At 48.5% G+C, this 57,671-nt stretch carries 47 protein-coding genes, 1 tRNA gene and 13 pseudogenes (1 of these 61 running past the window's edge); 26 read left to right on the top strand and 35 right to left on the bottom strand.

All coding sequences use genetic code 11. The features are described from left to right. Positions 1-202: 202 nt before the first annotated feature. A complete protein-coding gene (locus tag PAT9B_RS25540; protein WP_013512173.1) occupies positions 203-694 on the top strand; it encodes a hypothetical protein in 492 nt (163 codons plus the stop codon). Positions 695-2,467: 1,773 nt separating this feature from the next. On the opposite strand, the gene PAT9B_RS25525 is transcribed toward PAT9B_RS25540, so the two are convergent. Then, a complete protein-coding gene (locus PAT9B_RS25525; protein WP_223300510.1) occupies positions 2,468-2,893 on the bottom strand; it encodes an ATP-binding cassette domain-containing protein in 426 nt (141 codons plus the stop codon). 187 nt (positions 2,894-3,080) lie between these two features. Here PAT9B_RS25525 and PAT9B_RS25520 point away from each other — a divergent pair, with 187 nt between their 5' ends. Continuing rightward, positions 3,081-4,049: an IS110 family transposase gene (locus PAT9B_RS25520; RefSeq protein ID WP_013512170.1), complete on the top strand. Its 969-nt coding sequence runs from the start codon at positions 3,081-3,083 to the stop codon at positions 4,047-4,049. Between the two features lie 7 nt (positions 4,050-4,056). Here the strand turns inward: PAT9B_RS25520 and PAT9B_RS30440 are convergent. The 4 genes and pseudogenes from PAT9B_RS30440 to PAT9B_RS25505 form a co-directional block, all read right to left on the bottom strand. Beyond that, positions 4,057-4,506: pseudogene (locus PAT9B_RS30440) on the bottom strand (iron chelate uptake ABC transporter family permease subunit); the annotation flags it as partial. 1 nt (position 4,507) lies between these two features. Next, complete coding sequence (locus PAT9B_RS30760) at positions 4,508-4,669, bottom strand: hypothetical protein (RefSeq protein WP_369700792.1); 162 nt, start codon at positions 4,667-4,669, stop codon at positions 4,508-4,510. Next, positions 4,666-5,695, bottom strand: a pseudogene (locus PAT9B_RS25510) (hemin-degrading factor). Before PAT9B_RS25510 ends, PAT9B_RS30760 begins: the two are co-directional and overlap by 4 nt. A gap of 55 nt (positions 5,696-5,750) precedes the next feature. Then, positions 5,751-5,942: pseudogene (locus PAT9B_RS25505) on the bottom strand (hypothetical protein); the annotation flags it as partial. Positions 5,943-6,011: 69 nt separating this feature from the next. Between PAT9B_RS25505 and PAT9B_RS25500 the strand changes: the two are divergent. Beyond that, positions 6,012-6,671: a DUF1345 domain-containing protein gene (locus PAT9B_RS25500; RefSeq protein WP_013512169.1), complete on the top strand. Its 660-nt coding sequence runs from the start codon at positions 6,012-6,014 to the stop codon at positions 6,669-6,671. Here the strand turns inward: PAT9B_RS25500 and PAT9B_RS25495 are convergent. Both PAT9B_RS25495 and PAT9B_RS25490 read right to left on the bottom strand, forming a co-directional pair. Next, positions 6,668-6,976: a hypothetical protein gene (locus PAT9B_RS25495; RefSeq protein WP_013512168.1), complete on the bottom strand. Its 309-nt coding sequence runs from the start codon at positions 6,974-6,976 to the stop codon at positions 6,668-6,670. The genes PAT9B_RS25500 and PAT9B_RS25495 overlap by 4 nt on opposite strands. Positions 6,977-6,990: 14 nt before the next feature. Further along, complete coding sequence (locus PAT9B_RS25490) at positions 6,991-7,794, bottom strand: arylamine N-acetyltransferase (RefSeq protein WP_013512167.1); 804 nt, start codon at positions 7,792-7,794, stop codon at positions 6,991-6,993. Between the two features lie 210 nt (positions 7,795-8,004). On the opposite strand from PAT9B_RS25490, the gene PAT9B_RS25485 reads away from it, so the two are divergent. From PAT9B_RS25485 to PAT9B_RS30105, 3 genes are all read left to right on the top strand, one after another. Next, positions 8,005-9,303, top strand: coding sequence for a glycoside hydrolase family 10 protein (locus PAT9B_RS25485; protein ID WP_013512166.1), 1,299 nt, complete (start codon positions 8,005-8,007; stop codon positions 9,301-9,303). Positions 9,304-9,375: 72 nt separating this feature from the next. Next, positions 9,376-9,621 carry a type II toxin-antitoxin system Phd/YefM family antitoxin gene (locus tag PAT9B_RS25480; RefSeq protein WP_013512165.1) on the top strand — a complete coding sequence of 82 codons (246 nt, stop codon included), beginning with the start codon at positions 9,376-9,378 and terminating at the stop codon, positions 9,619-9,621. Further along, on the top strand, positions 9,618-9,881 hold the full coding sequence (locus PAT9B_RS30105) for a Txe/YoeB family addiction module toxin (protein ID WP_013512164.1): 264 nt from the start codon (positions 9,618-9,620) through the stop codon (positions 9,879-9,881). Before PAT9B_RS25480 ends, PAT9B_RS30105 begins: the two co-directional genes overlap by 4 nt. Before the next feature lie 73 nt (positions 9,882-9,954). On the opposite strand, the gene PAT9B_RS25475 is transcribed toward PAT9B_RS30105, so the two are convergent. Beyond that, positions 9,955-10,611: a GntR family transcriptional regulator gene (locus PAT9B_RS25475; RefSeq protein ID WP_013512163.1), complete on the bottom strand. Its 657-nt coding sequence runs from the start codon at positions 10,609-10,611 to the stop codon at positions 9,955-9,957. Positions 10,612-10,777: 166 nt separating this feature from the next. Between PAT9B_RS25475 and PAT9B_RS25470 the strand changes: the two genes are divergently transcribed. The 7 genes from PAT9B_RS25470 to PAT9B_RS25440 are packed head-to-tail and all read left to right on the top strand — an operon-like array spanning position 10,778 to position 18,209. Then, positions 10,778-12,271: an ABC transporter substrate-binding protein gene (locus PAT9B_RS25470; RefSeq protein ID WP_013512162.1), complete on the top strand. Its 1,494-nt coding sequence runs from the start codon at positions 10,778-10,780 to the stop codon at positions 12,269-12,271. Then, positions 12,268-13,116 (top strand): ABC transporter permease, encoded by an 849-nt coding sequence (locus tag PAT9B_RS25465; protein WP_013512161.1) that lies wholly within the window; start codon positions 12,268-12,270, stop codon positions 13,114-13,116. Before PAT9B_RS25470 ends, PAT9B_RS25465 begins: the two co-directional genes overlap by 4 nt. Before the next feature lies 1 nt (position 13,117). Continuing rightward, positions 13,118-14,032, top strand: coding sequence for an ABC transporter permease (locus PAT9B_RS25460; protein WP_013512160.1), 915 nt, complete (start codon positions 13,118-13,120; stop codon positions 14,030-14,032). Further along, entirely contained in the window at positions 14,029-15,456 is a 1,428-nt protein-coding gene (locus PAT9B_RS25455; RefSeq protein ID WP_013512159.1) for a M20 family metallopeptidase, read from the top strand. Before PAT9B_RS25460 ends, PAT9B_RS25455 begins: the two co-directional genes overlap by 4 nt. Beyond that, the gene (locus tag PAT9B_RS25450) at positions 15,440-16,438 is read left to right on the top strand and encodes a 1-aminocyclopropane-1-carboxylate deaminase/D-cysteine desulfhydrase (protein ID WP_013512158.1); all 999 of its coding nucleotides are present in this window, start codon (positions 15,440-15,442) and stop codon (positions 16,436-16,438) included. The genes PAT9B_RS25455 and PAT9B_RS25450 overlap by 17 nt, the downstream gene beginning before the upstream one ends. Then, entirely contained in the window at positions 16,439-17,410 is a 972-nt protein-coding gene (locus PAT9B_RS25445; protein ID WP_013512157.1) for an ornithine cyclodeaminase, read from the top strand. After that, positions 17,400-18,209 carry a sulfurtransferase gene (locus PAT9B_RS25440; protein WP_013512156.1) on the top strand — a complete coding sequence of 270 codons (810 nt, stop codon included), beginning with the start codon at positions 17,400-17,402 and terminating at the stop codon, positions 18,207-18,209. The genes PAT9B_RS25445 and PAT9B_RS25440 overlap by 11 nt, the downstream gene beginning before the upstream one ends. An 18-nt stretch (positions 18,210-18,227) precedes the next feature. Here PAT9B_RS25440 and PAT9B_RS25435 read toward each other — a convergent pair whose 3' ends face one another. The 7 genes and pseudogenes from PAT9B_RS25435 to PAT9B_RS30100 form a co-directional block, all read right to left on the bottom strand. Further along, the gene (locus tag PAT9B_RS25435; protein WP_013512155.1) at positions 18,228-19,835 is read right to left on the bottom strand and encodes an ABC transporter ATP-binding protein; all 1,608 of its coding nucleotides are present in this window, start codon (positions 19,833-19,835) and stop codon (positions 18,228-18,230) included. A gap of 65 nt (positions 19,836-19,900) precedes the next feature. Next, positions 19,901-20,164: a JAB domain-containing protein gene (locus PAT9B_RS31285; protein WP_223300525.1), complete on the bottom strand. Its 264-nt coding sequence runs from the start codon at positions 20,162-20,164 to the stop codon at positions 19,901-19,903. A gap of 12 nt (positions 20,165-20,176) precedes the next feature. Further along, positions 20,177-20,329: a JAB domain-containing protein gene (locus tag PAT9B_RS31280; RefSeq protein WP_223300509.1), complete on the bottom strand. Its 153-nt coding sequence runs from the start codon at positions 20,327-20,329 to the stop codon at positions 20,177-20,179. A 32-nt stretch (positions 20,330-20,361) separates the two neighbouring features. Continuing rightward, the gene (locus PAT9B_RS31425; protein WP_013512154.1) at positions 20,362-20,484 is read right to left on the bottom strand and encodes a hypothetical protein; all 123 of its coding nucleotides are present in this window, start codon (positions 20,482-20,484) and stop codon (positions 20,362-20,364) included. 1,651 nt (positions 20,485-22,135) lie between these two features. Continuing rightward, the gene (locus PAT9B_RS25420) at positions 22,136-22,333 is read right to left on the bottom strand and encodes a hypothetical protein (protein ID WP_013512153.1); all 198 of its coding nucleotides are present in this window, start codon (positions 22,331-22,333) and stop codon (positions 22,136-22,138) included. An 84-nt stretch (positions 22,334-22,417) separates the two neighbouring features. Further along, the gene (locus tag PAT9B_RS25415) at positions 22,418-22,618 is read right to left on the bottom strand and encodes a hypothetical protein (protein WP_150105870.1); all 201 of its coding nucleotides are present in this window, start codon (positions 22,616-22,618) and stop codon (positions 22,418-22,420) included. A gap of 193 nt (positions 22,619-22,811) precedes the next feature. Next, positions 22,812-24,004: pseudogene (locus tag PAT9B_RS30100) on the bottom strand (IS4 family transposase). A gap of 354 nt (positions 24,005-24,358) precedes the next feature. On the opposite strand from PAT9B_RS30100, the gene PAT9B_RS30755 reads away from it, so the two are divergent. Beyond that, positions 24,359-24,457, top strand: a complete 99-nt coding sequence (locus PAT9B_RS30755) for a YoaK family small membrane protein (RefSeq protein ID WP_013512152.1) — start codon at positions 24,359-24,361, stop codon at positions 24,455-24,457. Between the two features lie 1,653 nt (positions 24,458-26,110). After that, positions 26,111-26,759: pseudogene (locus tag PAT9B_RS30095) on the top strand (IS6 family transposase). Positions 26,760-27,162: 403 nt separating this feature from the next. Here PAT9B_RS30095 and PAT9B_RS25390 read toward each other — a convergent pair. After that, positions 27,163-28,320: a glycosyltransferase gene (locus tag PAT9B_RS25390; protein WP_013512151.1), complete on the bottom strand. Its 1,158-nt coding sequence runs from the start codon at positions 28,318-28,320 to the stop codon at positions 27,163-27,165. A gap of 448 nt (positions 28,321-28,768) precedes the next feature. Continuing rightward, positions 28,769-29,170 (bottom strand): RidA family protein, encoded by a 402-nt coding sequence (locus tag PAT9B_RS25385; protein WP_013512150.1) that lies wholly within the window; start codon positions 29,168-29,170, stop codon positions 28,769-28,771. Positions 29,171-29,315: 145 nt separating this feature from the next. Here PAT9B_RS25385 and PAT9B_RS25380 point away from each other — a divergent pair, with 145 nt between their 5' ends. From PAT9B_RS25380 to iraP, 3 genes are all read left to right on the top strand, one after another. Continuing rightward, positions 29,316-29,906: a TetR/AcrR family transcriptional regulator gene (locus PAT9B_RS25380; RefSeq protein WP_013512149.1), complete on the top strand. Its 591-nt coding sequence runs from the start codon at positions 29,316-29,318 to the stop codon at positions 29,904-29,906. Between the two features lie 480 nt (positions 29,907-30,386). After that, positions 30,387-30,623 (top strand): hypothetical protein, encoded by a 237-nt coding sequence (locus PAT9B_RS25375; protein ID WP_150105869.1) that lies wholly within the window; start codon positions 30,387-30,389, stop codon positions 30,621-30,623. A gap of 297 nt (positions 30,624-30,920) precedes the next feature. Further along, entirely contained in the window at positions 30,921-31,262 is a 342-nt protein-coding gene (iraP, locus tag PAT9B_RS25370; protein ID WP_013512147.1) for an anti-adapter protein IraP, read from the top strand. A gap of 33 nt (positions 31,263-31,295) precedes the next feature. On the opposite strand, the pseudogene PAT9B_RS31275 reads toward iraP, so the two are convergent. Next, positions 31,296-31,397: pseudogene (locus PAT9B_RS31275) on the bottom strand (phage holin, lambda family); the annotation flags it as partial. A 1,679-nt stretch (positions 31,398-33,076) separates the two neighbouring features. Here PAT9B_RS31275 and PAT9B_RS31270 point away from each other — a divergent pair. Beyond that, a pseudogene (locus PAT9B_RS31270) lies at positions 33,077-33,851 on the top strand (phosphoketolase); the annotation flags it as partial. Here PAT9B_RS31270 and katE read toward each other — a convergent pair. The 5 genes from katE to PAT9B_RS25345 all read right to left on the bottom strand — a co-directional run bounded on the left by katE (position 33,803) and on the right by PAT9B_RS25345 (position 39,786). Continuing rightward, on the bottom strand, positions 33,803-36,067 hold the full coding sequence (gene katE, locus PAT9B_RS25365; RefSeq protein WP_013512146.1) for a catalase HPII: 2,265 nt from the start codon (positions 36,065-36,067) through the stop codon (positions 33,803-33,805). The pseudogene PAT9B_RS31270 and the gene katE overlap by 49 nt on opposite strands. A gap of 599 nt (positions 36,068-36,666) precedes the next feature. Continuing rightward, a complete protein-coding gene (locus PAT9B_RS31545; protein WP_369700791.1) occupies positions 36,667-36,906 on the bottom strand; it encodes a hypothetical protein in 240 nt (79 codons plus the stop codon). 650 nt (positions 36,907-37,556) lie between these two features. Continuing rightward, positions 37,557-37,856, bottom strand: coding sequence for a cytochrome d ubiquinol oxidase subunit II (locus PAT9B_RS31540; RefSeq protein ID WP_223300524.1), 300 nt, complete (start codon positions 37,854-37,856; stop codon positions 37,557-37,559). Between the two features lie 465 nt (positions 37,857-38,321). Beyond that, positions 38,322-38,555 (bottom strand): hypothetical protein, encoded by a 234-nt coding sequence (locus tag PAT9B_RS25350; RefSeq protein ID WP_223300508.1) that lies wholly within the window; start codon positions 38,553-38,555, stop codon positions 38,322-38,324. A 1,024-nt stretch (positions 38,556-39,579) separates the two neighbouring features. Next, positions 39,580-39,786 (bottom strand): hypothetical protein, encoded by a 207-nt coding sequence (locus PAT9B_RS25345; RefSeq protein ID WP_041526168.1) that lies wholly within the window; start codon positions 39,784-39,786, stop codon positions 39,580-39,582. A gap of 383 nt (positions 39,787-40,169) precedes the next feature. Between PAT9B_RS25345 and PAT9B_RS30740 the strand changes: the two are divergent. The 4 genes and pseudogenes from PAT9B_RS30740 to PAT9B_RS25330 form a co-directional block, all read left to right on the top strand. Then, positions 40,170-40,259 (top strand): annotated as a pseudogene (locus PAT9B_RS30740) (cruciferin); the annotation flags it as partial. Between the two features lie 109 nt (positions 40,260-40,368). Then, a pseudogene (locus PAT9B_RS25340) lies at positions 40,369-40,722 on the top strand (hypothetical protein). 462 nt (positions 40,723-41,184) lie between these two features. Continuing rightward, on the top strand, positions 41,185-41,784 hold the full coding sequence (locus tag PAT9B_RS25335; RefSeq protein WP_013512143.1) for a hypothetical protein: 600 nt from the start codon (positions 41,185-41,187) through the stop codon (positions 41,782-41,784). Further along, a complete protein-coding gene (locus PAT9B_RS25330; protein ID WP_013512142.1) occupies positions 41,784-42,059 on the top strand; it encodes a hypothetical protein in 276 nt (91 codons plus the stop codon). The genes PAT9B_RS25335 and PAT9B_RS25330 overlap by 1 nt, the downstream gene beginning before the upstream one ends. 123 nt (positions 42,060-42,182) lie before the next feature. Here PAT9B_RS25330 and PAT9B_RS30060 read toward each other — a convergent pair. From PAT9B_RS30060 to PAT9B_RS31020, 6 genes and pseudogenes are all read right to left on the bottom strand, one after another. Beyond that, positions 42,183-43,372 (bottom strand): annotated as a pseudogene (locus PAT9B_RS30060) (IS3 family transposase). A gap of 1,529 nt (positions 43,373-44,901) precedes the next feature. Further along, positions 44,902-45,129 carry a YgdI/YgdR family lipoprotein gene (locus PAT9B_RS25310; RefSeq protein WP_013512139.1) on the bottom strand — a complete coding sequence of 76 codons (228 nt, stop codon included), beginning with the start codon at positions 45,127-45,129 and terminating at the stop codon, positions 44,902-44,904. A gap of 13 nt (positions 45,130-45,142) precedes the next feature. Then, positions 45,143-45,376 carry a YgdI/YgdR family lipoprotein gene (locus tag PAT9B_RS25305; protein ID WP_013512138.1) on the bottom strand — a complete coding sequence of 78 codons (234 nt, stop codon included), beginning with the start codon at positions 45,374-45,376 and terminating at the stop codon, positions 45,143-45,145. 354 nt (positions 45,377-45,730) lie between these two features. Then, on the bottom strand, positions 45,731-46,270 hold the full coding sequence (locus tag PAT9B_RS25300; RefSeq protein WP_013512137.1) for a VOC family protein: 540 nt from the start codon (positions 46,268-46,270) through the stop codon (positions 45,731-45,733). A gap of 330 nt (positions 46,271-46,600) precedes the next feature. Next, the gene (locus PAT9B_RS25295) at positions 46,601-48,259 is read right to left on the bottom strand and encodes a methyl-accepting chemotaxis protein (protein ID WP_013512136.1); all 1,659 of its coding nucleotides are present in this window, start codon (positions 48,257-48,259) and stop codon (positions 46,601-46,603) included. Positions 48,260-49,014: 755 nt separating this feature from the next. Next, on the bottom strand, positions 49,015-49,164 hold the full coding sequence (locus PAT9B_RS31020) for a hypothetical protein (protein ID WP_190274692.1): 150 nt from the start codon (positions 49,162-49,164) through the stop codon (positions 49,015-49,017). Between the two features lie 496 nt (positions 49,165-49,660). On the opposite strand from PAT9B_RS31020, the gene PAT9B_RS25285 reads away from it, so the two are divergent. Further along, entirely contained in the window at positions 49,661-50,566 is a 906-nt protein-coding gene (locus tag PAT9B_RS25285; protein ID WP_013512135.1) for a formate/nitrite transporter family protein, read from the top strand. A 2,707-nt stretch (positions 50,567-53,273) separates the two neighbouring features. On the opposite strand, the pseudogene PAT9B_RS31535 reads toward PAT9B_RS25285, so the two are convergent. From PAT9B_RS31535 to PAT9B_RS31265, 3 genes and pseudogenes are all read right to left on the bottom strand, one after another. After that, positions 53,274-53,525 (bottom strand): annotated as a pseudogene (locus PAT9B_RS31535) (recombinase family protein). 228 nt (positions 53,526-53,753) lie between these two features. After that, complete coding sequence (locus PAT9B_RS30050) at positions 53,754-53,912, bottom strand: YqaE/Pmp3 family membrane protein (RefSeq protein WP_013512134.1); 159 nt, start codon at positions 53,910-53,912, stop codon at positions 53,754-53,756. Positions 53,913-54,303: 391 nt separating this feature from the next. Continuing rightward, positions 54,304-54,537: pseudogene (locus PAT9B_RS31265) on the bottom strand (DNA polymerase V). 197 nt (positions 54,538-54,734) lie between these two features. Here PAT9B_RS31265 and PAT9B_RS31530 point away from each other — a divergent pair. After that, complete coding sequence (locus PAT9B_RS31530) at positions 54,735-54,947, top strand: DinI-like family protein (RefSeq protein ID WP_071883944.1); 213 nt, start codon at positions 54,735-54,737, stop codon at positions 54,945-54,947. A 92-nt stretch (positions 54,948-55,039) separates the two neighbouring features. Here the strand turns inward: PAT9B_RS31530 and PAT9B_RS31260 are convergent, their stop codons facing one another. The 3 genes from PAT9B_RS31260 to PAT9B_RS25255 all read right to left on the bottom strand — a co-directional run bounded on the left by PAT9B_RS31260 (position 55,040) and on the right by PAT9B_RS25255 (position 56,232). Then, positions 55,040-55,093 carry a DUF1493 family protein gene (locus tag PAT9B_RS31260; RefSeq protein WP_255360081.1) on the bottom strand — a complete coding sequence of 18 codons (54 nt, stop codon included), beginning with the start codon at positions 55,091-55,093 and terminating at the stop codon, positions 55,040-55,042. Positions 55,094-55,191: 98 nt separating this feature from the next. Next, positions 55,192-55,389: a hypothetical protein gene (locus tag PAT9B_RS31255; RefSeq protein WP_223300507.1), complete on the bottom strand. Its 198-nt coding sequence runs from the start codon at positions 55,387-55,389 to the stop codon at positions 55,192-55,194. A gap of 768 nt (positions 55,390-56,157) precedes the next feature. Further along, positions 56,158-56,232 (bottom strand) — tRNA-Ile (locus PAT9B_RS25255). Between the two features lie 837 nt (positions 56,233-57,069). Here PAT9B_RS25255 and PAT9B_RS30420 point away from each other — a divergent pair. Then, a pseudogene (locus tag PAT9B_RS30420) lies at positions 57,070-57,671 on the top strand (transposase) (it continues 479 nt past the right edge of the window).

The following is a 57,671-nucleotide window of genomic DNA, read 5'->3' as shown; positions in this document are numbered from 1 at the left end:
GGCTTATCAGCAAAAAAACAAATGCGGATATACAATCCCCACGCAGTAGAGAAATATATTTCAACATGGAATAATTATTTCATCCAGTGCACTTCCGGTCATTTAATTAACAAAAAACCCATTCATAAATCCCGCTAAAACATATCGTTAAAGAATAACTGAGAACTTCCGATAATAATAAATATAACAGCGGAGGAAGAGCATGAATTCATTTCACGAACTGAATATGATGACGTCCCGTGGAGATATCAAAGGTGCACTCTCATTAATTCGGGACTGGCCGGAACATATCGCGCGTAAAATCATGAAAAAGGCCGGTTATATCGTGCCTTCATATACAAAACGTGCATTTTGGATGTGGGTACAGGATACTCTGACAGAGTCCGCTCGGCTGCGGCGCAGCGGATGGCAGGTACGGGAAGAAAGTGCCACTACACCCCGCACATATCGGCAGCAGGCCGCTGAGGATTATAACGCTTACGCGAATATGATGGCCCAACTTCAGGGTGAAACTGACATCACAACAGCAAAAGACATAACTGTCGGCCCGCAGACAGTAATCGGGACAGTGAACATGCAAGAATATAATTTACACGGAGAGGATGACAGGGGGGTAGGAGATAACTCATACACTCCTAAAAGCCCTGTGCTTCCAGAACGCATCAGCAGAATGAAAACAAAAAAAATAAAATAAGCAAGAAGATTTCAGGACGAAATATACTTATCATGTGGCTAACGCATCTAGTTAACAGACTGCTCCACTCCCCCCCCCCCGAAATCATAACTGCTCGGCCAACCATTTTTTCCTGTCCTGTTTTATACATTAATATCTTTCCATGTTGGAACAAACTACTCAACGGAACGCAGAGAGGTATGACTTATAAAGCTAATCAATCGGAAAGCTGTAGCGGAATGTTAAATTTTATCACCTGAATATAAATATTATTCTTTCCTTTGCATATAACAGGTGACTTCATAACGAATCGTACCTTCTACTCCAAATTAAAGCTGGAATGTGCTCAGCTGATTGCTGATAACAGATGATCCTACCGACAGGCCAGTGAGGTGATGGATGTTGGCTCTTCTTTTCTTGAATTCTGGGGTTCGCCAGCTCAGAAAGGTGCATCAGGGCGTTATCCTATCAACCTCGCCAATAATACTTGAACAGCTGAGAATTCTCGAACTGGAAAAACAGGGTTTCCGTCTTGAGGAGCATAATACGATATTTAAAAAGGCTGTAGCTCTCTTGATGCCAGACTCACTGCACAGTTCGAAATAGTGGCCTGGCTTAGCAACTGCCACACTGTCGTAAGCCTGTGTAATGTCTTTTGCGTCCAGCGAAGCAACTATCGTTACTGGTAAAAGGACGTAATGCGATTAACCCTGAACAGGTAAATTTTTCAGCATTGTGCAAAGCTGGTTGTTGTGGATTTCCCAGCCACTCGTGGGTTCGTACAAGTCCGGTAACGATAAGAGATAGCTCAGGAACAATGTTTAATGTCAGTCAGAATAATTTGGTTAAACCATATCATAATTTATCATCACATGTCTCCAGAGCCAAATAAAACGCCAGCGAATTATACAGATACGGAATAACGAGGCGCACATTCCGTGAAAAACTTATTAGATAAAATCTCATCTCTTTGAAGTACACATTAGAATTTTTACCACCCCCCTTATTCAAGAGAGGGGTACTGTATGCGATATAATAAGAAAGACGCGGTAAAAAGAGTTAGCATCTCCTTTAGTAATTATCATATAGAATTCGAAGAACCCGATTCCAGTACTATAAGAATTCGCGTGCCTCATGATTCTCTTAGCATTATTTTTGTCAGGCTGCCGGCCATAAGTTACTTTGAGTGGAGGCCCATTTTCTTCTCGCTACAGCAATTTGAGAAGCAGGGGCTACTTGAAAAGGGAATTGGCAAATATTGGTATTCTCATCTGCGCAGACTTTCGGGGGCATAACGGGAATGAAGAGTAGAGATGCGATTTGTGTTGTGCTGTTGGCTTGATCCGTGTGTGGTTTTGGAAGATACCAAAAATGCATAAATCATGTACTGCCGTGACCTTCAGGCTATGGTCCATTCCATATTTGATGAATACTCAAACATCGATCCAAAAACCTCGCAGCCGAACCTGCAATGAATTTTACGAGACTTTTAAATACCCAGAACTTTCATCCGTTTAAAAAAGCAAGTATCTGGTTAATGCACATCATAAATGGACCTTTTAGTCGATGTCAGCCTAGGTAATGAAATCAGCGTGTTGCCAGTCATCAGCCAGTATCCAGCAATAGCCTCTTCCCTGACAGGGATACATGAGGTGCCCCGTCGATATTTCCGTTAAAAGTTGCTCCAACCGCGATCCGTGGCAGCGCGATGATCGCACAATGTATTCATGCCCGCAGTTGAATCTGCGGCCTGCCCTGCTCCGCCTGCCGCACCACATCCAATTCCGCCTGATACTAACGCGGGCCATCCTCATGCCACAGCTGTGCCAGCACACGCGCCAGTTCTAGGCTACCGGTGATATGCATCACTTCCTCAATCACCGCTTTTGAGCCCGCAGCCAGCCAGGGCGCACGCCCCATCGCCACCACATCTTCAGCTCGCATCGGGAAGGTCATGCTGTTTTGCTGACGCATCACCGCACGGCGCTGGGCCAGTGGTTCACACGGCCAATCTGCCAGTGGCCTATCGCCCAGCCAGCAGTCACCAGCTTCCGGGGTGAGAAAACCGGTCAGCAGGCGCAGTAATGTAGATTTGCCGGCACCGTTCGGGCCGATCAACGCGACCATTTCGCCTGGCTCCTGCATCACCGAAACATTATCAATCAACGCCCGTGCTCCATGGCTAAAGCACAGACCGCGCGCCTGCATCCGATCACTCATTTATCCTCCTTGTATCTCAAAAGTGGATTACTATGAACTGGCTTAGATTTGGCAAAGCTTGTGTAGTCCGATTCCTCCCGGGGTTATTCAAGCCCGCAGCATAGGGACTGACGCACAAGCTGAGCCGTTCATCTGAAGCCCGAACAGTTGTCCGAACTTCAAATCGTATTTGCAAGGAGGGGTATAGATGAGCGGGTTAAATCCACATTGCGCAGGCATTGATGTTTCGAAAGGAACCCTGGATATTGCAATTAGCGGTACTGCCAGCCAATTTGCTGTTCCAAATGATATCGACAGTTTTAATCAGATACTCAAAGAGCTAAAGCGAAATGGCACACGATTGATTCTGATGGAGGCAACAGGAGGTCTCGAGTCAGGAGTTGCGTGCTATCTTCAGTCAGAAGGCTTTGATGTGGTCGTCATTAACCCCCGACAGGCGAGAGATTTTGCCCGTGCAATGGGTTATCTGGCTAAGACCGACCGAATTGATGCCAGAGTTCTGCTTCAGATGGCGGAAGTTATTAACCTGCACCCGGAGCGGGAAAAATATATTCGTCCCATGCCTGATACTCACAGGCAATTGCTGGCAGCGATGGTGGTCAGACGCAGACAATTAACGATCATGCTGACCGCTGAACGGAACCGGTTGCATCCGTCTAATCCCCTTAGTCATAGGAGCATCAGATCCATTATTAAGGCGTTGAAAGATGAAATAGCCCGCATCGAAGGTGAAATGGCAAACCATATCGCGAAGAATTTCAGTGATATATCAGCACTGCTGAGCGCTGTTAAAGGTGTTGGTGCGGCAACTGTCGCCGTGCTACTGGCAGAAGTTCCAGAACTTGGTTCTCTGTCACGTCGTGAAATCAGCGCGCTAATTGGTGTGGCGCCGGTAAACAGAGACTCCGGAACAATGCGTGGTCGACGAACGATCTTTGGAGGCCGAGCTTCAGTCCGCACAGCTCTTTACATGTCAGCTCTGGTAGGAACAAGACACAATCCTGTAATCAAAGAGTTTTACGAACGTCTGGTTGCTGCCGGAAAGCCTAAAAAGGTCGCATTAACCGCCTGCATCAGAAAACTACTGACCATTCTGAATGCAATGCTGAAAAAGAATGAAGCATGGGACTCTTCGTTTCATCGCCATGCTTCGTAATGAGTGACTAAAGACAGTTGCTATGCTGAAGCAGGATCAGCCAGAGAAACCACGGACCACCAATCAGGCTGGTTAACAGACCCACCGGCATTTCTGCCGGGATCACCAGGGTGCACGCCAGCGTATCCGCCAACAACAACAACAGGATCCCCCCTGCCAGCGCCGATCCCGGTAACATCCAGCGATGATCGCTGCCAAGACAGAAGCGCATCACGTGTGGCCCCCCACCCAGCCCGACAAAACCAATAATTCCGCTTACCGACACCGCCGTGCCGACCAGTAACTGACACTGGGCGAGGATCGGCGGCAACACCACCGGCACGATAATCGCCAGCGCCACGGTCAGACCGGTACCACCGCAGATACCAAGCAAACCGGGATCGGTCAGGGGGTTACGGAACAGCCCCTGCATCACCACACCAGACACTGCCAACGCCATGCCAAGCAGCACTGCAACGCTAGTCATGTTTTTCCACTTCTGCTGCGTGACGCAGTTTGACGATGGTGTCCGGCGTGTCGAGACCAAAACTTAGCAGCGCCTTCTCATCCACCACCAACAGCGCGTGATGCTGCTTGGCTGGGGTCAGCGCGGTCAGCAACAACAGGGTCAGACGTTTCACGCGGCCGCTCCTGGGGTAGTGAGCAACGCCAGCTGTTCACGCCAGAGCGCCTGTTCCGGCGTACCTTCACTGCGCTGGACGTACAGTTGCGCGATTTGCGTGCCGTCAGCGGCGAACAGCTCAAGGCTGGTGACGAAGGCCATCGTCGCTCTGCCTACGCGTCACCCAACTTTCGCTGATGTGAGCCGCCATCAGATGCAGCGTGAATGCAGGGTTGAAGATGTTGACCCAGTTGTCCATCGGCATCAGTTTTTCTATCGCAACGGTAAAGATCTGGGTGCAGCCACGCTTGCCAACAAAAATCATGATTTCGTTGCCCTCCTGCTGTGCCTGATTGAGCAGCTGTGCCAGCGCGTCATTGCTCACTGCCAGGCCAAATCGTCGGCTACCGCGCGGAATGCTTGCTGGCGCGAAATGTTATGACGCTTCAGCAAACCGAAGAATTGGTGCACATCGGTGATGGCACGCCATTCGGCCTCGATGGTGCTGGCATCAACGGTCGTGTTGTACTGCGGGCTGCTGGTCGTTGTGAGTTCCAGTGCGACGTGGTCAGCGGTAGTGAACTGGGCAATCAACGCATCCCAGGCGGCGATGTCCGTGTTGTCGGTGGTGTAGATTTTCAGCACCGCGTCACCATGCCTGTCAAAAATCTGGATGCTTTGACGTTCACCACGCGCTGTCATTTCTTGCAGGAAAAAGGCGCTATGCCACTGCTGGGGAAACAGACGTTGATCCAGCGCCCGGGTTGAGGATCAATCCGGCATGTTCGCCGAGGTGCAGGTTTTCATATTTTCCTACCTGCTCATGCACCGCGTATTCGTTACGGGTGATGCTTTTGGTTTCGCCTACCGTTTCAAGGGCGGCAAGCAGCGCCGGGAAATCGGTTTTCAGGGCTTTTGCATCCTGACCGACGCGCGCTTCGCACAACTGCGCTTCGCCAATGCCCATAAGTGCCGCCAGAACGCGCGCGTATTTTTTCGAATGTTCGCCTTTAAGGGCCAGATAGTGTTCGTAACGTTCGTTCATTGCGCATGCTCCGCCGTAAGAATGCACTGCCATACAGCAAGGAGAAGTATTGCCATCAGAAATCGACGTTCAGTCCCAACTGGAAAGTTCGACCAGACATAACGGACAGTTGCGAGTCATAATACGCCGGATTCGTTTTACTGGTGGTGGCTTCCAGATCGCGGCTGCTGAGGTAGTCCCAGTATTTGCGGTCCGTCAGGTTGTAGACTCCGCCACTGATCTTGACGTTCTTGGTGATGCGGTAGTGATAGGGCATTCAATGGCCCCCCTCACGTCTATAGTTAAGCTATGCATTAACTACTAAGCCACGTTAACCATGCCTTTTTCGCTTCGTACTCACCTTTATGCGAGGTTGCGTTTAATAATCTCGATTGCGGCCGGATCGTTCTGCTTTCTTCTGCTGCCTGCACAACTGGGGTATTTGCAACGGCTGTTGATAAGCTGGAACGTTTTGGCCTGGCTCTACCTTATGCTGGTGTGGTTACGCATGCTACGCACCAAGGTTAAAGATATTCCCCATATCGCCAAAATGCAGGATGAAAGCGCGACGCTGGTACTGGGCCTGGTGACGTCAGGCTGCCTGGTCAGTCTTATGGCTATCCTGATTGAACTGCCCTCGCTTAAACACCTTACTGACACGCCACGCGTGCTGCATCTACTGCTGACGGGCAGTACCCTCGTCGTGTCATGGGCGTTGTTACCCACCTCCTTCGCCCTGCATTACGCCCATCATCATTACCTGCATCGTAGTGAGGAAGTCACACCGATGATATTCCCGGAAAAACCAGAGGATCCCAGCTACTGGGATTTTCTCTACTTCTCCTTCACAATCGCAGTGGCTGCTCAGACCGCTGACGTTGCTACCGGAACAACCGATATCAGGCAAATCGTGCTGCTTCAGTCGGTGATTTCCTTTGTTTTCAATCTGGCCATCCTTGGGTTGTCGGTAAACGTCGGCGCGGGTTTACTAAGTTAACGACGCCCTTTGGTTATCGAAGCTGACCAACTGAAATCGCTGACTTCGCTGGCCGCCAGCGACTCGGGTTTCTTTTTCTTCAAGGGCTTCTTTTTCGCTTTTTCCGCCAACGCTTTTTCTTTAGCCTGTTTCAACGCCATAATTTGCTGTCGGGCCTCCGCTGTAAATTCCTTCTCTTTCTTTGCATCCGGTTCTTTACCGCTACGCTGGCGGAACTTCTGAACCAAGCCTCTGAACACCTCATCAACTGCCTGGCGCTCGTCAGGATTGAACTGATCTATAGAAATCATTTTTTTGTCGCTCATCGCTTTCCATCCACTTAACGATTATTAATTTTGTCGAATATAGCCTGCATATCCTCACAACTTAGTACCCCTAGGCGACTGTAGAACGCGCTGACCATATGAAAGAACGCATCATAGGTCTCGGCCTGTTGTTCCGTTTTCATACCCGTGTGGATCGTCAGATGCTTATTAAACAGATTGTACTGTTCACCATTACATAGCGTTGTCATCATCAGGTTATGACGAAACAAAGAACTTTCATAGGCAGCAACGAAATGGCTGGCGACCAAAACGTCGGCCGGTTCGCATGGACGCTTTTCAAACAGATACATCAGCCGTTTGCCGTCCTGCCCATTCAGGGAGAGAAGCCATTGAACGTTATCGATGCGCTCCAGCACAAATCCCTTTTGCTCGCTCTCTTCCAGCCTCAGAGGCGTAGTCAGGCTGACACCACCTAACCCAACATCCACGAGGTATTTACTGCCCTCCAGGGTAACTATCAGCAGCATATGTGTCTGAGACGCGGAAGTGAGTTCGTCCTGCCCCCAGACTACCCTGGCGAGGTGGTGCGACACGGCAAAGCCCACCTCTTCCAGAATCTGTTTGAGCAATAAATTGTGCTCGAAGCAATAGCCCCCACGTCTTTTGTGCAGCAATTTATCGGTAATGTCTTCAAGCTCAATACTGAGTTGTCGGTTAAGAAGTACATCAACATTTTCAAATGGAATGGTACGAGGCCAGCCGTCGTGGAAAGTGTTTAGCGTTTCCAGACCTGCCGGAAACGGCCCGCTAATACCAGCGATTGTGGAAAATAATGGCAGATTACGGGTCTGATCCATGTTGATATATCCCTGTGAAATAATTTGTTATTTTAGAGCCAAGTTCTGGACTGACTTTCTCGCCGGTGCGCAATCCTGATGAGTGAACTTGCCAGTGAGGCCGACATTCAGCAAGGCCTGCAGTGGCTTGTCGCCTTGACATTTCTCCGGATAATCAGAAAGTATTCATGTGCACGCTCTTAAGCTAAACAGGAGTTTATTATCGCCATCTTGCTCAAAAGGACTGGCCTGCTGGTTGCCATTGCCCTGTTACTCTCTAACTGCTCATCAGAACCACCGAAATCACTGGTCACTCCGCTCGCTCCCATTGCGAAAACGCCGGTGCTGACCAAACCGGTCACCCACCAGGAACCGATGCGTGGCGTCTGGCTGGCGACCGTATCGCGACTCGACTGGCCGCCGGTCGCATCAGTAAGTGCCAGCAGTGCCACCAGCCGCATCAACCAGCAGCAAAAAGCGCTCATCGACAAACTGGATAAGCTGAAGAACCTGGGTATCAACACCGTGTTCTTCCAGGTAAAACCGGATAGCACCGCGCTGTGGGCTTCTAAAATTCTACCCTGGTCCGATATGCTGACAGGCAAGATCGGTGCTGATCCCGGCTATGACCCTCTGCAATTTATGCTGGATGAAGCGCATAAACGCGGCATGAAGGTGCACGCCTGGTTTAACCCTTATCGCGTATCGGTAAACACCAAACCGTCCACCGTGGCGGAACTGAACGCCACCCTGTCACTGCATCCTGCCAGCGTGTTTGTTCTGCATCGTGACTGGATCCGCACCGCAGGCGAACGCTTTGTGTTGGATCCCGGCATCCCGGCCGTGCGCGACTGGATCACCAGCATTGTGGCGGAAGTTGTGGCCCATTATCCGGTCGACGGTGTCCAGTTTGATGATTATTTCTATGCGGAATCGCCGGGTTCTGCGCTGAATGATAACCAGATGTTCAGAGAATATGGTGCGAGATTTGCGTCCAAAGCCGACTGGCGACGTCATAACACTCAGTTGCTGATTGAGCAGGTGTCGCGCACCATCAAACAGCTGAAACCCGATGTCGAGTTCGGCGTCAGTCCGGCGGGCGTGTGGCGTAATCTGTCACATGATCCCTCCGGGTCAGATACCCGTGGTGCAGCTACCTACGATGAGGCTTTTGCCGACACCCGCCAGTGGGTACAGATGGGGTTGCTGGATTATATTGCACCACAAATATACTGGCCTTTCTCACGCCAGGCTGCGCGTTATGACGTGCTGGCCAACTGGTGGGCAAATGTGGTGAAACCCACCCATACCCGTCTCTACATTGGCGTCGCATTGTATAAAGTGGGTGAACCGTCAAAGAATGAGCCAGACTGGACAATAAATGGCGGGGTACCGGAGCTGAAAAAACAGCTGGATTTGAATGAATCATTGCCGCAAATCAGTGGCACGATCCTGTTCAGAGAGAACTACCTTAACCAGCCACAAACGCAGCAGGCCGTCAATTATCTGCGCAGTCGTTGGGGGAGTTGAGAGTGTTGTACTTAAATACGTACATGTTTATAATCAGACTGCGCCATCTCGATTAAGGAGTAACCATCCATCATGCATACACTAACATTTACCGATGCCCGTAAACATTTCGCAGACACCATGCAGCGCGTGTCTGACAATGCCGAACCTGTACGCATTTTACGCCGTGACGCGCCGGACGTGGTCATGATTGATGCAGCGGAATATGACGCAATGATAGAAACGTTGTATCTGTTCAGCAATCCGGCCAATGCGGCGTATTTGAACGCCTCGCTAAATGAGTTGGACAACGGCGACGTGGTTGAAATCGACGTTTGAAAACGTTATTTACCAAACGTGGTGCCAAAGATTACAACTACTGGAAAGAGAATGATCCAAAGCTGTTTGAACGTCTCAGGGAGCTGATTAAAGCTACTCATGAGAATCCGTTGCAAGGTATTGGCAAACCTGAACAGTTAAGGCATTACAAGAATCCCGCCCTTTATTCACGGCGTATAAGCCGGGAGCATCGACTTGTTTACAGCGTAAATAATGGTGAAATCACGATAGTGGCTTGTCGATTCTATTATGAACTTTAAGCACACTAGGTCACGCCGCAACGCCAAAGGTTAGTTTCTGTAGCGGCGCTCTTTACTGCGTCCCAGAAAGCCATCAAACAAAATACGTCCGCATCAAAATCGCCGCTCCGTCGTCGATCGCCTTCATCACCACCCGCTCCGCCGCAGCAACATCCTTTGTCTTCAACGCGTCAAGCAGGTGATCATAATTATGCCCTCTGGTCATTTCCATTGGTTGCGGATAGAGATAATTCAGGCAGGGCCCAATCTGCACCCAAAGCTGTTCTATCAACATGACCAGCGTGGGCATTTGCGCATTGCCGTACAGCGTGAAACGAAAAGCGCGATTGGCTTCCAAAGCGTTTTCAACATCGCCACTCAATTTGGCCTCCATAAAGGACTCGCATAGTTTTTTCAGCTCAGAAAGATGTTTCTTGTTGATATTAGGTGTCGCTATGCGTACCGCTAACCCTTCAAGTTGCTTACGTATAAGGGTGATCTCCTGATAGCGCGTCAAAGTCATTTCTGGTACCAGGAATGCCGCTGCCGGTGTGGCATTCAACGCCCCGGCGGAAACTAAACGCAACAACGCCTCACGCACCGGGGTGATGCTGGTGCCCAGCTGTGCGGCTAGATCGCGTGTTACAAGACGCGCACCGGGCTTGAGCTTGCCGACAATCAGGGCGCTGCGCAGCGTGGCTTCGACTTGGGCGGTCAGACTGAGGCGCTGGGCTTTTTCCATCTCAATCATGCGTTTTTTTCCTTTCCCGGATTAAGCAAATGGTAAGAAGTTTAAATGTTTTGTTGCCAAAACGGCTCGCTATAGGATATATCATGTATTACAAAACAAGCGAAGCACGATCAACACAGCACCACTCTTTACACTACGTTACCGAATGCATTTTGGGATGAAGTTTATGAGACTACCTGCAGTGAAGTTTGCTACCACCGCATTGCTTTTTGCCCTGTTGCCTGCCAGTTTGCAGGCGGCAGAGCTGACCATTGCCCAGCCCGCCTCAGCGACCGCTTTGGACCCTGGCTTTCTGAAAGAAGCCGCCACTCTGGTGGATAATATCTTCGATACCCTGGTACGCCGCGCAGATGACATGTCGCTGCAACCGGGGCTGGCGACCGACTGGAAAGCCATCAACGACACCACCTGGCAATTCAACCTGCGCAAAGGCGTCAGTTTCACTGATGGTGAACCGGTGAATGCCGAAGCGGTCAAATTTTCTATCGACCGTATTCTCGACCCGGCCAACCACGCGCCCACTATCTCCTACATCCGCACCATCAAATCGGTGGAAGTGGTCAATGATTATCAGCTGCTGATCCATACTAATGGTCCTGATCCGCTGCTGCCGACCCGCATGAGTCGCTATCCGACCTATATCGTCCCGCCCATCTATGTGAAAAAAGTGGGAGCCAGCGAATTCGCCCGTAAACCAATTGGTAGTGGTGCTTACAAGCTCGATACTTTTATCCCGGATGAAAAAGTAATGATGGTAGCCAATGATGCGTACTGGCGCGGCAAACCGGCGATTGAGCGCGTTACCTGGCGTCCGATCCCGGAAGCCACCGCTCGCATCACCTCGTTACTGACCGGTGAAGTTCAACTGGTGGAAAGCGTTCCTGCTGATCTCGTTCCGGCGCTGAAAAACCGCCCTGGCGTTGAGCTGGAGCAGGTGAAAGGCGGCGGACTGACCATCTACCTTGGTCTGAAAAACAGCGAAAAACCGTTGAATGATGTGCGTGTTCGTCAGGCGCTGTCGCTGGCGCTGAATCGCCAGGCCTATACTCAGCAATTACTGCACGGCTACGGTACCCCGACCGGTACGATAGCGGGCGCAAACGATTTCGGTTATCTGGCCGTGCCCGCCACGACCCAGGACGTCGCCAAAGCCAAAACTTTGTTGACACAGGCCGGTTATCCGAATGGCTTTACCCTGCGCTTCCAGGCCCCACGTCGCTATATCGCCAGCGCCGATGTCGCGCAGGCGATCGTGCAGGATCTGGCCGCGATCGGCGTCAAAGCCCAGCTGGAGGTGCCGGAATGGTCGGTTTATACCCAGCAGGTGGCAGCGCAGAAGCAGGCCCCGATGTATATGCTGGCATGGGGATCGACCCAGACACTGGACGCCGATGCCGCTCTGTTCCCGATTTTACACAGCGGCGAACCGTACTCCACGGTGAACGATCCGGAAATGGATAAGCTGCTGGATCAGAGCCGCCAGACGGTGGATGCCGCGAAACGTAAAATGCTGCTGGAGCAGATTCAGCAACGCGTAGCCGAGCAGCAACCGCTGATCCCGCTGTACCGTGAAGACACGCTGTATGCGCACAGCGACGCGCTGACCTTTAAAGGCCGTGTCGATGCCCGCATCCCGCTGTTCGATCTGAGGCTGAAATGATTAACCCGGCAGCAGCCTTACAACGTCGGCCACGCCGTATTTTTTACGGTGATGCCATCATCGGCAGTACACTGCTGTTGGTGGTGATTGTGGCGGCGTTGCTGTCTCCATGGCTGCCGTTTCCGGACCCGTTAACCAACCAGTTAAGCGAAATGTTCCTACCGCCAGGCACTGGCGGCCATTTACTCGGCACCGACCAACTGGGCCGTGACCTGCTCTCACGCATCCTCGCCGGCACGCGCTTGTCGCTACTGGTGGTTGTGCTGGCCGCCGCCATCGGCGCTGTGATCGGCGTGGCGCTGGGCATGGCGGCCGGTTATACCGGTGGCTGGGTTGATGCCTTAATTATGCGCCTTATCGATATCCAGCTGGCGGTGCCCTTTATCCTGCTGATCCTGCTGGTGATTGCCTTAATGGGTGCCTCCACCACAAACATTATCGTCATCATGGGAGTGACCAGTTGGGCGATCTATGCCCGCGTGGCGCGCGCCAAAACGTTGGAAATTCGTGAGCTGGAGTACATTCAGGCGGTGAAAGCGATGGGGTTCTCGCCATTGCGCATTTTGCTGCGCCATATTCTGCCCAATCTGCTCACCCCGTTGGTGGTGCTGTTGACGCTGGATATTCCGCGCCTGATTGTGCTGGAAGCTTCAGTGGGTTTTCTCGGTATGGGCATTCAGCCACCGACGCCGACCCTTGGCAATCTGATTGGCGAAGGTCGTTCTTATATGTTGCTGGCACAATGGCTGGTGTTGTATCCCGGCCTGGTGATCGCGGCATTGGTGATTGGTTGTAACCTGCTGGGCGATGCCCTGCTGCGCCGTACCCACGCGAGGTTCGACTAAAATGCTGAACATTTTACTCAATCGCCTCGGGCAGTCGGTACTGGTGTTGTTCGGCGTATCGCTGCTGATTTTCTTTAGCCTGCATTTGACCGGTGACCCCGTGGCGTTGATGATGCCACCCGGTTCCAGCCAACAGGAGATTGATACCTTTCGTCATAGCATGGGGTTTGACCGCCCGTTGCTATGGCAGTATGGCCACTACCTGAGTGGCGTATTGCAGGGTGATTTTGGTGAATCGTTGCGCTACAGCCAGCCGGTGCTGGCATTGATTGGCGAACGTCTGCCTGCTACTGCATTGCTGGCCGTCAGCGCGCTGGTGTGGAGTTCCCTGCTTGGTCTGCTGCTGGGTATCGTCAGCGCCCTGCGCCCACACAGCATTTGGGATATGATCTGCCGTCTGGTAGCCTTCAGCGGCCAGGCGATACCGGTGTTCTGGCTGGGGCTGCTGATGATTTTATTCTTCAGCCTGCACCTAAAGTGGTTGCCCGCCAGCGGCTACGGCAGCGTGGCCGCACTGATTATGCCCGCCTTCAGCTTGGGTGCATTTTATATGAGCGCCGTGGCACGCCTGACGCGTGCCAGCCTGCTGGAAGTGCTGCAACAGGATTATATCCGTACCGCACGCGCCAAAGGGCTGAGTCAGTGGCGTATCGTGGTACGACATGGCTTACGTAATGCGTTGATCCCGGTAGTGACAGTTCAGGGGATGTACTTCGCCTCGTTGCTCGGCGGCGCATTGGTGACGGAAATTATCTTTGCCTGGCCGGGCATAGGTCGTCTGGCAATTCAGGCGATTCAGAACCGCGACTTCCCGCTGGTACAGGCCATCGTGTTACTGGCCGCGTTAGTGTTCGTGGTGATAAATTTGCTGATCGACCTGCTGTATCTGGTGCTTAACCCGAGGATTCGCCTGTGAACCGACTCGACGCCACCCTGGAACTGCTGAATGAACTGACGCGCTGGCCAAGCGTGTCGGGTCAGCTTGACGCGCAGCACGGCCTCGCCGCCTGGCTGGAATCCTGGATGGTGACGCAGCTGAACGCACGGGTCACCTACCCCGTCGCCAGCCAGGCGGCAGACAAGCCACCGGTGGTGCACGTGCGGATTGATACCGGATCCAGCAAAACTGTGGTGCTGTACAACATGTACGACGTGATGCCCGCTGATGATGCTGGCTGGGATGTGCCGCCGTTTGTCGGGGGCGTCTGCCACTGGGATGCATTAGGGGATGTGTTTGTCGGACGCGGCGCAGAAAACAACAAAGGGCCGGTAGCCGCGATGTTGATTCTGCTGCGGGAGTTGTTGCAGAACAACCAGTTGGGGATCAACCTCGAAATTCTGCTTGAAGGCGAAGAGGAAGTAGGCAGCGGCACGCTGCGGCGCTACCTCGCGCAACAGCCTTGTCCGGTGGCCCCCGCTGAGGCGGTGCTGTTCCCATCGCTGTGTGAATATGGCGGCGGCGCACCCCGCGTCTATCTTGGCTTTACCGGGCTGGCTACCGGGCGCTTAAGTGTCACTGGCGGTGACTGGGGCGGCCCGTCCTCAGCCATTCACGCAAGTAATGCCGGATGGATAGCCAATCCCGCCTGGCGTCTGTTACAGGCACTGGACGCCATCGCCCCCGCGGCTGACAGCGGCGTGCTGGGCCACATTACACCCGATGATGAAGCAAATGCATTGCTGGCAACACTGGCGCAATCGTTCAGCATAGATGACGAACTGCGCTTCCGGCGCAGCCAGCAGTTGATGATTACAGGTGACACTGTCACCTGTTTGCAAACCTTACTCGGCAGCTCGGTACTGACGTTAGCCGAGTTGCATAGCGATCCGGTTGGCGGTCGTGGCGTGATCCCGTTCCGTGCCAGCGCCGAGTTGGCTTTCCGCATCCCGCCCGCGTTTGATCAGGATGCGATGATTGTCGCTGCGCAGCAACGTCTGGCGCAGCCGGACTTAAACGGCACCGTGCTGGAGCTGGTTGATCGCTATCCGGGCGTCCGCTTTGGTCGCCATGCCAGCGGCGTTGATGAACTGATTACCAGCTATCAAAAGCTGGGCGCTCAGCCGCAAATCTGGCCGTGGGCACCGGGTTGCGCCCCGGCTTACGCCTTCGCTGCTATTGCCCCCGCCTTTCTGATTGGCGGCCTGGGCCACGGCGGCAACGCCCACGCCGTGAACGAATTTGTCACCCTGACCGGTCTGGAACGCTTCCAGCAGTCACTGAGCCTGTGGCTCACCGCATTCAATGATTCGGCCATTGGCCGGGTCGCGCCACACCAGGGAAACACCAGAGAAGTACTAAAACATACTATTACAGGTCATTCTAATGAAGACAGTCGATGAGTTTACACGCGTGCCGTTGGGGTTCTTCCCCACGCCGCTGGAGCCGCTACCGCGGCTTGGGGAGGTATTAGGCATAAATCTTACCATCAAACGTGATGATTACAGTGGCTTCGGTGGCGGCGGCAATAAAGTCCGCAAGCTGGAGTACCTGATGGCAGAAGCCTGTGAGGCGGGCGTTAACGTTGTGATCACCACCGGAGGACATCAGTCAAACCACGCCCGCATGGTGGCAGCGGCGGCGCGTAAGTTTGGTATGCGTCCGGTGCTGGTGCTACGCGGCAACCCGCCTGCAAGCTGGCAGGGTAATCTGTTGCTCGACAAACTGTTCGGAGCCGAGGTGCAATTCCTCGACCCGGATGGTTATTTCACCCAAATTGAAGGTGCGATGCAGGCCCACGCCGATGCGGCCATCGCCCGTGGCGAGAAGCCGATGATCATCCCGCTGGGCGGTGCCACACCGCTCGGCGCGCTAGGTTATGTGCGTGCGATTGAGGAAATCAGCACGCAGCTTGCTGAACGCGCCGCCCCGGTGCCGGATTTCGTGGTGGCCCCGACCGGTTCCGGCGGTACCCTCGCGGGACTTCACGTTGGAACACGCCGTTACTGGACCGAGACAAAAGTGATCGGCATCAGCGTCAGTGCCAAAGCCGACTGGTTCCAGCCGCGCATTTCAGGCATGGCGCAGGATTGTGCCGACCTGCTGCAATGGCCACAACAGTGGCAACCTGAGGATATCTGGATTGAAGATGGCTATGTCGGTGAGGCTTACGGCATCCCGTCACCAGGCGGCATTGACGCCATTTATCGGCTGGCGCAGCAGGAAGGCGTGTTACTCGACCCGGTTTATACCGGCAAAGCGATGCACGGGCTGATGTCACTGGTTAAACAGGATCGCATTCCGCAGGGTGCTAACGTGATGTTCGTGCACTGTGGCGGTTCTCCAGCGCTCTATCCGTTTGCCGACCGGCTACTGGAGCAATAAATGCGTGTGCTGGACGAAGCCACGGTTACGCTGCTCGGTGGCGACGATCCTGCGTTAGCACTTGCTGATGTGCGTGACGTTGTCATGCTAATGCGTGCCGGTGAAACGCAGATGCCTGCCGAAAATCATATCGACCTTGTGACACCGCTCGGCAAAGCCTATGCACTTCCCGCCAGAGTTGGCGGACATTTTAACGCTGCGGGCGTCAAGTGGACTGCCCACCGCCCGGTACGACCCGATGCGCTACCCGCCGCACTGGCGGTGACATTGATCAACGATGCTGCCAGCGGTGTGCCACGCGGCCTGGTTGCCAGTGGCGCATTAACCGCCGCACGTACCGCGGCGGTCACGGCACTGGCGTTGCACTATGCCGCACCACGTCCGGTTGAGCGCGTGTTATTGCTGGGCGCAGGTTTTCATGCCAGAGCGCATCTGCGTATGTTGCTGCAATTATTTCCGGCACTGAAACAGATTGGCGTATGGAATCGCACTCCGCAGCACACCGCCGGGTTCAGCGGCATCACCCCCGAAGCCGATCTTGACGCAGCGCTGGCAAAACCCTATGACACGGTGATCACCTGCACCAGCGCGGAACAGCCTATAGTTGATGAGCACGCGATTCGCCCGGGACGCCTTATTGTCCAAGTGGGCTATCACGAAGTGAGCTTTGCTGCCATCCGCGCCACCCATCAAGTGGTGGTCGATGCATGGGGTGATTTTGCCCAACGCAGTGCCAAAAGTTTATTTCAGATGTTCCGCGCCGGTGAATTTGCCGAGAGCGATGTCGCCGCCGACCTCACAACGCTGCTGCTGGATGGCTGGCGACCTGGCGCTGACGATAGCGTCTTTTTTTCTTCTTTCGGGCTGAATGTCTTCGATATCGCCCTCGCCGCTCGGGTGTTGGCAGCGGCCGAACATCATCAGCTGGGCAGCTGGCAAACGCTGTTTAACGGAGTCGCAGATGATCATTAAAGCCAGTGCGCTGAGGCTGAGAAAGTCACGCGGCGAACATTTTTTACTAATTGACGTGCGCGACACTGCTGAATGGCAAGCCGGTAGTCTACCTGATGCACAGCACTGCAATGTGTATGATTATTTTATCGCCGACAGCTCTCCCGCAGGACTGGCGGCAATGGCGGCAGACGCAGCGGCAGCCCTGCAACCGTTGTTTGATCGCTATCCGGCAGCAATGCCGGTGTTTTTTGAGCAACAAGTAGGAATGCGATCGCCCCGTGGTGCCTGGTTTGCCTGGCTGCTGGGCAGAGACGACGCGTTAATTCTGGATGGCGGTGTTGACGCATGGCTTGAGCTGGGTGGCGAGCTGCAACCGGGTACAGGACGGAGTTACACCGTCACGCAAGAGGCAACTTCTGCCGCTGTCCCCTGGGATAGTCACTGGGTAAGCAGCCGCCAGCAGGTCATCAACGCCGATGGCAAAACAGTGGTCAATGTCGATGCGCGACGTCTGTCAGAGTTTGATGGCAGTTTCGTGCACGCATGCTGTCACCGCGCCGGGCGCATCCCCCATTCCAAGCTGCTTTTCTGGGAGGATGTGCTGGAGAATGGCCGTTTCCGCTCCGCTGCGGACATCGCACGGCGAGCGGAAGCAGCAGGTCTGCCGCGCGGAGCACAATTACAGGTCTATTGTCATCGCGGCGCACGTGCTGCCACAGTCCTGGCAGCGCTAAAACTGGCAGGCTATCCACAAGTCGCTATTTACGTAGGTTCATGGCATGAATGGGCAGATCATGATGAACTGCCCGTCGGGTGATACGATGCGTCAGCCGGGTTAATTTGTACGCCGTGCCAGAGCCTGTTGCACATTGGGTGCAGCAGCCAAAAGCTGGCGCGTGTAATCTTCCTGCGGCTGTTCAACCACCTGCGCGGTGTCACCCGATTCAACAATTCTGCCGTGATACATCACGATGACACGATCGCACAACTGCTGCACCGCGCTGAGATCGTGGCTGATAAACAGTACAGACAACTCAAGCTTGTCACGCAACGCTCTGAACAAAGCCAGAATTTGCCCACGCACAGAAAGATCCAGTGCGGCTACAGCCTCATCCGCCACCAGCAGTTTAGGTTCCATCGCCAGGGCTCTGGCAATCGCGATGCGTTGACGTTGACCACCAGAGAAGGCGCTGGGCAGACGGTTCGCATCCTCAGGTTTTAATCCTACTAGTGTTAACAATTCGTGAACACGTGCATTGATTGCCGCTCCGTGTCGCAACTGCCAGACGCGCAGCGGTTCGGCAATCTGTTCCCCCACGGCGATCTTGGGGTTCAGGCTGGCATAAGGATCCTGGAAGATGATTTGGCTGTGACGACGTAAGTTATTCAGCTGGCGACCTCTCAGCGGTTTTCCTTCAAACAAAATCTCACCGCTGTCTGCTTCAATGAGACCGATCGCCGCGCTACCGAGGGTTGTTTTACCCGAGCCGGATTCACCAATCAGTCCGACAATTTCACCGGGCTGAATATCCAGACTGGTGGGATGCAGCACAGTCAGACGCTTACCGAGCATTAACGGCAGGCACCTCGCCGTGGGGTAACTTTTGCAGATATCGCGTAGACGAAGCAATGGTGTTCCGCTTGTGTGCACCTGACGGGCAGCGGGGAGTGCAGACAACGATGCGCCAATCAACTTACGCGTATAGTCGTGGCGGGGTGCACCCAACGTATCAACGACATTCCCCTGCTCCACCAACTGCCCCTGCTGCATGACGCAGACCCGGTGCGCATAACTCGCCACGACGGAGAGATCATGGGTGATTAACAACATCCCCATCCCCATCTCCTGCTGCAACTCTTGTAATAATGATAAGATTTGCACCTGGATAGTCACATCCAACGCCGTCGTCGGTTCGTCAGCAATCAACACGTCAGGCTGTCCGCTGATGGCACTGGCTATCATTACTCGCTGACGCATTCCGCCCGAGAGCTGATGAATATACTGGCGGGCACGCTGTGCAGGATCCACAATACCAACGCGGTCGAGGAGCGCTATCGCTTCGAGCTGCGCCTGCTTCCAGCTGAACTGCCGGTGACGTACCAATACTTCTGCAATTTGCTCACCAATGCGCAGCGTTGGATTCATACTGGTCATGGGTTCCTGAAATACCGTCGCAATACGGCAACCCCGCAAAGCGGCTGTGCGCCCTGCATCCAGTTCCTCTCCGTGAAAACGAATGATGCCCGAGGTTTTCTGCACGCCTGACGGCAACAAATTCATCAATGCCAATGAGGTGAGCGTCTTTCCGGAGCCAGACTCCCCCACCAGCGCCAGAATTTCACGTTGATCGAGATGGAACGAAATATTGTCCACCAGCAGACGTTGGTCCTGAGTTTCCAGATTGAGGTGTTCAACGCAGAGCAGGCGCATGGCTGTTTTCATAAGATAATCAGTCCGAATTGCGGGAAGAGACAGGATATATCCTGAGAGAAAAGCGAACAAGAAAGTTAGGTTATGATAACTAAGTCATTAAGGTGACCCTTTTCTGCAAGAGACACCGTTTCGTTACCCGCGATGATAATGCGATCGATGCCCCTCACCGCCACCATGTCCAGCACCGTCTTTAATAGCACCGTGATGGCAATATCCGCACTTGATGGCTCTGTGGGAAATGACGGGTGATTATGACTGAGAATGACGGCAGCAGCATTCAGCTCTAGCGCCCGGCAAACAATTACACGCGGATGAATCGCAACACTCGCAAGCGAAATCTGAAAAACTTCTTAATACGCCAGCAGTTGGTGCTGGTTATTAAGAAACGCCACCGCAAACACTTCACGCTCACGTCCGACAAACTTCGCTCTAAAAAACGTCGCTGACACTGCAGAAGATGCGAAAAGCGTGCCTGTAGGCTCACGATAATCAATCGCCAGCACCGCTTCCGCCAGGATCTAATTGTCAGCCGCCATTACATAGTTACCCTGCTCATCGGGCACATGAAGGCGGCTGAAAACCGCACATTGTCATTGACGTTTTCATCTGATGATTCGATAGATTCTGAAGCGGTGCCCTTAATATGTTTTGTGCTCATGTAAAGCTCCTCTGCTGTCATTTTCGATGTTCCGGTGAGTTCGTCGCGGTTGAGGGCCGGGGATCCACGTCAGGGGAGTGGCACAAGGGCGCCCCCAACGTGCATTTCACCCTTGTGCTGGACAACTGATGTGGCTACTGAATAACCCTTCACGCTGTACTGACCGACACACGACCACGGCTTCAGAAGGACAGGAACACAGCCGCCCATAACGCGGACGACCTCAGCGGACACAGTGAGATGTGATCAGTGAGAGCGCCGGCGGTCAGCCAACTGCAGAGGTTAATATTGCCGTTGCCATCAGACGCCGTCAGGCCTGAATCGCCGAACAGGGTGTTTCGGCGGAGCTTACCGGCCTGGTGGTTAGCGCGGCCGGGCTGATGTACAGTATGCCGGGAGCAAAAGGGGCTAAAAGATCCCGATCTTTCATTTTGAATAGCGTCAGCGCGGAGCAAATGCAGAACACGCTATCCTTTATGAAGGAGGAAAAACCTAGGCAGGCAAACCCATCCAGCGGCTACAGCGCCGTGATTTTAGCTGTGCGCGAGGAGCGGAAGTAGCTAGCCGTTTTAATTACAAATGCCGCAAATGTTACTCACATTGCCGTGTATAAATAGACGAGGAACCGGTCAAACGATCAGCGTTTGTCCATGGCGTTCGTTTAGAGGAGATGAGAAAAACATCTCATCAGACTGTCTCTGCTTTTTATGTTCATCTACTGAACAAAATAATAACTCGCGTAGTGAAAAAAGCCCGCAACTGGGGGATAAATTTGTATCTCTGGCTAATATCCATATAAGTTAGTACGTTACATCATCTTGAAAGATCGTTGTTCCGGTCTATTTTTATACTAAGTCAAACTGATAACACGTTTATGTATCATGAACAAAATCAGATCGTACAGGGCGGGGATGATTGGATGCGCTATTGGAGCAGCAGTCATTGAGCTAACAGCGAGAGGGACCGAAACAAGTAAGGCCAACATTTTGTATGAACTTGAAAGAATGGCATCCTCTTCAAAGGATTTACAAGTCAAAGCTTTTGCACGAGATGCAGCAAATCTTCTCCGTAAGAAGTCCGAATAGTCTTTCTGAATCGAAGGGGAGCAGGTCAAGCTTATCCGTCACCAAAGTTCCATTTCGTTAAGACAAGCTAATATTAGCGCTCCTTTTTCTGAGGTCTATGTTCCCTTGCAATAAGTCAGACAACCTCGTGTCCGCGAAATTTTTGCTCATCTGATGTCGAGGGCTAAACTTTCTTTATGCAGCATAGCATCAACATGTTGCTCTAAAATCCGAGGTAATCTTCGCCCGCGCACTATACAATCCCGGAGCGCGGGCTTTTTTTATGGAGAAAATCTTAATTATTTAACATGTTAACTACATACATTGCCTAGTTAATGGCGGCCGAGTATAAATTTATCAGATCCAAGTATTACCTAAGTGGAGTAGTGCTTTATGACTGTATTTGCCCGGAGTTTGGTGACCCTCCTCCGGGATTTTTTTGCAGAATCTTCCGGATTTACACTAACCCGACATACCAGTTCAGGTCATCGACTAAATTTAAGAGGTAACACAGCATACGTGGTGCTACGAGAAGCTTTCATTATGGTTTTCCCCATCTTTCCCGCCCTGAGCGGAATTTTTTGGTTTCAGCCTCTCGGAAACTTCAACACATCAACCGCCAGCTCTACCGCTAAATCCGCATCTCCATCCTGATATAGTACCTTGATAGTCTCCACCAGTGCCTCTCTCGATAGCTCAGCCTCATCTACCAGCAATTGCATTAGAGCCGTACCAAGCACATGCATCACGTCAGGATGCAGATTTCCGAAAAACTCTCCATCCATCTCCACAACTCCCCTCCTGTTCATTTCTTGCGCCAAGAAGAACATGGCCGTGACTTAACGTAAGCGTTCTTTTAAGCAAAGAAGTCAACTCAATGTCGGGTCAACCCCTATTTTGACCATTCCATCTGCGTCTACAAACACATCACTTATGTCAACTCCCGTTCCCAGAATAATTTCTGCGCATAACTGCTTGATGCCCTGCTCAGTTGCATACCTTTTACCGGTAACAACCTCATCCGTAGTGATTTCGTAACGACGAAATTTATAGACTCTTACCATAGCCATACACCACCCCGATCGTTTTTTGCTCAGGATAGCTTATCACAGATGATGGCTAACGGGGTTTAGTGCCCTTTACAGCCCCATCCACCTTTCTCGCGTTGAGCTATACAACATGCAGCAGAAAGACGTGTTGCGTCCGAGCGTTTTCCATGATTCTTTACCCGCCTGTGCGCTGAGGGATCCCCATAAATCAGCGCTAATAAACCAACACCATATTTCGGTAGGTTTTGGCGAGGTGCTTAAGAATGGTGCTAAGCACCATTCGTCTTAAAATTAGCTGAGAGAGGCGCATGACATTCTCCGCTAACGTCAGGTATGAGATGACCCGCCGCGATTTAATACTGTTGGCTTGGCATCTCAGATGTAATCCTCAATTTTCAGCATGATAGCCAATAAGCCACAGCACTGTTGTGCTCAATGTTGCCAGCAGGCTCAGAACCAGTATTCTTCCTGCAGGGCGGCTGTAACTCGCCCGCAGGCCGAACCCAAAGCGCTCGCTTTTCACATCACGGAAGTTCTGTTCTATTTGCATGCGACGGCTGTACAACTTCATGATTTCACGGGCTTAAAATTATCTGTGCTGCTGAAGAACAGCCAGGGGTCTTTTGCTGAGGAACGACCATCCCGTGCCTGTGCTTCACGCTTTATCCGGCACCGGGAGCGCTTATGCTTCCGGTCTTTCGGTTCTTTTTTATGAAGATAGAAGTGACCATCACACCGGGTTTATTCGGCTTTTGCAAGGGTGCCCGGTCCCAGATATTCCGGCTTACTGCTGGCCTGTAATTCCTGACGCCTGAACCAGTATTCACCTTTACTGTTCAGCCGCATCTGGATATTGCCCCTGATTTGTCCGATAAAATCCCATCAGAGTGATTTGATATGTCGGAACCAGGCATTAAGGAAACCCGCATCAGTAACGATGATGACTCTGGCCTTCGGGTTAACCGCATCAGCAAGGGCATTAAGAAAGGCCTGCTGTATCTGAGTATTCTGCTGCTTTTCCGATGGGACTATCCAGCTCAACAGGGGGATTGAACACCCGTCGCAAAGGAGGCTGGCGCGGAGTACATGATATTCCTGTGACGGATAGCCGCTCCAGTCAACAGCAATAACACACAGAGATAACTGACTTGTCAGCAGTGAGATAATGCTTCTAAAAATCAGGGGAATATCGTTCTGAAGAGATTCATTGCCGAGCAGACGATCAACGCGTTTGATTTTATTTTTGACCTGAGCCGAACCGGGTAAGTAACGCCCGATGCTGGTCAGCGTCAGTGATGCGCCATTGTTAAGGCGAATGGTGGCATCCAACAAAGCATTTTGTCGGTATTTGTGAAATTGTGCTAACGCATCACGGAAGAAATTTTGACATACTTGGCGAGCAGGCATAGAGGTGATCTCATTGAATTGGTTGCACAATCAGTAGATCAAAAAACTCTACGCCTGTCCTTTTTCACCCGCTCATTACTGGGGATTCCTCAGCGCCTGTGCGGGCTTTTTTCATGATTAATAAACAGTATTGAGATCACGTCATCACAACCTGTACGATATAAATTCATGTTCTCGCAAGTGTAGAGAGTGCGCTCAAAACTGAAAAATCACATATTATGAGACACCTGATAATTCCGGCGTTCATAACGTTGACAGTGATAATTCTTATCTTCCTGGCTATGACGGATTACAGTCCTTTCCCTTGGTGACTATCAATCACATGGCTAAGAGTTTTTTTTGACTGGAGAAAGCATGAAAATTGGTTACCTGTTCCCGGTTGCTATCATAGTCGCTGGTATAACACTGCTGGTTTGGTTCATCGCCAGCGGAGCTTATGCACCCGGTGGTTAATGTAAAAGACATTAAAAAAGAGTGAAAGGATGATCATTCTCAAGAAGTCTTTAAAAAGGTTGGCTGTAATATCTATATTGTTAACCATCCTACTGTTTATTGCGGGATTGGGTTAGTGTGGTTGGTTATAAATGTCGTTTAATTATCACGACTTAGTCCATGTTAGACACGCGGGAAGGACTTAAATCATTATAGGAATATCCTGGCAGAACGCCGGGCTTGCCAGATAAATAAAATAACTATGCGTTATCACTCTCCTCCGGAGTAATGCTATCACCGCTCCGGGATTTTTTTTGCACTAGTAATAAGTGTTGTTAAACGCAAAGTGCGACATACATCACAGACATGCGCTGAGCTGTAGTGTCCGTACGCTGGAGAAACTACTTATCACAGCCCGCCCGCTATCGGGCTTTTTTGTCAATAGAAGAATAGATTCCTAATCGTTAGGATTGAAATCATTCCTGAGTTAAGCATGTCAAAGGTACTAGATTGTGTTCGCGATTTCAACTGGCGCAAATTTCATTAAATTTTATAATTTCCACAAAAAGCGCGGGATTTTTTATTGAAAACGTCAGGCTGATACTGTAAAAATCATTGGTCATTATAATGAAAACTATTATCCTCGCATTGCTTCCGTCCGGGTTGAACTCAAGGGCAACCCGGGCGTCTTTTATTGAGTTGCGCACCCGTCGTAAAAGCTTCCATTGATTTCCTAATAATCTGACATTTCCGCCTGGTTCTGCCAAGATTAAGCTGTGGTATGTCTTACCAGCATGCCGCATCTTCATTATCCAGGTAATATTGCCCGCGTTTACTTTATTACTTTCCCTTAACGCGGGCTTTTTTACGAACCGGCGTCTTCCCGCGATGCGATTTTGTATGACATACATCGCTTCGTTCTGGGCGCATATCAGCTGCTATTGCACCTGTACAGCCATCGTGAGTTTGGCTATCAAGACAACCTGGTCCAGAGTGTACAAATCTTCTATCCCATTGGGGTCAGCCTCAATATCATAATCATCTCGCAGGCCTTCACCTGTAACCGTCTGGCGTGAACCTCCACCAGGTCATTTCTATGAATCCAGGTTTCTCAATATCTCCGATGCCACGGGCCTTATAGCGGAAGCTAGAGACTTTCCACTTGAGGACTTCAGTAAGCATGTTACTTACTGCCGAAGACCCAGGTAAGTGGTGTCTTTTTAAGCGGCCTGTCAGCAGTTGAGGTGGTGATGATATAGCCTGTATTGGTGGTGCCGACACGCAGAGTCATTTGGGAGCCAGAACCCGGATTTACTCAACTCAGGTTATAGGTATAAGACGAGAACGCCCCCGTAGATTCAGCCTTGCAGCAATAGCCGCCGTTCTGAACCCTAAAAAGGCCACAGCACTTTAATAATGAGGCCGCGAAGTTTGCAGTTAATTTTAGCTGTCCGACGTTAATAATTCGGGCGACGTGGTATATAGGACGACTCCCATAATGGAAATCGATGTACGGAGTCGCTTGGTATAGCTCGATCACCCCGCTGGCCAGGGCAGAATAATTTTGAAAGTTGGTGTAGTCAGCTGCGTTAAGCGCAGAAATAACCCTGACGCCCTGTTGCAAAAGTTGGGATATAATAAACCTATCGTCTGCTTTTGCTGACGGAGCAGCACATAAACCCATTCAAAGGCCGGCGTTTTCAGCGTGACATCAGCCTTTTGGCGGTAGGCTGGTACTGCAAATACGGCATCAGCTACCGTGAGCTACAGGAGATGCTGCCTGAGCGAGCGGTGAGGTGAATGTCGCACACTCGACCATCTACCGCTGGGTTCAGCGTTACGCTCAAGAAATGAAAAAAGGCTGCGCTGGTACTGGCGTAACTCTTCCGATATTTGCCCGTGGCACGCTGACGAAACTTACCTGAAGGTCAATGGCCGCAGGGCTTATCTTTACCGGGCCGTCGGAAGAAGGGACCGCACTGTCGATTTTTATATCTCACCACGTCGTAACAACAAAGCCGCATATCGGTTACTGGCTAAAATCCTCAATAACGTGAAGAAGTGGCAGGTCCCGCCATTTAATAACACGGATAAAGCACCTACCTATGGTCGTGCACTCACTCTGCTCAAATGCGAAAGCAGATCTCCACTTGACGTTGAGCTCAGACAGATTAACTACCTGAATAACGTCATTGAATGCGACCATGGCAAGCTGAAAAGGATCGAGGTGATGCGTGCAATCCGTAAAGGCCAGGCTTCAACATTTTATTATATTGATTCCCTATGCGAGGTGCATCTGGTGAGCAGAATCTTTGAAATGTAGAGCCTTTCAATAACACAAATGGCCGCCTCTCCATGAACTTTGCAACAGTGCACTCTCAGATTGTCATGAACGATCAGCCTTACACCAGCTTGTCGCCTTATCGTCTTGCCCCTTCAATGAGGGAATGTTATCCGCCAGCCACAAATGATGTGACTCTCTCTTTTAGAATTATTCGTTAAAGGCGTTAAACCGCGGATTACAGTTAAGAGTCCACATAGCCCATCCCGTTATCCACATCACTGATAGGCATCCCGGTGGCATCTGTAGGCTCAACAGGATTTCATACGCAATTACTGGCCAAGAAGGGGCTTCTGCACCCGGCACTGAAATTCCGTTTATTTGCTTTCTGTCATAGGGTTTCTCACTCATCTTTCCGTTAGGAGAAACTTTTCGACATCACATCTCAGTGCTTTTCTGGTGGCATATAAATCTCATTGAGCCTGTCGCGGAAGGTTTCAGGGTCATGCTCCTCGCGTATCCTGTCAATGGCCCGCGCCGAACGGGACCGCACATCTTCGGGGTGCCGGATTATTCTGGCTACATAACTCTTAAGTTGATCAACGACTAATCTCCTCACCCTTTCTTTTGTCTCTTCTGAATCCACAGCAAGTTCATACATGTCATTAAGAGGGCACTCAATGAGCCAGCCAGCCGAAGGAGGATTGATTTCGGGAAGAGCACGGACATTGGTCGTGATCACCGGGCAGCCACACGCCTGCATTTCCAGTACTGAAAAACCGTATGTATCCTGCCAGGTGGGAAGAATACCTACATCTGTCTCTTTCAGTAAGCCGATTATTTTATCATTTGGCATTGAGGTGGAATGTGTGAAAAAGGCTTTTTCGCGGAGAAGACGTTCAATCTGGCTGTGAAAATGCGCGCTGTCCTGAAATGGCTCATGGGCAATATTATGCTTCCGTGACAAATCACCAACCATGTTCACAGACACAACCTCATTACTGATAACACCTTCTTCTTCCAGCTCCGAAAAAGCCAGTACCACCTCTGCCCCTCCTTTCCGGTAGAATTCATTACCAATAAAAGTAAAGCTGACCCTACCGCCACACGTCTCCCTTCCATCTTCGCCCAAAAGCGCCTGTGGAGGGTGTAAAATGCAGAGTTTTTTGCCAATGACTTCACTGAATGCAGGAAATGAATCAAGAAGCTTCATTTGAATATTGTACGTCGCTTCAGAAATAGCAATCAGCCGAAGGCATTCCGGTGAAGCGACCAGTCTGAGTAATTTATGCAGCTCAGGATTTTCCGTTTTTTCAATGCCATCCACCGGGAGAACTCTCGGAATCTCAGTTTCAAATGTGGACACCCACCGTGTATCGGTCTCAGCGACTTCATTAAACAGATGAATAATTCCCGTTTGTTCAGGCATGGCACCGGGAAGGGGCCTGAAGATAAACAACTTGTTCTTCCTGAGAACCTTCTGCCGTAGCACATTAACATAAGAAAATAAATTTTTTTTCTTACAGTCAATATATATATATTCAGGAAAAACAATAATATTTCTCTTTTCCGGGTAACCACTCCCGTTAATCACTATCTTCATCACTACTCCATTTTACTGAGTTCTATGATAAATGATGGTAATATTGAAACTATGACTGTACCTGTTACCTATCTGTTAACATCTCGTTCGACAGGACTGAGAAAGGTATATTTACTACAATAATTTCATATTTAACTGATGGAAATCCATACTGGAATGGTCTCTGGTACAGTATAGCCATAAAGGACCAGAAATTAAATTTCTCCATGTTTTTTCAGAAAAACCTCACATTATATCCTGTAAGAAATTTCAGTATTATCAGATGGGTGGATCACGACTGTTAGGGAAATTAAACATTTTAAGTCCCCCTCGAAAGAATTCTTCAATCGAAAAATGATAAAGACTCGTGCTTCTTGCGTCATCCTTTTATTTCATAGGTATGATATCCAGTCTCATATCTTACTCATATGCTATTCCTGAACAGACGTATCAGTCTCATGTTCCTGCATTATTTCTGATATGTAGGAATTCGGGCGATAACCTTAATTTCAAAATCGAATCCTGCAAGCCAGGTAACACCAACTGCTGTCCAGTTTGGATAAGGGGAGGCAGGAAAAATGGACTGCTTCACATGCAGAATTGTTGGAAACTGATTTTCTGGATCGGTATGAAAGGTCGTGACATCAATTAAATCGTCAAGCGTACACCCTGCCGCCGCAAGAATCGCTTCCAGGTTATCAAATGCAAGCTGTACTTGAGCGGCAAAATCCGGCTCCGGAGTACCATCTCCGCGACTTCCGACCTGGCCGGAAACAAACAGCATATCGCCAGAACGGATCGCGGCAGAATAACCGTGCTTATCATAAAGAACATGCCGGTCAGCAGGGAAAACAGGTTCGCGTTGGATCACTGGGATTCCTCTTTTTCATAAAAATGTGGAATTCGAGAAGCAAGTGACATACAAAAGATTTAACATACACTGCGTATGTATAGTAAATATCACATACATCGCGTATGTCAAGTTGGATGCGCAGTGTATGTCACAAGGAGATTATATGGCTGCTAAACGCCGCATTGAGATGATGGAAGAAAATCGCGCAAAAATGATTGCCGCAGCGCGAACAGCATTTGCCGATAAAGGATTCGCCAATACGTCAATGGATGAACTGACCGCCAGTGTTGGTCTGACTCGTGGGGCGCTATATCACAACTTTGGTGATAAAAGGGGACTTCTCGCCGCTGTTGTTGCACAGATAGACAGTGAAATGGCTCAACGCGCTAGAGCGTCCGCCGCTAATACCAGCGATGACTGGGAGAGGCTGCTGGCTGAAGGTATTGCCTATATAAATATGGCTCTGGAGCCAGAAGTTAGGCGTATTGTTCTACTTGATGGTCCGGCTTTTCTTGGCGATCCAACTCAATGGCCCAGCCAGAATAACTGCCTTGAATTCACCCAACAGACCATAACCGAAATGATGGAACGCAAGGTAGTCAAAGACATGGATGCGAAAGTTGCTGCACACCTGTTAAATAGTGCTGCGCTAAATGCTGCACTTCTGATAGCAGCCAGCGACGCCCCGCATAAGACGTTGCCACACGTTATTGAAGTGTTCGCCCTGCTTGCAAGCGGGTTACGCAATAACTAAAATCAATCGCATTAAAATTCATGCAAGATTACAACGTCTGCTTGATTCACAGTGCGTAGCGAACATTCATCCTTAGAGCAGCTGCACATCTGTCAAACAAATCCATTAATGTATAACTGCTCACCCTGCATCCGCTTACGGCACAGGCCGTTGCAGGGCCGGCCATTTTTGCCTGATATGTCAGCCTGAAGGCTTTCTGATGCCAGGGAAGCAGAAGGATGCCCCTCTCACCTCACGTCTGCCTGTTCAACGAAGGCGTGCTCTCGCTGCCTACCGATTACCGGGACCGCACCGTTAACCTATTCACATCCCTCGGGTTGCCGCCCCCCAACCTTTCGCGTGACCAGATGGAATAAAGCGAAAGCCTGTCCGGCTACATCATCCGGCAGACTTCCCTGATGGCGCAACACCTGAAGGACTGGAAAATTCTTTTGCGGGGCACCGTTCTCCAGGGCAATGATCTGGGAAGCGGTGGAAGCCATGTACCTGCGTAGCGGGCACCGGGTGTCACTGCACCAGGCGGTGTTTCCCCGGCCAGAGGGACGGATGCTGGTCTTCACGGTCAGCCTCAATAAGCCGTTGGGCTATTACCGCCTGATATTGCGGTGGCCTACCGGCTCCCAGACAAAGTCCGCGAAAATTGTCAGGAAATCGCTCAAGACATTCGGATTTCAGCAGCCGGAAGCCTTGAACAGACTGCACATCATCCTGCACTAAGACTGTGCGGGACTCCTGTTATACTGCCCACACGACCGTTCGGCGCTGACTCAAGTTGACTCCCCTACTCCCATGGTCAATGAGTATGTATGCGTTAAAGGTTTGTACTCAGTCGGACTGCCATATCGAAGCTTGAGTTGTGAGCAACCACCACGATCGATATTTTTTCTGGCATATTTAAGTCCTGTTATGTCGCATAGATACTTAACATCATTAGCATCTAAGCACTAAGCACTAAGCACTAAGCACTAAGCACTAAGCAAGCTTGACCAAAAAATTTTATTTGAGGACATTATAATGAAAAATGTCATTCTAAGCATGTTGGCCAAAATATCTTCTCTTGACGCTAATGCTAAACAACTGACTGCACAGGTTGAAGCTCAATCTTTGCTTATAAGTGCATTGATCCTTGCTATAAGCAAAGAAGGTGGCATCACAGAGATGGTAGGCAGCGTCAGTAAGGCAATAAACTCAGTGCTCGAGTCTTCTGAAGACTTATTAAAATCCGATGCAGAATTACTCTTGTCTAAGTTTCAGGAGCAACTCCAGTTGACCCGACTTATCGAAGAATTTAAAGATGAAGTAACTGATGAATCGTTAGATAACTTCACATCTTTGCCTGATAAATCAGGTGATTGAGTAAATCTCATTCATTCTCGGAACATCGGTTTCGCCACCGCCATAAGCAATGCGCAAACCTAGCATCACAAATGCCAGCAGAATAGCACCAACTGGTGTGTCTCGACGCAACCAGATCTGAAGAAGCTCGTACACATCCGGCCATAACTACATTACGGGTCATTATTCATCTTCATGGTCTCTCACCTCCGTAACACGGTTGGTGCTGTCTGTTGTCTGAGGAAATAATGCGTAAGCCCCCTTCACTGATGAGGGAGCAGGAAAAGAAGGGATAAAAGATTGCAAAAGAAAAAGGCACCGCCGTAGTGATGCCTTATAAGTAAATATATTGCTGCGGTGCCGGGTGCCTCCCGGTGAGTAAAGCCAGTCCACTTTACCCGCAATAGGCTTGCATTATCAGGAGCAGATGACTGATGCCCCTCCGCTCAGGGGGATTCACCGCCCATATAGTTTAGCATCAGGAAAAAACGTTGCTGCGGTGCCAGGTGCCAGGTGCCTCCCGGTGAGTAACGCACAGCAACTTTACCCGCTTTCGACCAAGACTATGCTTCAGTGTAAGCTCCTCCGCACAGTAGGATACCGTATTAAGCACAAATTATTAAAACCTGACAGATAATAAAACCAGGTTATATTTCGAGAAAGTTTCTTTGGATGGTGAGATCGTCGCGGCCACACCATGTAAATAACATGTTAAAAGTAACGCACAAAAACATTAGCATGGTTATTAAATTAATGCCATTATGGACATGGAATAACCCTGTGATGATTTTCGTTTCTACCCGCACATTCCCTTTGTTTAGGATGTGCGGGATCTTTTTTACCTATTTGAATTTTGTTGCGGTGCCGGGTGCCTCCCGGTGAAAAGGACGGCCACAATCCTTTTCGCTGCTTTTTTAAACCATAACCTGTGGCCATGCCCCGCCGCACAGGGGGATTCACCGCATTGTGAGCAAATTATCATAGCCTGCTTTTAAAGGATACCCTGCCACACATGAGCTTTAATTACCTGACTCGTCAGCCGCAGGAATAATTCTGTTTTGGCTAGATCCCACAACGGATTGCCGTCTGTTTCATAAATTGAAACATATGTTGTCGCTAAACGGATGGGCTGCTGAATTGTACAGAGAATGTCAAACTGCCGGCCCCTATAAGTTCCCCCTGAAAGGCTCCATGGTTGAAATGCAACGAGCGTGGCGCGTATATGATATAGGCCCGCCGAAGGCAGGCCTTCAAAGATTATTCAGCAAACCGTTCTGCTTCTTCAAATGACTCGATGTGGCTTACGCCCAGATAGAGAGCACCGATTGATCCAATTATGTAAGCGACTATCTTATTGTCAAAAAAACGATGAATGTAGCTCACTTAGATATGCTCCATTTACATAGTTTATGATGCGGCGCCGGGTGCCTCCCGATAAGCAAAGCACAGCCAGCTATACTCGCCTAGCCTATATTCTTCATGAGCTTGACTTTAGGCCTCTCCGCTTACAAGGATTCATCGCATAAAGCACAAACTATCAAATCGTGAGACTGAAGGAAACCCTGTCGAACATTGGCGTTGATTTCCTTGTTCGATAGTCACAGGGATAATGCTGTCGTGGATTCACCGTAATATGAAAGGTGTTGGGTATTTGCAGCTATCGGCATGGATTGGGATATGGACCCGAAATGACCGAGGGGTCACTACAATAGGCCCGCTCGGTTATCTGGCGGACAGTTTCTTCTTTAAACTCAGGGGTAAATCGTGGTGTGCGTATAAACTCCTTCTATGCTCAAAATATAGGGCAGATTTGTCTACGAGCGCGGGACCACTCGAAGGATCACAATGGCTTCAGTCATCAGGCCCCAGGTTCTATCGATCATGTCGCCAATAAAAAGGCCGGCATTGTGCGCATCTATCTGCCACCCGATGCCAATACCCTACTATGGGTTGGCGATCATTGCCTGAAGACCTGGGTTCACATCAACATGATTGTGCTGCGCCGCAGTGGCTCGATTGTGACAGCGCAATTGCCCACTGTGAACGGGCATGGGTGAATGGCGCTGGGCAAGCACCAGTGAGGATCCTGAAGTAGTGATGAGGTGGATTTGCGTGGCTATCTGCCATTCGTGTGGTGGACCTGATGGCACTGCAATCCTGCGCCCAGCATCCGCATGGCAAATCAGAAGAGGAATCTGATGCGCTGCTCAGAGCAGATAAACCGGTAATTTTTTCTTCACGTCTACCCCAGCCTGATCCATCGCCTGACCTGTCGACGAAACAATCACCGTAACTTCCACGTGCAGGGTTTTAATGAAGAAGGCACCACGACCACGCCATTCGATATGACGGTACTGAACGAACTGGATCGGTACCATCTGGCACAGGAAGCCATTTGCCGGGCATGCAGAGCATCATCCTGAAGTACTCAATGATCTCCAGAAACGTATCACGGAACATCTCCGCTATATCCGGGAATATGGCGAAGTAGTTCCGAAAGTACGCCACTGGCAGTGGTCCGGGAAGAACCCGCAAGGCGGACCCGAAATCCGCCTGAACGGTTATGCCGCCACTGTTGCCGCCTTCTTGCTGCGTGACCAGACACGATGAACCGCCATCGCGGCAAGAAAATCGGTCATCAGGGTACCCTCCGCTTTGCTTCCTTCTGCCAGTCCCTCCTCCGTTTCACTGTCTTTCAGGCTAAACTGCGCTTTAAAGCGGCGTGCGTCACCGCTCAGACCAATGACCTTCAGATGCTTATAGGTTTCCAGCAGGAAATAACGCGCATCCCCACTCAGCAGCAATGCATCGATATTACCGTCCGGCACCAGCACCGCATCAAACGTCAGCGACGGCAGACCATTGAACGTCGCATCGACGGGCAATACCGAGCCATCATCGGCGCGTACCTTCCCCATATGCGCCGCCAGCAGTTTGGCGTGAACACCTCTGGCTTTCAGCTCCTGAAACATCGCCAGCACATCAGCCGCTTTCACACCATCGCTGACCAACAATGCGACCTGCCGCCCCCGGATATCACCACCCGGCACAGCATAAAGACTGAGGCTGTCATCCTTCGTAAGCCCATTCACATCTTTGGCGGTGACGACTTTACGCTGTTCCTGACTGAATTCAATGCCGAGATTATCCGCCACGCCCTGCGCCAAGTCTGGATCTATATGCAACAGATGATCGACCACCCGTTCTCGGATATAGGCGCGGGCCACCTTGCTCAGCTCAAATGAAAAGGCACCGACGATATGCTGCTGCTCAACAGGTGTCTGGCTCTGCCAGAACAATTTTGGCTGGGAATAATATTCACCAAAAGAGTCGCTGCGCTCACGAACCTTCTGCCCTTCAATCCTTTCCTGATAGCTGTCGAATCCCCCCTTCTCCGCAGCCGGGGTGCTTTCCCGTGGCCAGTTATCGTTTATTGAATTAGGTTCGTAGTTGGCCGGATTGGCATCAATCTCCATACGGTGCATGCCCTGACGCTGAAAATTATGGTACGGGCAGACCGGCCGGTTGATCGGTATTTCATGAAAATTCGGCCCACCGAGGCGACTGATTTGGGTATCGGTGTAGGAAAAAAGACGCCCCTGCAACAGCGGATCGTTGGTGAAATCCAGTCCCGGCACGATATGGCCGGGGTGAAAAGCAACCTGCTCGGTTTCAGCGAAAAAGTTATCCGGATTACGGTTCAGCACCATCCGGCCCACCAACTCTACCGGCACCAGTTCTTCAGGGATCAGCTTGGTGGCATCAAGGATATCGAAATCGAAGCTGAACTCATCCTCTTCGGGGATCAGCTGAAGTCCCAGTTCATACTCAGGAAAGTCACCCGCTTCGATGGCCTCCCACAAATCGCGACGATGAAAATCCGGGTCACGACCCGTGAGTTTCTGCGCCTCATCCCACAGGAGCGAGGCCTTACCGGCCACAGGTTTCCAATGGAAACGGACAAAGGTGGCTTGACCTTCCGCGTTTATCAGACGGAAGGTGTGAATACCAAAGCCTTCCATGGTGCGGTAGCTGCGGGGGATACCACGGTCTGACATCGCCCACATCACGTTATGTAACGTTTCCGGTTGCAGCGAAACGTAATCCCAGAAGGTGTCGTGCGCGCTCTGACCTTGTGGCATTTCGTTATGCGGTTCCGGTTTCACCGCGTGCACAAAATCCGGGAATTTATGGGCGTCCTGGATGAAGAACACTGGCGTATTATTCCCCACCAGATCAAATACCCCCTCTTCCGTGTAGAATTTGGTCGCGAAGCCACGAATATCCCTTACTGTATCGGCAGAGCCTGCCCCGCCCTGCACCGTCGAGAAACGCACGAACACCGGAGTGACGGTGTCCGGATCGCTGAGGAATCCCGCCTTGGTTAACTCTTTCAACGCACGATACGGCTGAAAATAGCCGTGTGCCGCTGAACCACGGGCATGCACGATACGCTCAGGGATACGCTCATGGTCAAAATGCGTGATTTTTTCACGCATGATGAAATCTTCCAGCAGGGTCGGTCCGCGAGTACCGGCACGCAGTGAGTTCTGATCATTAGCGATACGGGTGCCCTGATTGGTGGTCAGGTCATGCTGCGTGCCATTTTTTCTAAAGGGGTCCAGCTGATTGATTTTAGGGGTTCGGGTGTCGGGTGTTTTCAGACTGCCCGGTGCCGTGGGTTCTTTACCCGGTGGCGTCGGTTTGGCTGACGGTTGATGTGAGCCATCAGCAGGAGCCAGGCTACCCAAGCCGGGCTTAACGGTTTCTGGCCCTTTATGAGGTGCCCGATGGGTGAGTTGTTTTCCTTCTGTTTCTTTTGACATTGCGAAAGTCTCCAGTGAAATATCACCTTATTAACTGTAGAGCAACCGCGTCAAAAGTAAGCACTGAAATCCTAAATAACAAGAAATAGCATGAAATTCATCTCAGCGGACTCGTTTATTCATCATTAAGAATGCACTGAATAATGATGAAATTTAGGGTTAAATCTGTCAGGTAGGATGGTAATCCTCACTTATGGATTATAGTTCAAAAAACACAACGCAGTGATAATCTGCAAGTTATATTATTTTCAGAGGTAAATATTATTTTTCGTTCACTCACTGAAAAGGAAACCCTATGAAATCATCTACTAAATAACCTGTATCGCATTGAGTATTGCCGCATTGTCAGGGTGTATGCACAGAAGTAAAACAGTTCGCGATGATGGGTGCCCTCATGCGCCGAGCGGGCAGGCCACACCTGGTGGTACTTTGGGGTCCGGTCCTGTTGGACAACCCCAGTCCTGAATAGAAATGCCCAGACAATGACCGGGCATTCTTTACCGGTGCAGCAGCGTTTCATCACGAGGCTATTAATTTTTCTTCCGCATATGTGACGGAAATATGACCATTAACTTCGAGTACGGCATATTTTATCTGGTCTATCCGCTCCATCCCCTGTGACAACCGGGTGAATCGAGAATATTCTCCTTACTTATGCCAGCCATCTTCATACGTTTTTCCTCCAGATTACCATTTTCAACCAGAATCATAGGCCAGCCCTCTGCCATGTGTTCAAGATAAGGAAATCGCGTTTTAAGTTTGCCGAGAAAAAGATTAATCGTAATGAGGGTTACAATAGTCAGCGCTGCCGCCGTCACGGAAAAATCATCACCCAGCAACGCCTACTCAGGGGATTCACTGATAATCAGTAACTGAATCAGGTCAAAGGATGTCATCTGTCAAAACGTTCGCCTGCCGCAATTTTAAATACCACATCAGGACAAGATAGATGCCAGCAGCTCGCAATACGGTTTCTATATCACTCTCCTTCAGGGGTATACCCACTGATTGAACTGGACCGGTTGTTGATTATCGGCGCTGGCACTGATTGCTACCCACCTCGGTTGCTGTGGCTGAAATCCCAGCCATACCGTATGACCCCCCTCCTGTATTACGGAATGAATATGTCAGCCGCATATCACTTCCGTCAGAAAGCTCCTGGACTGGCTGTAGCTGTAAGGTCTGTATCTGCAAGTTATTAAGTGCCCCACATCCTATCATGGCAGTAAATTTCCGCCGGGCGGCGTATCAATCCAGATACTCATCTCCATATTACTTTGTACCCGACCAAAGTGTTCATATTCTACCTTCAATTTACCATCAGGTGATTGCACCGACCCATCACTCAGAAACCCTCTGGAAAAAAGGCCACATGCCACCGGAATGACAATGAGAACTTATTCCCTGATGCGCCGAATCCAAGGCTACCTGCGTAACCAGATGATATTTTCTTTTATCGGGTAATCCCGGATGCAGAATTCATCTTTATTCATAGGGTAGAAACCTCGTGAACGTTAAAGATATCGCACTTCGGATGATGGCCTTTTATTATCCAGAACGGCCAGATATGATAAATTAACGTCAGCAGGATCATGACTGCCGTCCCGATCAGGACGACCTGCTGGGTAACACTGGAAGCGGCGCTTTGATACAAATTAACCTGACTTGGAATTATCCAGGGATACATAGCGTAGATAATACCGGTTAACGTCGAGGTAATCAGCGTAAGGATCATGATTAACAGCCAAAGAGCATTACCGCACCAGAACGTGAAGAGCTGTAAAACCAGAACAACCTCATAATAATAATGATTAATTTACCGAACGGACGCTGCCAGCACTGTCACCAAAGTGACGGGATGAGAAGCTACAAAGCGATAGATATTAGTAACGATGTAATCCACCACATCCAGGCATGTGTGCCTGCCAGAGGAAACACCGTATACCCCCGATCCGCCAGCGTATCATTTTTTTATCCGGCCCCGCACCATCAACTGCACTTGAACTGAACCAGACTTTTCCGGTGATATCTGCAAATAACACTCAGTAAGTCCACCGTAGCGTCAATGAATAACATCTCCCATTGCTTCCATGCCACAACTCTAGAAGCTAATTCCTGATTTTCTTATTCCCTGCTATATGCGTTCCTCACACCAACTGATAGAAAAGAGAAAGTGCCTTAATTTGCTAACTAATGATGAGTTAGGTTTAAAAAAGTAAATTACTTGAGAGATTCAAATTATATGCGTAGGGATTTACGCTATATTCTTTAGCAGTTTTTCCCCTTCATCTGTTAGCCTGACTCTGTAATAGCGAGTCATGTCACTTGGGTAGCGTTCAAAATCAATCAATCCTTCGCGTATTAATGGTGGCAGGCTCCGACAATTAACCACTTTACGATTATCGTACCTGGGGCCTTTTCTTATTTCAATTCCTACAGCTTTATCCCCACGCAAATTATATTCTGCACCATCTTTGATACGACGCATCGTATTATACTTTTCCTCTGACATGCCCATAGTATCGATTCACCTTGAGTTCGGCCCTAAACTGAGAACGTATAAGTACACTTCCTTGCGATGCAAATGTATCTAACTTAGTGACATTGCCAACTGGCATAGTAATTATTTCTTAAGTATAATGAACTACCATTATTGGTAGCTTGACAAACAGAGTTTTTGTGCTAATACGCCATGCGTTTATAAAAAACTCCTAGAGTACATTAACTGGCCTTAGCTCTTTACCATCTTACATATTTACCCATCTTTGGGTTGTCGCCGCTGACATGCACTACCATCTATAAGTTTCCACTCCATCACTCGGTTACGTCCTTCATCCTGATATACCTGCTCGCATCTGAGCTAGCCCATAAGGAGAATTGTAGTCAATCCCATTTTGATAGGTTAATGAACACCTCTGAAGTTTTCGCGTCTTCCCTTGACAAATTTTTATAAAAACAAGCTGTATCAATGCTTTCAGAAACAAATTAGGAATAATACTTATACTATTTTCGGATTTTTTCTCCAAGCTTAGAAGTTGTCATTCTTCGCCAGTAGGTATTTCAGCCGAAGGGAAATACAGCCTTAGCTTCATTCCGACGCCCCCATTTCAGGAGCAACCAAACGCGATAAGCGACAGTCTCCCTCCATACGCAATTCACGAATGTTGTATTCGCAATTGAGACGAATGCCATCCATCAAGATTAGCTCTTCCGCCAGTGGTAACTCTGTTTCTAACATTACTGTGGTGTAGCGCTCAATAACCTCTCTGAGATCTGAATCGCCTGCCGAATTCTCAGAAACCTAATGTGGGATTTTTTTCGAGCGGTGTGTTGGCTGATGGAACTAACTGCTATGGCAACCCTCTCTGTCGGTATAACCAGAAACTCAGGGCTATATACGTTATCAGCGGCCCATGTATACGCCTATTTTGATTCTTAATGAGAGTAAACTAGTTTCTCACCAATAAAGCCACTGCACATGCCAGAGCCGATATGCCGCTATAACTCTCAATTTATTCACTGGTAAGCGGCAGCCCGGTTTCATGGATGAAAATGTCATCAGGCGAGCCTGATAATCCGTAATGTTCTTTGGCTTCCATGATAATCTGCGTAACTTCCAGTACCTGAAGTCCGCTTTCAAAATCGAGGCTGATTTCAAATGTTCCCTCCGCCAACTGCGCATCATGGTTTTTGGCTAGCAACTCCACCAGCTTGCGCATTTGGGATTGCATTAAACTGCGGGATGGTGCCAGAACGGGGCAGTTTCTTTCTGCCGCTGACTTTCACCTTCTCAATTTGGGTTTAGGATATGTGCTCGGACAAGCACCTTATTGTCCTATGCCTTAATACTATCAGTTACCGCCCTGCATTTTGTCAGCTTGTACAGGCACCGGGAGGCACCCAGCACCACACATTCTGTCAGGTATGGAGTAGCGGCGATGAGTGTTGCAGTGCTCACCAGCCAATTTGAATGGCTCCATTTTGATCTATTGCCATCAACGGCACGGGATTCGTGCAACCCCAAAACGGTATTGAGAAATTTATGCAGTACGCACAAGACAATATCAGTTAGGCATAGTCACCCCGCCCATTTCGCGGCTGTCTCATGCCTGACGGCACTGTAATTAAAAATCCTATTAAGGTTCAGAACATTGCTGAACGTCTCGACAAAGCCAGTAAAACAATTCACTGAGGTCCACCAGGATGTGTTGTATATGGCATTCAGCAAGCTGGGTCTGGGTTATTTCAGGCTGTGTGGTTTTCCGGGTGGTTGCGGCATCTCTGATTATTTGGTGATTGAAATGAGCGAAGTTAACAAAATTACTGCTTTACCTGTGGTGCTCGATAATTGCGAATACTGGCCCCACCCTGTTAATAACCAATTCTGTGATGGTCGAGAATTTATAGCCTCTGAAGAATTCAATCTATGGCCGAAATCGCAGGGGCTGGTGTGGTCAGTTTAGTATCGTGATGAAGAAAATATTGATCCTGATGTTGATGGCTATGACATCTCAACATGGCATCCAGAAGTACCGAAAGGTGAAGGATGGTTTATTGCTTCCATCCACGATATCGAAGATGGCGCAGTTTGTATCTTGTTACGCGATGCAACTCTTACCGCTAATGGGGGTGATCTTCATTGCTGCAACTTCTGAGGTCATCCAATACCACCGGGCAAAGAAATTTTTAAGTTTCACAGATACAGTGGTCTTTGCCCAGAAGCAACACCATATAGCGATAAACAGCTATGGATGGTGAGTGACGGCTACCAAACATAAGCGGCTAAAGCATGCTAACCAACTTATAGCAGCACATGGGCGCAGATTTTTCTATAACGACAGCACATATGTCACATCAAAGCTGTTATTCGATAAACGTAGCCGCGTCTATTTTCTTGATGACTTTACGGTGCAGTGCGTCTTTACGCATAAAACTAATCAGTTAAATAAATGGCGTGTTTTTTCGCACGGTGGTACCTTGCGCGGTCTTGTTGTAATACCTCGGTATCGAAAGGTGCAATGTTTATGACGACAACATCTGGGGCTATTCAGATGAGGCAATTAAAGAGATACGTGAGCAGGCAGCATTCTTGGCGATCATTGTGGAGGTGAAAAGCCATGTGTAAGCGAGGAATGTATTTCAACGCCGACATGGTTAGGGCAGTTCTGTACGATAGCAAGACGCAGACGCGCCGGGTTGTTAATGGTGTCCCGTCTACCCACAATTTCCATGGCGGGATTTTGATTAGCACCCGTGTGAAAGATGAGGGTAAAGCATGCTGGGCTGTTGGAATCTCTCCCCTACTTACCAATCCGATTCGTGTTCGCTGTCCATTCAGTGAAGTTGGTGATCGCCTGTGGGTGCGGGAGACGTTTGCTGTTCATGGCAACAGTGATCATTATGCAATTCACTATCGAGCGAACCACACGGCGCATGTTGAACTAAAAGACATGGGCTATAGACCATCCATCCACATAACGCGCTGGGCTTCACGCATAACACTGGAGATTACCGGTGTTCGAGTGGAGCGGTCGACATCAATCAATGATGAAGATGCGGCAGCAGAGAGATATCGGGCTGAGCACTCTATTGATGGCCTGACACATGATGCCTGGCTGTGGTTCCGCAACTTATGGGATGGCATCTATTCAGATAATTCAATCAAGGCTAACCCGTGGGTGTGGATCATTGAGTTTAAGCGCGTGGAGGCTGACTGATGGAACGTTGTCCAAAATGCGGCAGATGGCGCGGTGAGCCGAAACCCGTAGCCGTTGGTGACAAAGTGGCGTTCACCTTTCAGCACACCAGTCCCAGCATCAACAAGCTGTGTGGACGCATCGGTAAACTGTTGCTCATCAAAGAAAATGGCTACAGCGTCATCTATCGCGGGAAAGTCTATCACTCTGATGAGGTTGCTCATATTGATGACCCCACACCTTTAACACTGGCTTTTAATGGTGTATGTGACTGTAATGAGGAGCTGATTAAATGACTAATAATCGCAAGCCATGCACATACGTAAATAAATACACCGGGAAAATGTTTTATCTCAACCATCCGCACAAGACAAGGGGGCATTGATCTTGACCCGCCATCTCCAGACGCCTTTTCTCTCTTACGGCTGTGATAACTTTCTGCGTATATATTCCCGCGGCAAGTGATGTCGTAGCGCGCTATGTGGGTTATGTTCGTTGTAATGACTGAACGCCACCGCCAGGTTCATCGCCGCTGCGAGGCTGTCCGGTTTTGGCATCACCGTGTGTAATCCCGCTTTATCGTTTTCACGAAGCTTTCTACTATGCCATTGTTTTCCGGGCTGCGAACTGCGGTCGTACATGGCTCAAATCCCAGCATCAGGGCGAACGCCCGCGTTTCATGCACTCTGTAGGCTGAACCGTTATCTGTCAGCCATTCCACCAGTTCTGACGGCAGATGCTGGCCGAAGCGTTTTTCTACCGGACCCAGCATGACGTCCTGCACCGTTTCTTTGTCATAGCCATCGGTTTCGCTACCCAGTCGATGATCTCCCGATCGCAGCAGTCATGTGCGAAGGTTATCCGCAGCTTTTCATCATTGTCGCAACGGAACTCGAAGCTATCACCGGTTGCTCTCAGTGACCGACACACGTCCTTTATGTGCACGCTTACGCTGAGGATCAGCAGGTGTGCGCTCCAGCAGAAGGTGATGAGTACGCATAATCCGGTACACGTGTTTTGCGTTAACAACAGGAAGCGCATCACGCTCTGACCGTCGCCGCAACAGCGCCCACACCCGGCGACAACCATATGTGGGTAGTTCGTCGACCATAGTATGTATCCGGGATAACACCGCAGTATCGTCAAAACTGGTATGCAGCCTGCGATCCTGCCACTCTGGCGAACGGTGGACCCTGAGACTCAGTTGCGCACTGGACACTCCAATACTGCGGCTGACGTCGCTTGTTCGTCGTCCTCTGGCAACAAGGGCGCATGCGCAATCCATTTTTTGTCCGGCCGAACTCCACGGCCTCTTTGAGTATTTCGGCTTTCATCGTTTTTTACCCAGAAGACGCTGAAGTACGCGAATTTGCTTATTGGCAGCCGCAAGCTCGGAAGCGGGAACGACTTCTCCGCGTGAGGTCACGGCGGCCGGTGAGCCGTCTTCATATTGCCTGCGTTGCTTGAAGATCTGATTAGCATTGATACCGTGCAGTCGCGCCACGTGAGAAATCATCATGCCCGGTTCCATAGTCTGCTGAATAATGGCAATTTTTTCCTGCGGAGTACGACGCCGACGTCGCTCCGGTCCTGGGAACACTTCAACCATCTTATTATTCTGACTGGTGTTAAACATAATTCCAAGACTACCTCTTATTTTAAGAGAGGAAAAGTGTCTGGTGATCTAAGGGGCTAATCTATTATGAACCGAACGATGACAGAACTGGATGTAAAGACGCTATTGTAAATGCCTTACCTTAATCTTACGGAAATAGCCTTTCTGATGCGAGTGACTCCACAGACTATTCGTAAATGGAATAAATCAACGGATGCACAATGCGTCCTCACAATCCAGCATTTCCTGAGCCTGCTCATCGGGGGGCTGACTCTTCGCACTTGTGACATACTGAACTATCAGGATGGAAGCACCTGCACGGCAACCTTGCCCTCAACACTAACTAACGTGTATTAGCTCAGACTTGACCTGGCATTGTCACAGCACAGAGCTTAACCTTATCTGACAGGAAAATCTGTGCCAAAAGCTAAAGTAGCACTTGAAACCTTATGTCAAATTGGTACAGGTAGCTCCATAATTTTGAGTATTGTTCCGCTCATCCATCGTCAGAGTAAAAGCATGCTTGCGGGCTCATTTTACGCATCATAAATATCTCGTACATACCGGAGACCTGTTTTAGTAAGGATATTTTGGGATGCCTGATGGTTGGGCCTTATTACCGCAGATATTTAAGCCACTTTTAACTTACTAAATCCATAGAAAACTCTGTAGCCAAGCTATTTCCCATGACTCAGTGTAGAGAAACGATAACCCAAGTGAATTATCGGCGTATCGTCATAACTGATGATACTCCCTCCAAACCGATAATCCTTTCAGGATTTTGCTTAAGTAAGATGACCCAGCTTCCGAAGCTGTAAGTTTCCCGCTGATGAGATCGTCTGCACAACGGTAATTTTCTTTCCAGGCTAAAGGGGGCAGATTCCTGATCGATTAGGCACGTGAACATAGATTATGAACATGACTTGTTGTTCAGCCCACGAAAGTAAAGATGGCGGGTTTCTTACTACCTGAAATCCAGCCAGATGGACACAATAGCTGCTCATCCGGAAAAAATTTTTAGCGTTACGAGGCCTGCCATATCTGCACCATCTGTTACCTAAAGAAATAACCAGTCCACTACTACAATCAGCCCTATTATCAGAGCTATAAAAGCAGATCCGGTTGAGAATGCGTGTTCGGTAGCCTCTTCTTCATTACGGATGTCATGGAATCTGGCTATCGCGTAATGCGCATTCGGGGCATTCAGCTCTTCGGGTTGCTTTTCATATCCCCATTCCTGTAGGCACGCTGAGCCAATTATGTCATTTCTCTCCAGTGCGTTGAGATGGCTACCCTTTTTAAAAAAACAGTACAATGGCATGGCTTCCTCCATGATCTGTGTGGTATTCAGGAATTACTTAGCTGAACCAAGTCGGTATCATACAGATAAGTCACAAATTAAAAAGTGCTGAATGAATTATACATCAGCGTATTGTATCACTGAGAGATTTGCTGATGGGATATTAGAAGTAAATGTAGCTTCTGGTTGAGACAAAAACCGCCTTAAAGGCGGTTTTTACTGATTAATGAGGAATCTCGGAGACTTCTTTGACTTCCTGCCGGTTGATCTGCTGTTTCACACCATTAGCATCAGTATAACCCAGCATTCCTGTATCAGATTCTTTCGGTTTACCATCGCTGACAATTGTACGTCCGTCATTCGTCTGAATTGCGTAGCTTGTGCGTGTGCACCCGGTCAGGGTTGAAAGTGCAATAATCCCCGCCATTGCTGAAAAAACCAGTTTTTTCATAGAACGCTCCTTATCAGTTATCCAGTTCACTCATGTTGGTAATTTTGTCGCGGTTGATCTGTTCGGTTCTGCCTGTCTGAGCGTCTTTGTAAGAAACCAGACCGGTATCACTGTCAATCTGAGGCTTTCCGTCTGTAACAATAGTGCGTCCGTCTGTAGTTTTAATGGCCTGATTTGATGAACAACCGGTAACCGAGAAAGCGAAAGCTGAAGCAATCAAGAGAAAATAAAGACCTTTCTTATGCATTTCGTATCCCTCATATTGGAGAAAAAGTGTATCTAACTTACTAAGAATAGATATCTATATGTGTTCTGCATCTGATAGATGCTAATATCCCACAAAATGCACAAATGGGAGAAAGGCCCCCGGTAATCTCCTGCACTAACTAGATTCACGGTGAGGGCCTCTGACGGATAGCCAGAGCACTCTTATGTTAAAAACTGAATGTTCGACAGTGGCAAAAAAGGTCCCTGACACAATCGCCTACGTAAGATAAAAAAATTCTGTGCCATGAAGTGGCACAGAATTCGATAAGGAAGCCTGCTCTTGGCTAATTGCTTACCTTTAGATGCTCTTGGCAGACAGTATCACCTGCCAAGCTCATGGTTCAGGTATCCATGTCTCTGCTTCGCTATCTGCAGGGTAGTAATAACCATTCGGTATTGATTGCAGCTCTATCAGGCTGCCCCAGGGAGAATAGAAGTATACGCTGGCATTATCTTCAGTGTCTTCATGACGTGAGTTTCCATGCACTTCCGAAAGAAACCTTCCTCCCGCTGCCTTGGCCCTTTCTACGGCGTAATTTATATCATCTACGTAAAGAGAAATGTGGTTCCAGCCAATATCCTGCAGGCTTACCGGCTTATCCTGTTCTTCACTTACTATCTCAAAAAGTTCCAAATTTGGACCATTACCAAGCCGTAGTAACCGTTGTTTGATAATAACTGAGCCTGAAGTTAAGCCCAGTTGTCTCTCCACATCCGCGCCTTTCCTTGGCGGATCATTGTCTGTGAGACCGTTATAAACAAATTTTGCATCCAGCGCCTTTTGCAGAAATTCAGTTGCCTGCTGCAGGTCAGGAACTGTTAATCCCACATGGTTGATGCCCCGGGTAAGGGGGCGATCCATTTTATTTTCCATACATACACTCCAGTTGAACATCTGAATGGTTTCTACATAGAGGGTAGTACCTTTTCACTTAGGAAAAGCATCAAGAGTGTATGGGATGTTAAGTTTAATGTAACGAGAACTCACAACCATGATGAGCCAAACGTTCGCTGTTCGTTCCTAGCAGCCCTTAAGACAGTATACTCTGTGCCAGAAGCGGAAGTAGTCAATATCTTCGGAGATTATTTAATGTCCCGGAATCCGGAAAAATCAGATTGATAAAAATTGATTACGATAAAACCAAGAAAGCGCTGACATATCAGCGCTTATAAAAACCCTGCTGTTAGAGGATAGCCTGTTAATTTAAAAACTTTCCCAGTTTACTTTATTCACTTCTGCAGCAATTAAATCTGGTTTTTCTTTTGGCTGTATCGGCCTGCTAAACGCCGCCTTGCCCCGTGCCTTTTCATGGACCGGAGTTTCTTCCAGGGTAAAAGTAGATACAAGTCCTGACAGTTTTTCAGCCTGTTCCTGCAGTGATTTTGATGCCGAAGAAGCCTCTTCAACCAGAGAGGCGTTCTGCTGTGTTACCTCGTCCATTTGCCCGATGGCCAGATGAACCTGCTTAATGCCTTTACTCTGTTCAGAGGTTGCGGCAGCAATTTCATTAACCAGATCGGCAACCTGCTGTATGGCACTGCTGACATTCTCTGTATTACCGCCAACATGCGTTGCCTGTTGAAGTCCTTGTTCGACCTGAGAAACGGAAAGTGAAATCAGGTCCTTTATCTCCCGCGCAGCAGTCGAAGAACGCTGGGCCAGATTACGCACTTCAGAAGCAACAACCGCAAATCCCCTTCCATGTTCACCAGCGCGCGCGGCCTCAACTGCGGCATTAAGCGCCAGAATATTGGTCTGGAAAGCAATACTCTCAATCAGTCCCGTAATTTCTGAAATTTTTGCTGAACTCCCGCGAATATCGGACATAGTTTCCAGCATCCCACTGACAGCGATTCTGTTCTGCCGTGATAAATCATTGGCATGATTCGCCAGTGTGCTTGCCTGAAAAGCTCCCTCTGCGTTCTGCCTGACAGTATCGCTCAAGGTGGCCACGCTTGCTGAAGTCTGTTCTAGCGACGCTGCTTGCTGCTCGGTACGTGATGACAGGTCCTCGTTGCCTGCAGCAATCTGTGTAGATCCCGTGCTGACAGACTGTGCCGCATGGTTCACAGACAAAAGTGTTGCGGATACCTTTTTAAGCAGGTTGTTAAATGCCGATGCCGTCTGTCCTATTTCGTCATTTCTGAGTACGGAAGCCACATGCGTCAGGTCAAGATTATTGCTAACCTCCGTCATAGTGTTTTGCATACTATTCAGGCTTCGCTTAATCCCCATAATGATACTCACAGAAAAAAGACCAAATACAATAATGACACCTACTGACGATGCGGTCATTATCCAAAACGTTTGAGAATAAATCTTCTTATTTACAGCCCTTAATTCATTAGAAATTTTAATATTTAAATCAATTTGTCTGGTAAATTCCGACTCCATTTTTCTTGTGACAGCACCCACCCCATTATCGCCTTTAAGTTGCTCAAGAGAAAGCACATCATCATTGCCGTATGAGGCGGCTAAAAAAGCTGATAATGCAGAACGAACGGCATTGATATTACGGAATGCTTGCTCGGTCATGGTCCTATCTTCGTCACTGGAGATATCGTTCGCCATGTAATAATCAGTAAGTGAAGTAAGTGTGTTCAGCAGGCCATTGATTCTTTTTTCAGCGGCATCCTTATCTGCTTTCACTGATGCCGTCTGATGGCGGTACAGCGCAATACCCAGCTGATTTGTACTACTTATTGATTTGTTCAGATCCTTGATGCTGGGTATCGCATTGTTCTGTACATATTCAAAGCGCGACTGAAAACCCGAAATCACCGAAAGTGAAACGGCAACAATTGAGAAGAGAGATAACGCCAGCAGAAAAAACGCCAGCAACAAACGCTGTGTAATAGTCATATGAGCCCTAGTAGAAAGGTTTAAAGAATACAAAAAAGGAGTATCGGCCTCGCTTTCAGAGCCTTTAATGAATTATTATGTATATATTTTTTTGGTTATCTTGACGTTTTTTATAAATATGCTAACACCCCTGTCATCCAGTCGATTAAAGTTGACTTCAAGTTAAAAATGAAACCAAGAGTTTGGGACCCCGCCAGGATTCTATTTAACGTTCTGAGAAACAATGAAAAATCTCAGTGATGTCAGACTACATGATTTTTTGCAGACGCCTAACAGGGAAGATGTTTGCTCTTTACTAAAACCAAGGTGTCTTTCGTAAATTTCGAATGTCTGCTGCTTTTCTCCAGCCTCTGGGATAATTGGCCGGACTGATACTTTTTTAGTGCGCTTGCCATCCTTGTGATGAGGGAGCGGGATCGTCCAAAGCTTTACGTCAAAATCAAAGTTCGCCTTTTCGGGATGTGACAGCCCGCCACTACAGCACCCAAACAGCAGGCACAGTTTTACGAACAGTTGGAATTTTGGTGCTATCCTGCAAGTCTCCATTTTCCGGGAAATGGTCACTATATCTTCATTGGCCAATACCCTGCCCCGTTCACCTTTAGTGATATTGAAATCAGTAAGGTGTAATTCATTCAGCAGAGCAGTTTCTGCCAGCTTACGGAGTACAGCCCAGAAATGAGCCCGCCTGATGTTGGTCAGCGAGCGATCTGAGTTGACGGGGTTTTGCGGGCCAGAGGTTCGAGCACAGTTAATCAGAGGTGGATAGTTGCGTCTGTTTTAGGCACGTTACCGATTAACGGGGAAATGTACAGCTCGAAAGAACGCAGAATATCAGTGTGCCCCTTTTCATTCTCTTTGGCGTATTTGCAGAACCCTTCACGGATCAGTTCTTCAACGGTCATGGCGGTTGACCTGAGTTGACTGACAAATTGCAAAAACCTTCCTGGATAGAGGATTCAAACGGTAGATGAGTTGGTTATAATTTTTTATGTATACGCTTATGTACAGACTGCCGGACCATGCCCGCTATCAGCACTTTTACCGTCAGGCGAAAGAGTGCCTTTGACAAAGCGATGGTAAAGCCGAGGTTCTTGAGGGGTAAATCATCGACCCTTTCCCATCATACGAGCGCATAACCAGCAAGGTGATCAGGCCAGTCACAATCACTTCTTCCAGCCCCCCTCTAACGTCTAGCTCTGTTTGCTTTAATGAAGAGTCCTCCACAACCTGACCATCAATCGTTTCCCCTATGATGGTGCCTTCATCGCGTGTACCAATTATCTCGTTCCAGTGAGACGGCTTTCAATATAGTCCTTTGCAAGGAATACAAAATCCTATAATCGTTTTGGCCCACAACGACTAAGCTTATTAGGTTAAAGTTTTTTATTAGGGAAAAAAATGAAAAAGTACCAATCGACTCCACAGGATAGCAATTATGTTGAAAGCGAAGAAAAAGAGCGAGGAACGGAAATAGAAGTTGATGAGAAGGCATTGCCTTCACGTGCTGCCGCTATTCATGAGGAAATACGCCAGGAAGGAGAAAAGGAGCTTGAGCGTGACGGTATGGCGCTACTGTGGTCAGCGATTGCTGCTGGTTTGTCAATAGGCGCATCACTTATGGTTAAAGGAATTTTCCAGGTTCATCTTGAGGGCATCCCGGGTGAATTTTTAATGGAAAACCTTGGGTACACCTTCGGTTTTGTTATAGTAATTATGGCAGGTCAGCAACTATTTACTGAAAACACAGTGACGGCTGTTTTGCCGATAATGCATAAACCAACCTTAGGAAACATGTTGCTTTTACTACGCTTATGGGGAGTGGTGCTGTCTGGTAATATGATTGGTGCCGCGCTGGGAGCTGTTGCCTTTAATTTTATGCCTATTTTCGATAATGCTACTCTTATGGCATTTACCAAAATTAGTTTTAAAGTTATGGAAAATACACCAGGCGAGATGTTTGCAAAGGCGGTGATCTCAGGCTGGATCATTGCCACTATGGTATGGATGTTACCCTCTGCCGGTAAATCGAAAATAGTGGTTATATTGATGATGACATGGCTCGTAGCAATCAGTGATCTAACACACATTGTGGTCGGTTCGGTGGAGGTACTGTATCTGGTCTTTGCCGGCCACATTCCTTGGCATGACTTCCTCTGGCCATTTGCCCTGCCGACATTGCTTGGAAATATTACCGGTGGAACGCTGATTTTTGCTTTGATTAGCCATGCGCAGATTCGCAACGATATGAGCGAAGCGGCAAAAGTCAAAGCTCGTGCCGAGCAAAAACGGCAGGCGAAGTGTTGAAATCACCCAAACTCGTTGGAATATTAGGCAAGCAGGATACAGTGGGCTAAATTTTGCCGGCACTTTAGGATAGTGTGCGGCAACATTCCCATAATTAAATGGATATAATGACAAATACTAAAATCTTTAAACGGTATCATCTCGAGATGCCTGAAATCGCTATATTATTCTATGGAGCTTTGCTAGCGTCCTCTGCCCGGACGCGGGCTTTTTTCACTTACATCATTCCTCATCATCTAATGGAAAAGTAGCGATTTCTACCGAAAAATGTTGAGTAGCCTATTACCCTGTACAACCAGACAAATAATTTAAAAAAAGCGAACACACATGAAATAAAAAAATCCAGTTAAAACATAAACTTAATTAGAGAACAGTTAGTTTATTAAGAATTACCTCATAAGATGAATTAAGCCTATTCCTATATGAAGAAATAAGTTGATTGAACGCCACCTAATTTTGGGATAATGTACATTTACGGTAACGCCGTGAATTATAATAAAAATCACGATAAATATTTGACCACACTGTGGCCATCACCCGGTGTGGTTTTTTTTCAAGCACAGACGTCTAAATTGCTGGCCCCTCACCATTCCTCGCGCGGATTAGGTGGCGATAATCGTGCAGGTCTAGCATTACTGGCCTAGTTCATAAAAAGCGAAGCCTATCGCCATAGTAGATAAGAGATTCGGATGCTGCGAAGTACCTAATAGAATTTTACTCAAAGTGATGACTTTATATTGAATCCGGGAGACAACATGGCGTATCGTTACTTTAAGCCAAACCATATGCTGCTAGCGTATGTTGTTGTTGGCATTGCTTATCTTGCTGTTATTCTAATGTCATACTTCATGTGAATCCCCGAGGAATATATCAAATAAGAGATTTCTTAACTTCTCCTAATACATCATATGACTATGATAATTATTCTTTATCACTCTCCCCCGGAGTCAGACAATCACAACTCAGGGATATTTTTTGCGCTAACGATACCTGTTGCTAAACTCAAAGTGTGGCATGCCACACCGACATGCCATGATATACTTATATTGGTGGATTCGCTTACCACAGCCCGCAATGTGTGCGGGCTTTTTTTCTGTTACTGCGGCAGGCAAAACACTATTCGAATAGTGTGCTCTTTCACATGTATCAGACATATTACTAAATAAAATTTAGTTACACTATCCCAGCTCAGTGCGAATTTTCTTGAAACTTCATATCAGATATGAACCGATAGTTTCCTGATTCGTTCTGAATTAATGCTTACCTTACGAAGTTTGTCTCTGCCATTATCACCAGAATATTAAACTTAAATCACCATCAATTCAGAATATCACATTTAATAATAAATGTCATTGTTACAACTCAACATTAGTGATGTGATGCAGTGCATTATTGACACTCACTTTTTTCCCGACCATTTATCTGGGGCGGGCTTTTTTACGGTATTCCATAATGTTGCTATAGTTACTTACGGTCTGATTCACTGACAGCCCATTAGCTGAACATTCGTGATCCTCATTTCTAGCGCACCATCCCTAATGGGATCGCATTTTTTTATCGCCAGGAATGAGTTATATCATTTCCCATTATCACGTATGGGAACTACATTTATATAGAATTTGCTGGTTCCGTATTGACGGTGCAGATTATACCCCGACCTAAACACCGTTTTTTCACTTCGTACCATTATATTTTATTTAAGTCTAACATCCAAAAATTATTCACCCGACTGAAAAAATAAATCATCGTTTCTCTAATGCACAACTGCACTTTCGTCTCTATTATTGAAGTGCATCACATACGGCACGCGTGTTGCATACAAGATTTTTTGCCTTTCTGAACACTTCAAGTGCCATGCGCAAGTATTTTTATCGAGGTGATATGGCTCAGCTAAACTGTAGATGCAGCGTAGCAACACATACTGTTGCGATACTATACGAGATAATCATTGCCCGCGCTGCCCCCCGGAGTACATGATTTTTTGTAAGACAAATCTCACGCGCCTTTAGGACCCTGCCAACATGACATTAGATTGATAAAATGTAACAATTCAACTTTCATTTTGAATTTGAAATCAACACAATCCGATGAACAGAATTATCAGTAGCCAGATATTAAAAAATAAGTCAGAGATTAACAATCAGCGGTCAGAAGAAGATATTGCCAGCTACCATAAGAAAGTGCAGGATTCTATTAATATTCTTAGAAAAGAATTAAAGCGAGTTGAGAAGATTAAGAACGATGTAGAATTAAACAAAAAACCGACATATGGTTGAATCAAATTCCCCTGGTTACTACCATTCTACTGATAATTGGGTTCGGAGTGCTGTGGCCGTTTGCCCAGAAATGGATAGGCTATTAAATTAAACAAAGATTTTCTTATTCCAAATAATAACCGACCATGCTCAATGGTATTAGTATACCATAATGTAACCCCTCCAAATTCTATTATTTCTATCGAAGTTGGCCATGTAACCCAACCCGGAGAGCGGGATTTTTTTATTTACCTCTCAGGGCCACCTGCCGTGTAGCAGGTATATAACGGTAAATTGTCTTGGGCGAGACTACCAGCACTAGCGCAACCTAGTTCAGGGGGCTCCGTTAATAATTATCCTTTTTGCCCTCACCACTACTTCACGCGCCATAATACTCCTGCGTCAACCAATGCGCCCATCTGGCCCGCGCTGCGGCCAAACCGGCTACCGTTCTACACAATCAGCTCACGTACCATTTCGGCGAGGGCACCAATAACATGGAAAAAGAAACGCCCCATTGGCGTTCCGGTATCAATACTGTCTGTCAGGCTTCTGAGTTGATACCCTTCTCTTTAAGTTCTTCAATCAGCATCACCAGATTGCGCATACTGCGACCAAAAACGGTCAAGTTTCCACACAACCAGCATATCACATGCTTTCAATATCCTGATCACCCAGCGCGGTCCTGGCCGATCGGCCTTAATGCCATTTATTTTACCTTCGAAAATCAGATCACATTGTGCGATCTGAAGCGCGGTTCGCTATAAATCCGTTCTCTGGTCATTTGTTGACACCCTAAATGACCGATCAGCATCGGTTCTCCGCTCGAAAAACAGGGATCGATCAAACCTCCATCAGTGATACAGTCAACAATCTGGAGTTGTTGACCGGGGAGGCAGAGCGACGCATTTGCACTGCAATCTAATATCAGGTCAATTGCGTGTTTGCACCCAGAACGCATGAATCAAACCCGGAATATAGCCCAGCAATGTCAATATAATGTTCAGCAGGAATGCCCAGCCAAATCCTTTTCCGATAAGGACGCCAAGCGGCGGTATGAGGATAGTAATGACAACTCTCCAGAAACCCATAAAAACTCCCTATAAATAAATCATTCTCTGATAACTGTCTGTTTCTGCGTTAATCATAGCCGCGTACGCAGAGATTGCCAGTTTATCTTGTTAATTTTCCTGTTGTTACGTTATGAAATCTTGATTTAAACCTGCGCTTCAGAGAATAAGAAAATGATTAACAGCAGGTTGAGGCCAAACTTGGCTGGACCATTCTGTAGATATCGTAAATTTTTTGTATAACGCTGGTACTGCCACGTCATATCAGTGCTACCTATAACTTGGATACCCCTTTCTTTCTCAGCCTTCCTGCCCGTTCCAATAGTTCGGCCCTGCATTTTTTCGGCTGCCTATGCTGCATTAGTACGTTCGACAATCAACTATCGGTCCATTTCTGCCCAAGACGTATTACTCATCCGTTTGGGTTGAATATCTGGAACAGGCGTTCTTCACCTTCGGTTGTTGAGATATCACGAAATGTTGTTGTGTGTGTCTCGATCCATTTGTTGGCTGCACGCAGCATGTAATGCCAGTTTAGACGACCCAGCTCCTGCACAAAATTGAGAGTGCTGACTGTGAAACGCCCGACGGCATCCCGCTATATTGCCTGTTTGAATGCAATCATAATTTCATAGTCGCGTAGCATCGCCTGTCGCTCTTAAATGTACTGAATATGCGAACAGTGTTATTGAATGATTGGGTGTGATCGAGTCAATCACGGGAGGTCTCTGAGAAGAGATTGTCGGTAAGGGATTTTTAGTTGAATAGGAGTCGGCATGATTGCTGAAGTGACTATCGCAAGAGTGAAAGACATAGGCTCCAATAGATACGTAGAGGGAGGAGCTGAAAAAGCGACTCAACCGGAGCTATCCCTATCTGTATGTCGTGTTCAAAAACGCCAATAATGACCACCTGTCAGTGTTGAGATCGAAGGATAAGGAAGGCGACAAAGAGGTTGTTTCGAAGGTTTTTCAGGAGACGTGGGCATCTGCTGACGACAGGTCCCACTCTATAGTAATGACATTGCACCACCATATCGTATCATGGAATCCATGATGTACCTTCCCCGTGCCCTCCCCGGAGCGCGGTTTTATTTGAGAGCAAACTAATTTCTGCGGGAAAATGATGTTGCGGATGACTGGTAACTGTTAATAAATCCAGCACCCCGCTTGCGCTGACTCAATGAGTATCCTTATGGTCAATGGTTCAGGGGGTTGTATCGGATATTTTTTTGCGACTTAGGCCGGAGAAAATTTGGCAGGGAACCTTTCTCATAGAACCAGTAAGCAACAAAATTGAATCAGCTGCCATCCATTTTAAACCGGGAAAAGTAGTTCCACATAATTTCCTCTGCTGTTTCACTAGCCCACGGATATTTTCCGATCGTAAGGCTGGTATCGTATGTCGGAAGCGGTCTCGATTTTGCGAAAAGCGGCTTTGGATTATAGTTATCCTCCTGCCATTTGATAACCATCTCTTCAACCGCGTTGGCCACCATATCCGATTATCTTCCCTTGCAATGCTGCTATAGATGCTTAGCGTCGTGCTAAAACTGATCCAGAAGACATCATTCATTACAAAAGCAACACCAAGGATAGGTATCCACAGACCAGCAAAACATCCCAGATTATTCACGTAACTGAAGCGCAGGTGACGGATTGTGGGCGTACAACAATGCAAGCAGGCTATCCCAAAAGCCTGTGTCTTTTTCCGGCATGCGCTCATCCTCACTTCCATTAGTTGAAAGGTGCTGTCTGATATCTTCAAAAAGTGCGTATCGCTCTTTATTATGACGAGGTCCTGTTTGGAGTAACTGGAGATAGCAAAGGAACGGGAACTGCTTAATCAGTTATTCAGGTAAAGCATTTGAAAATAAACAACTCTGAAGGCCTGTGTAAGAATTGACCTAAGAGATTAAGTTAGAAGAGGAGTATGTTTCGTCTCGGGTACAACCCAATCCCTTGAGGAGACTTCACTTTTCGTCCCGTATACATATATTGCGAGGCTTTTTTATTAAAAAAGGCCGCCGAAGCGAGACTTAGGGTTTGCTGTAAATTGTAGTTACGTCTGCGGTGCCGGGTGCCTCCCGGTGATTCAGAAAAGCCAGAACCTGAATCGTCACACAATAACCGAGGAATCTTTCTGGCTTGGCCCCTCCGCTAGGGGGATTCACCGCATTAAATTCAAATTATCAAAACATGACACAGAAGAAAACCCTGCCGCAGATCGGCGTTAATTACCTGACTCGTCAACCGCAGGGATTATCTGGTGCCGGTTGCAGGTATCCAACCAACGACATACTGATTATAGGTCAGGTGCTCTACCAATGAGCTAAACCGGCAAAACAAAAAGCCCCATCGGTTAAGACGGGGCTTCCGGCCTGACATGCGAGATGAATGATTGGACCGATGATCAGATCGCGTCAGGCGATAGTTTATTTACAAAATCTATTTTTAGATGTCAAGCACGTTAGCTCGCGCTGAGGATAAAGTCGCTCCACCTGCAGAGACTTGCCACAGAAATGCAGGGGGAGAAGCTCTGTGCATTTGAGCTAAAGCCACTGAAACAGGTGCGTGTCAGTTTACCTTTAACAATTTCAGGTAAACTGTAACCGGGCAACATATTCACCTTAGCAACCAATATCTTAATTTTCCTCATAATCTGTCCCTGCGACGATTCGGCTTTTTTCCAACAGCGCACCATATTGTCAGTTACGTGAAGGAATTATTGACAGTATTTAATAATTCCGTAATTCCAATGACCCGAATTTGTGAAAAGATTATATTTACGGGGCTAGTGACTAACCTTTTTATAACTGCAATATAAGCTGACTGAAGGCATAATGTCCTTACGCCGCCGCGTAAACACAGTGATATTTTTTCATTCGGATATTTCATTACTGCGCTACCAGCGCCAGCCTCCTGATTAACCATGTTGCCATCTCATACCCTCTGATTCTCCATTTTGTTCCAGAAAATGAGAAGGGCACACCTAGAGGTGCCAACCAGGCCTCTGAACATTAAGTATTATGCAGTAAATAACTCTGCCTTTATCATCATACCCGTTCACAAACGGATATTGGGATGGCTACCGTCATGGTGCAAGTATCCCGGTGAATAAAACCATTCAGTTTTTAAGATCTTCCGGCACACTGATGATGTAATCTGAGAAGATCACCATGCGTAAAGCCCGATTCACCGAACATCAGACCATTCTCGCTGTGAAGTCTGGTGAAGACGGATGTACCGACAAGGATGTCTGCCGTGAAGCAGCCCTTTCCGAAGCCAACTGTTACAACTGGAAAGCGAAGTTTGGCGTTATGGAATCTACTGATATCAAAAAGATGAAATACTTGGAGGATGAAATCCGTCGCCTCATACAGATGTTTGCTGATCTAAACCTTGAATGCCGGGCACTTAATGACGTCATTGAAAGTAAGCTTTAAAACCAGCGATAAAGCGTGCGCTCGTCGGTTATCTGAACGCACAATTTACTATGAGCGACCGCCAGTCCTGCAGGACGTTATCGCTTAGCAGGACGGTCTATTTTTACCAGCGCGATGGACCGGTGATCCAGGTGCTGACTGAGCTGGCAGAAAGCTACCCGCGATAAGGTTTTAAGAAGCGATTCCAGTTGCTGCGCAGGCAAGGTAACGCTGGAACCATAAACGCGTGTACCGGATTTACTGCCTACTGAAACTGAATTTTCGTTACAATGGAAACAGCGTTTACCGGTACTTAACCCGTCACCACTGGTGAAGCCTGAGGCGTTTAACCAGCG

The organism is Pantoea sp. At-9b (assembly GCF_000175935.2).
Lineage (GTDB): Bacteria > Pseudomonadota > Gammaproteobacteria > Enterobacterales > Enterobacteriaceae > Pantoea.
This window is presented reverse-complemented; position numbering and strand designations above follow the sequence as displayed.

Excerpts from the sequence above, each read along its gene's own strand:
- PAT9B_RS25540 (WP_013512173.1), top strand. The coding sequence starts at position 203 with ATGAATTCATTTCACGAACTGAATATGATGACGTCCCGTGGAGATATC.
- PAT9B_RS25525 (WP_223300510.1), bottom strand. The coding sequence starts at position 2,893 with ATGAGTGATCGGATGCAGGCGCGCGGTCTGTGCTTTAGCCATGGAGCA.
- PAT9B_RS25520 (WP_013512170.1), top strand. The coding sequence starts at position 3,081 with ATGAGCGGGTTAAATCCACATTGCGCAGGCATTGATGTTTCGAAAGGA.
- PAT9B_RS25500 (WP_013512169.1), top strand. The coding sequence starts at position 6,012 with ATGCCTTTTTCGCTTCGTACTCACCTTTATGCGAGGTTGCGTTTAATA.
- PAT9B_RS25495 (WP_013512168.1), bottom strand. The coding sequence starts at position 6,976 with ATGAGCGACAAAAAAATGATTTCTATAGATCAGTTCAATCCTGACGAG.
- PAT9B_RS25490 (WP_013512167.1), bottom strand. The coding sequence starts at position 7,794 with ATGGATCAGACCCGTAATCTGCCATTATTTTCCACAATCGCTGGTATT.
- PAT9B_RS25480 (WP_013512165.1), top strand. The coding sequence starts at position 9,376 with ATGCATACACTAACATTTACCGATGCCCGTAAACATTTCGCAGACACC.
- PAT9B_RS25475 (WP_013512163.1), bottom strand. The coding sequence starts at position 10,611 with ATGATTGAGATGGAAAAAGCCCAGCGCCTCAGTCTGACCGCCCAAGTC.
- PAT9B_RS25470 (WP_013512162.1), top strand. The coding sequence starts at position 10,778 with ATGAGACTACCTGCAGTGAAGTTTGCTACCACCGCATTGCTTTTTGCC.
- PAT9B_RS25465 (WP_013512161.1), top strand. The coding sequence starts at position 12,268 with ATGATTAACCCGGCAGCAGCCTTACAACGTCGGCCACGCCGTATTTTT.
- PAT9B_RS25460 (WP_013512160.1), top strand. The coding sequence starts at position 13,118 with ATGCTGAACATTTTACTCAATCGCCTCGGGCAGTCGGTACTGGTGTTG.
- PAT9B_RS25450 (WP_013512158.1), top strand. The coding sequence starts at position 15,440 with ATGAAGACAGTCGATGAGTTTACACGCGTGCCGTTGGGGTTCTTCCCC.
- PAT9B_RS25445 (WP_013512157.1), top strand. The coding sequence starts at position 16,439 with ATGCGTGTGCTGGACGAAGCCACGGTTACGCTGCTCGGTGGCGACGAT.
- PAT9B_RS25440 (WP_013512156.1), top strand. The coding sequence starts at position 17,400 with ATGATCATTAAAGCCAGTGCGCTGAGGCTGAGAAAGTCACGCGGCGAA.
- PAT9B_RS25435 (WP_013512155.1), bottom strand. The coding sequence starts at position 19,835 with ATGAAAACAGCCATGCGCCTGCTCTGCGTTGAACACCTCAATCTGGAA.
- PAT9B_RS31425 (WP_013512154.1), bottom strand. The coding sequence starts at position 20,484 with ATGAGCACAAAACATATTAAGGGCACCGCTTCAGAATCTATCGAATCA.
- PAT9B_RS25420 (WP_013512153.1), bottom strand. The coding sequence starts at position 22,333 with ATGGATGGAGAGTTTTTCGGAAATCTGCATCCTGACGTGATGCATGTG.
- PAT9B_RS25415 (WP_150105870.1), bottom strand. The coding sequence starts at position 22,618 with ATGGCTATGGTAAGAGTCTATAAATTTCGTCGTTACGAAATCACTACG.
- PAT9B_RS30755 (WP_013512152.1), top strand. The coding sequence starts at position 24,359 with ATGAAAATTGGTTACCTGTTCCCGGTTGCTATCATAGTCGCTGGTATA.
- PAT9B_RS25390 (WP_013512151.1), bottom strand. The coding sequence starts at position 28,320 with ATGAAGATAGTGATTAACGGGAGTGGTTACCCGGAAAAGAGAAATATT.
- PAT9B_RS25380 (WP_013512149.1), top strand. The coding sequence starts at position 29,316 with ATGGCTGCTAAACGCCGCATTGAGATGATGGAAGAAAATCGCGCAAAA.
- PAT9B_RS25375 (WP_150105869.1), top strand. The coding sequence starts at position 30,387 with ATGTACCTGCGTAGCGGGCACCGGGTGTCACTGCACCAGGCGGTGTTT.
- iraP (WP_013512147.1), top strand. The coding sequence starts at position 30,921 with ATGAAAAATGTCATTCTAAGCATGTTGGCCAAAATATCTTCTCTTGAC.
- katE (WP_013512146.1), bottom strand. The coding sequence starts at position 36,067 with ATGTCAAAAGAAACAGAAGGAAAACAACTCACCCATCGGGCACCTCAT.
- PAT9B_RS25350 (WP_223300508.1), bottom strand. The coding sequence starts at position 38,555 with ATGCGTCGTATCAAAGATGGTGCAGAATATAATTTGCGTGGGGATAAA.
- PAT9B_RS25345 (WP_041526168.1), bottom strand. The coding sequence starts at position 39,786 with ATGCGCAAGCTGGTGGAGTTGCTAGCCAAAAACCATGATGCGCAGTTG.
- PAT9B_RS25335 (WP_013512143.1), top strand. The coding sequence starts at position 41,185 with ATGTGTAAGCGAGGAATGTATTTCAACGCCGACATGGTTAGGGCAGTT.
- PAT9B_RS25330 (WP_013512142.1), top strand. The coding sequence starts at position 41,784 with ATGGAACGTTGTCCAAAATGCGGCAGATGGCGCGGTGAGCCGAAACCC.
- PAT9B_RS25310 (WP_013512139.1), bottom strand. The coding sequence starts at position 45,129 with ATGAAAAAACTGGTTTTTTCAGCAATGGCGGGGATTATTGCACTTTCA.
- PAT9B_RS25305 (WP_013512138.1), bottom strand. The coding sequence starts at position 45,376 with ATGCATAAGAAAGGTCTTTATTTTCTCTTGATTGCTTCAGCTTTCGCT.
- PAT9B_RS25300 (WP_013512137.1), bottom strand. The coding sequence starts at position 46,270 with ATGGAAAATAAAATGGATCGCCCCCTTACCCGGGGCATCAACCATGTG.
- PAT9B_RS25295 (WP_013512136.1), bottom strand. The coding sequence starts at position 48,259 with ATGACTATTACACAGCGTTTGTTGCTGGCGTTTTTTCTGCTGGCGTTA.
- PAT9B_RS31020 (WP_190274692.1), bottom strand. The coding sequence starts at position 49,164 with ATGACCGTTGAAGAACTGATCCGTGAAGGGTTCTGCAAATACGCCAAA.
- PAT9B_RS25285 (WP_013512135.1), top strand. The coding sequence starts at position 49,661 with ATGAAAAAGTACCAATCGACTCCACAGGATAGCAATTATGTTGAAAGC.
- PAT9B_RS30050 (WP_013512134.1), bottom strand. The coding sequence starts at position 53,912 with ATGGGTTTCTGGAGAGTTGTCATTACTATCCTCATACCGCCGCTTGGC.
- PAT9B_RS31255 (WP_223300507.1), bottom strand. The coding sequence starts at position 55,389 with ATGGTGGCCAACGCGGTTGAAGAGATGGTTATCAAATGGCAGGAGGAT.